This window comes from Acinetobacter lactucae (assembly GCF_013122135.1).
GTDB classification, from domain to species: Bacteria; Pseudomonadota; Gammaproteobacteria; order Pseudomonadales; family Moraxellaceae; genus Acinetobacter; species Acinetobacter lactucae.
Genome location: NZ_CP053391.1, coordinates 634,045 through 691,715, shown reverse-complemented (window position 1 = coordinate 691,715; position 57,671 = coordinate 634,045). Strand labels below are relative to the sequence as shown.

Annotated in this window: 51 protein-coding genes and 6 tRNA genes (1 of these 57 running past the window's edge); 22 read left to right on the top strand and 35 right to left on the bottom strand. The window is 38.1% G+C overall.

The annotated features are described in order from the left end of the window. Positions 1–11: 11 nt before the first annotated feature. Positions 12–1,076 (bottom strand): DUF1176 domain-containing protein, encoded by a 1,065-nt coding sequence (locus tag HLV59_RS03380; protein ID WP_171429340.1) that lies wholly within the window; start codon positions 1,074–1,076, stop codon positions 12–14. Between the two features lie 125 nt (positions 1,077–1,201). On the opposite strand from HLV59_RS03380, the gene HLV59_RS03375 reads away from it, so the two are divergent. Beyond that, positions 1,202–1,951, top strand: coding sequence for a DUF4850 domain-containing protein (locus HLV59_RS03375; RefSeq protein WP_171429339.1), 750 nt, complete (start codon positions 1,202–1,204; stop codon positions 1,949–1,951). A gap of 39 nt (positions 1,952–1,990) precedes the next feature. Here the strand turns inward: HLV59_RS03375 and sbmA are convergent, their stop codons facing one another. The 6 genes from sbmA to HLV59_RS03345 all read right to left on the bottom strand — a co-directional run bounded on the left by sbmA (position 1,991) and on the right by HLV59_RS03345 (position 8,110). Further along, the gene (gene sbmA / locus HLV59_RS03370) at positions 1,991–3,187 is read right to left on the bottom strand and encodes a peptide antibiotic transporter SbmA (RefSeq protein WP_031949205.1); all 1,197 of its coding nucleotides are present in this window, start codon (positions 3,185–3,187) and stop codon (positions 1,991–1,993) included. 237 nt (positions 3,188–3,424) lie between these two features. After that, positions 3,425–4,660, bottom strand: a complete 1,236-nt coding sequence (locus HLV59_RS03365; RefSeq protein ID WP_171429338.1) for a threonine ammonia-lyase — start codon at positions 4,658–4,660, stop codon at positions 3,425–3,427. Positions 4,661–4,863: 203 nt separating this feature from the next. Continuing rightward, positions 4,864–5,838 carry a patatin-like phospholipase family protein gene (locus tag HLV59_RS03360; RefSeq protein ID WP_213033143.1) on the bottom strand — a complete coding sequence of 325 codons (975 nt, stop codon included), beginning with the start codon at positions 5,836–5,838 and terminating at the stop codon, positions 4,864–4,866. A gap of 169 nt (positions 5,839–6,007) precedes the next feature. Continuing rightward, positions 6,008–7,483 (bottom strand): alanine/glycine:cation symporter family protein, encoded by a 1,476-nt coding sequence (locus HLV59_RS03355; RefSeq protein ID WP_016143388.1) that lies wholly within the window; start codon positions 7,481–7,483, stop codon positions 6,008–6,010. A gap of 99 nt (positions 7,484–7,582) precedes the next feature. After that, on the bottom strand, positions 7,583–7,723 hold the full coding sequence (locus HLV59_RS03350; RefSeq protein ID WP_079748516.1) for a hypothetical protein: 141 nt from the start codon (positions 7,721–7,723) through the stop codon (positions 7,583–7,585). A 183-nt stretch (positions 7,724–7,906) separates the two neighbouring features. After that, positions 7,907–8,110 carry a hypothetical protein gene (locus HLV59_RS03345; RefSeq protein ID WP_016143389.1) on the bottom strand — a complete coding sequence of 68 codons (204 nt, stop codon included), beginning with the start codon at positions 8,108–8,110 and terminating at the stop codon, positions 7,907–7,909. A 509-nt stretch (positions 8,111–8,619) separates the two neighbouring features. Between HLV59_RS03345 and HLV59_RS03340 the strand changes: the two genes are divergently transcribed. Continuing rightward, positions 8,620–9,327, top strand: coding sequence for a nitroreductase (locus tag HLV59_RS03340; protein WP_081172830.1), 708 nt, complete (start codon positions 8,620–8,622; stop codon positions 9,325–9,327). 25 nt (positions 9,328–9,352) lie between these two features. Here the strand turns inward: HLV59_RS03340 and HLV59_RS03335 are convergent, their stop codons facing one another. After that, on the bottom strand, positions 9,353–10,567 hold the full coding sequence (locus tag HLV59_RS03335) for a multidrug effflux MFS transporter (RefSeq protein WP_171429337.1): 1,215 nt from the start codon (positions 10,565–10,567) through the stop codon (positions 9,353–9,355). A gap of 127 nt (positions 10,568–10,694) precedes the next feature. Here HLV59_RS03335 and yccS point away from each other — a divergent pair, with 127 nt between their 5' ends. The 4 genes from yccS to HLV59_RS03315 all read left to right on the top strand — a co-directional run bounded on the left by yccS (position 10,695) and on the right by HLV59_RS03315 (position 17,183). After that, the gene (gene yccS / locus HLV59_RS03330; RefSeq protein WP_025470480.1) at positions 10,695–12,869 is read left to right on the top strand and encodes a YccS family putative transporter; all 2,175 of its coding nucleotides are present in this window, start codon (positions 10,695–10,697) and stop codon (positions 12,867–12,869) included. Positions 12,870–12,969: 100 nt separating this feature from the next. Beyond that, positions 12,970–13,545 (top strand): SdpI family protein, encoded by a 576-nt coding sequence (locus tag HLV59_RS03325; protein WP_002116136.1) that lies wholly within the window; start codon positions 12,970–12,972, stop codon positions 13,543–13,545. Between the two features lie 155 nt (positions 13,546–13,700). Then, positions 13,701–16,283: a PepSY domain-containing protein gene (locus HLV59_RS03320; protein ID WP_171430572.1), complete on the top strand. Its 2,583-nt coding sequence runs from the start codon at positions 13,701–13,703 to the stop codon at positions 16,281–16,283. 114 nt (positions 16,284–16,397) lie between these two features. Further along, positions 16,398–17,183, top strand: coding sequence for a YdcF family protein (locus HLV59_RS03315; RefSeq protein ID WP_171429336.1), 786 nt, complete (start codon positions 16,398–16,400; stop codon positions 17,181–17,183). A 375-nt stretch (positions 17,184–17,558) separates the two neighbouring features. Here the strand turns inward: HLV59_RS03315 and HLV59_RS03310 are convergent. From HLV59_RS03310 to HLV59_RS03275, 8 genes are all read right to left on the bottom strand, one after another. Beyond that, positions 17,559–17,634, bottom strand: a tRNA-Val gene (locus tag HLV59_RS03310). A 66-nt stretch (positions 17,635–17,700) separates the two neighbouring features. Continuing rightward, a tRNA-Asp gene (locus HLV59_RS03305) sits at positions 17,701–17,777 on the bottom strand. Positions 17,778–17,813: 36 nt separating this feature from the next. Continuing rightward, a tRNA-Val gene (locus tag HLV59_RS03300) sits at positions 17,814–17,889 on the bottom strand. An 89-nt stretch (positions 17,890–17,978) separates the two neighbouring features. Beyond that, a tRNA-Asp gene (locus HLV59_RS03295) sits at positions 17,979–18,055 on the bottom strand. Positions 18,056–18,103: 48 nt separating this feature from the next. Further along, positions 18,104–18,180, bottom strand: a tRNA-Asp gene (locus tag HLV59_RS03290). 24 nt (positions 18,181–18,204) lie between these two features. Further along, positions 18,205–18,280: transfer RNA gene (locus HLV59_RS03285), tRNA-Val, on the bottom strand. A gap of 206 nt (positions 18,281–18,486) precedes the next feature. After that, the gene (gene elsL / locus HLV59_RS03280) at positions 18,487–18,990 is read right to left on the bottom strand and encodes a cell wall-recycling L,D-carboxypeptidase ElsL (protein ID WP_081172824.1); all 504 of its coding nucleotides are present in this window, start codon (positions 18,988–18,990) and stop codon (positions 18,487–18,489) included. A 101-nt stretch (positions 18,991–19,091) separates the two neighbouring features. Beyond that, positions 19,092–19,469 (bottom strand): YbaN family protein, encoded by a 378-nt coding sequence (locus HLV59_RS03275; protein WP_016143396.1) that lies wholly within the window; start codon positions 19,467–19,469, stop codon positions 19,092–19,094. A gap of 103 nt (positions 19,470–19,572) precedes the next feature. Between HLV59_RS03275 and HLV59_RS03270 the strand changes: the two genes are divergently transcribed. The 3 genes from HLV59_RS03270 (at position 19,573) to dapE (ending at position 21,993) form a co-directional block, all read left to right on the top strand. Then, positions 19,573–20,445 (top strand): DUF1853 family protein, encoded by an 873-nt coding sequence (locus HLV59_RS03270; protein ID WP_125699655.1) that lies wholly within the window; start codon positions 19,573–19,575, stop codon positions 20,443–20,445. 142 nt (positions 20,446–20,587) lie between these two features. Beyond that, positions 20,588–20,731 (top strand): entericidin A/B family lipoprotein, encoded by a 144-nt coding sequence (locus HLV59_RS03265; protein ID WP_171429335.1) that lies wholly within the window; start codon positions 20,588–20,590, stop codon positions 20,729–20,731. 125 nt (positions 20,732–20,856) lie between these two features. Then, positions 20,857–21,993, top strand: coding sequence for a succinyl-diaminopimelate desuccinylase (gene dapE, locus HLV59_RS03260; RefSeq protein ID WP_016143398.1), 1,137 nt, complete (start codon positions 20,857–20,859; stop codon positions 21,991–21,993). A gap of 138 nt (positions 21,994–22,131) precedes the next feature. On the opposite strand, the gene HLV59_RS03255 is transcribed toward dapE, so the two are convergent. The 8 genes from HLV59_RS03255 to pilG form a co-directional block, all read right to left on the bottom strand. Next, complete coding sequence (locus HLV59_RS03255; protein ID WP_016143399.1) at positions 22,132–23,013, bottom strand: alpha/beta fold hydrolase; 882 nt, start codon at positions 23,011–23,013, stop codon at positions 22,132–22,134. Positions 23,014–23,021: 8 nt separating this feature from the next. Continuing rightward, on the bottom strand, positions 23,022–24,413 hold the full coding sequence (locus HLV59_RS03250) for a coproporphyrinogen-III oxidase family protein (protein ID WP_171429334.1): 1,392 nt from the start codon (positions 24,411–24,413) through the stop codon (positions 23,022–23,024). Positions 24,414–24,615: 202 nt separating this feature from the next. Beyond that, a complete protein-coding gene (locus tag HLV59_RS03245) occupies positions 24,616–25,083 on the bottom strand; it encodes a hypothetical protein (RefSeq protein ID WP_171429333.1) in 468 nt (155 codons plus the stop codon). Continuing rightward, complete coding sequence (locus tag HLV59_RS03240; protein WP_171429332.1) at positions 25,083–29,567, bottom strand: hybrid sensor histidine kinase/response regulator; 4,485 nt, start codon at positions 29,565–29,567, stop codon at positions 25,083–25,085. Before HLV59_RS03240 ends, HLV59_RS03245 begins: the two co-directional genes overlap by 1 nt. A 146-nt stretch (positions 29,568–29,713) precedes the next feature. Further along, entirely contained in the window at positions 29,714–31,792 is a 2,079-nt protein-coding gene (locus HLV59_RS03235; RefSeq protein ID WP_016143403.1) for a methyl-accepting chemotaxis protein, read from the bottom strand. Between the two features lie 42 nt (positions 31,793–31,834). Next, the gene (locus tag HLV59_RS03230; protein WP_002116439.1) at positions 31,835–32,371 is read right to left on the bottom strand and encodes a chemotaxis protein CheW; all 537 of its coding nucleotides are present in this window, start codon (positions 32,369–32,371) and stop codon (positions 31,835–31,837) included. A gap of 60 nt (positions 32,372–32,431) precedes the next feature. Further along, positions 32,432–32,794 (bottom strand): response regulator, encoded by a 363-nt coding sequence (locus tag HLV59_RS03225; protein ID WP_002116220.1) that lies wholly within the window; start codon positions 32,792–32,794, stop codon positions 32,432–32,434. A gap of 23 nt (positions 32,795–32,817) precedes the next feature. After that, a complete protein-coding gene (gene pilG, locus HLV59_RS03220) occupies positions 32,818–33,201 on the bottom strand; it encodes a twitching motility response regulator PilG (protein ID WP_000389061.1) in 384 nt (127 codons plus the stop codon). A 283-nt stretch (positions 33,202–33,484) separates the two neighbouring features. Here pilG and HLV59_RS03215 point away from each other — a divergent pair, with 283 nt between their 5' ends. From HLV59_RS03215 to HLV59_RS03200, 4 genes are all read left to right on the top strand, one after another. Beyond that, complete coding sequence (locus HLV59_RS03215) at positions 33,485–34,123, top strand: hypothetical protein (RefSeq protein ID WP_171429331.1); 639 nt, start codon at positions 33,485–33,487, stop codon at positions 34,121–34,123. 67 nt (positions 34,124–34,190) lie between these two features. Beyond that, positions 34,191–35,300 (top strand): efflux RND transporter periplasmic adaptor subunit, encoded by a 1,110-nt coding sequence (locus HLV59_RS03210; RefSeq protein ID WP_171430571.1) that lies wholly within the window; start codon positions 34,191–34,193, stop codon positions 35,298–35,300. A 15-nt stretch (positions 35,301–35,315) separates the two neighbouring features. Continuing rightward, entirely contained in the window at positions 35,316–38,414 is a 3,099-nt protein-coding gene (locus HLV59_RS03205) for an efflux RND transporter permease subunit (protein WP_171429330.1), read from the top strand. Between the two features lie 58 nt (positions 38,415–38,472). Further along, a complete protein-coding gene (locus tag HLV59_RS03200; RefSeq protein ID WP_171429329.1) occupies positions 38,473–40,188 on the top strand; it encodes a proline--tRNA ligase in 1,716 nt (571 codons plus the stop codon). A gap of 238 nt (positions 40,189–40,426) precedes the next feature. Here the strand turns inward: HLV59_RS03200 and HLV59_RS03195 are convergent, their stop codons facing one another. The 4 genes from HLV59_RS03195 to HLV59_RS03180 all read right to left on the bottom strand — a co-directional run bounded on the left by HLV59_RS03195 (position 40,427) and on the right by HLV59_RS03180 (position 42,364). Beyond that, positions 40,427–40,768: a YegP family protein gene (locus HLV59_RS03195; protein WP_016143125.1), complete on the bottom strand. Its 342-nt coding sequence runs from the start codon at positions 40,766–40,768 to the stop codon at positions 40,427–40,429. A 211-nt stretch (positions 40,769–40,979) separates the two neighbouring features. Beyond that, the gene (locus HLV59_RS03190) at positions 40,980–41,324 is read right to left on the bottom strand and encodes a zinc ribbon domain-containing protein YjdM (RefSeq protein ID WP_057104721.1); all 345 of its coding nucleotides are present in this window, start codon (positions 41,322–41,324) and stop codon (positions 40,980–40,982) included. 91 nt (positions 41,325–41,415) lie between these two features. After that, the gene (locus HLV59_RS03185; RefSeq protein WP_171429328.1) at positions 41,416–41,772 is read right to left on the bottom strand and encodes a DUF488 domain-containing protein; all 357 of its coding nucleotides are present in this window, start codon (positions 41,770–41,772) and stop codon (positions 41,416–41,418) included. A gap of 139 nt (positions 41,773–41,911) precedes the next feature. Then, entirely contained in the window at positions 41,912–42,364 is a 453-nt protein-coding gene (locus HLV59_RS03180; RefSeq protein WP_014207573.1) for an SRPBCC family protein, read from the bottom strand. Positions 42,365–42,402: 38 nt separating this feature from the next. Between HLV59_RS03180 and HLV59_RS03175 the strand changes: the two genes are divergently transcribed. From HLV59_RS03175 to HLV59_RS03160, 4 genes are all read left to right on the top strand, one after another. Continuing rightward, positions 42,403–42,519 (top strand): hypothetical protein, encoded by a 117-nt coding sequence (locus HLV59_RS03175; RefSeq protein ID WP_171430570.1) that lies wholly within the window; start codon positions 42,403–42,405, stop codon positions 42,517–42,519. Positions 42,520–42,578: 59 nt separating this feature from the next. Next, positions 42,579–43,301, top strand: coding sequence for a CAF17-like 4Fe-4S cluster assembly/insertion protein YgfZ (ygfZ, locus tag HLV59_RS03170; RefSeq protein ID WP_171429327.1), 723 nt, complete (start codon positions 42,579–42,581; stop codon positions 43,299–43,301). 146 nt (positions 43,302–43,447) lie between these two features. Further along, entirely contained in the window at positions 43,448–44,158 is a 711-nt protein-coding gene (locus tag HLV59_RS03165) for a DsbC family protein (protein ID WP_171429326.1), read from the top strand. Positions 44,159–44,341: 183 nt separating this feature from the next. After that, positions 44,342–45,166 carry a tetratricopeptide repeat protein gene (locus HLV59_RS03160; protein WP_031949243.1) on the top strand — a complete coding sequence of 275 codons (825 nt, stop codon included), beginning with the start codon at positions 44,342–44,344 and terminating at the stop codon, positions 45,164–45,166. Between the two features lie 31 nt (positions 45,167–45,197). Here the strand turns inward: HLV59_RS03160 and HLV59_RS03155 are convergent, their stop codons facing one another. The 4 genes from HLV59_RS03155 to HLV59_RS03140 all read right to left on the bottom strand — a co-directional run bounded on the left by HLV59_RS03155 (position 45,198) and on the right by HLV59_RS03140 (position 50,127). After that, positions 45,198–46,121 carry an AEC family transporter gene (locus HLV59_RS03155; RefSeq protein WP_171429325.1) on the bottom strand — a complete coding sequence of 308 codons (924 nt, stop codon included), beginning with the start codon at positions 46,119–46,121 and terminating at the stop codon, positions 45,198–45,200. A gap of 56 nt (positions 46,122–46,177) precedes the next feature. Next, entirely contained in the window at positions 46,178–47,287 is a 1,110-nt protein-coding gene (locus HLV59_RS03150) for an NADH:flavin oxidoreductase/NADH oxidase (protein WP_171429324.1), read from the bottom strand. Positions 47,288–47,296: 9 nt separating this feature from the next. Next, the gene (locus HLV59_RS03145) at positions 47,297–49,426 is read right to left on the bottom strand and encodes a TonB-dependent receptor family protein (RefSeq protein ID WP_171429323.1); all 2,130 of its coding nucleotides are present in this window, start codon (positions 49,424–49,426) and stop codon (positions 47,297–47,299) included. 134 nt (positions 49,427–49,560) lie between these two features. Next, positions 49,561–50,127, bottom strand: coding sequence for a DNA-3-methyladenine glycosylase (locus HLV59_RS03140; protein WP_171429322.1), 567 nt, complete (start codon positions 50,125–50,127; stop codon positions 49,561–49,563). A 75-nt stretch (positions 50,128–50,202) separates the two neighbouring features. Between HLV59_RS03140 and mutM the strand changes: the two genes are divergently transcribed. Then, on the top strand, positions 50,203–51,027 hold the full coding sequence (mutM, locus tag HLV59_RS03135; protein ID WP_062850090.1) for a bifunctional DNA-formamidopyrimidine glycosylase/DNA-(apurinic or apyrimidinic site) lyase: 825 nt from the start codon (positions 50,203–50,205) through the stop codon (positions 51,025–51,027). Between the two features lie 19 nt (positions 51,028–51,046). Then, positions 51,047–51,337, top strand: a complete 291-nt coding sequence (locus HLV59_RS03130; protein WP_002051379.1) for a peptidylprolyl isomerase — start codon at positions 51,047–51,049, stop codon at positions 51,335–51,337. 10 nt (positions 51,338–51,347) lie between these two features. Here the strand turns inward: HLV59_RS03130 and HLV59_RS03125 are convergent, their stop codons facing one another. The 3 genes from HLV59_RS03125 to typA all read right to left on the bottom strand — a co-directional run bounded on the left by HLV59_RS03125 (position 51,348) and on the right by typA (position 54,359). Next, positions 51,348–51,701, bottom strand: coding sequence for a gamma-glutamylcyclotransferase family protein (locus tag HLV59_RS03125; protein ID WP_125699700.1), 354 nt, complete (start codon positions 51,699–51,701; stop codon positions 51,348–51,350). Between the two features lie 135 nt (positions 51,702–51,836). Next, on the bottom strand, positions 51,837–52,268 hold the full coding sequence (gene mscL / locus HLV59_RS03120) for a large conductance mechanosensitive channel protein MscL (RefSeq protein ID WP_171429321.1): 432 nt from the start codon (positions 52,266–52,268) through the stop codon (positions 51,837–51,839). Between the two features lie 255 nt (positions 52,269–52,523). Then, complete coding sequence (typA, locus tag HLV59_RS03115; RefSeq protein WP_031949250.1) at positions 52,524–54,359, bottom strand: translational GTPase TypA; 1,836 nt, start codon at positions 54,357–54,359, stop codon at positions 52,524–52,526. Between the two features lie 178 nt (positions 54,360–54,537). Between typA and HLV59_RS03110 the strand changes: the two genes are divergently transcribed. The 3 genes from HLV59_RS03110 to HLV59_RS03100 form a co-directional block, all read left to right on the top strand. Next, positions 54,538–55,896, top strand: a complete 1,359-nt coding sequence (locus tag HLV59_RS03110; RefSeq protein WP_002116159.1) for a uracil-xanthine permease family protein — start codon at positions 54,538–54,540, stop codon at positions 55,894–55,896. A 63-nt stretch (positions 55,897–55,959) separates the two neighbouring features. Continuing rightward, positions 55,960–56,973 carry a methyltransferase gene (locus tag HLV59_RS03105; protein WP_171429320.1) on the top strand — a complete coding sequence of 338 codons (1,014 nt, stop codon included), beginning with the start codon at positions 55,960–55,962 and terminating at the stop codon, positions 56,971–56,973. A gap of 21 nt (positions 56,974–56,994) precedes the next feature. After that, positions 56,995–57,671 carry the start of an amino acid permease gene (locus HLV59_RS03100; RefSeq protein ID WP_031949252.1) on the top strand. The gene runs 784 nt beyond the window's last position, so the window shows 677 of its 1,461 coding nt (coding positions 1–677); it begins with the start codon at positions 56,995–56,997; its stop codon lies beyond the right edge, outside the window.

Sequence of the window (57,671 nt, the reverse complement as noted above, 5' to 3'; positions counted from 1 at the left end):
CTGCAAAATACTTATTTCACCACAGACTCTATTTGATCAAGCTCCCACACCCCACCTGCTGCCAAGCCTTTGCACATACCTGTCCACATATCTTTAGTGTGTACAAAACTCTTGCCATCCCATACCCATTCTTCACTTGCCCAGCAATCCCCAATGCCTCGTCCTTTTTGAGCACTACTAATAATACCGCTATCAAAATCTGAAGCGGACTCAGTCACAAATGTTGCCTTACCATTTAAAGATTCATCAAGTACCCAAGCACCATATCCTTCGTTATAAGCCCCTCTCCAGCACAACGTAGTCGCCAGAACTTTCATATTGGTTAGTTTATATAGCTCAATTTTCTGTGGTTCAACTCCATCGCTATTACCGCCATAAATGCCTTCACAAAAGTCTTCTTTAGGATTTGGATTAGCTGCCATTAAGCTACGGTGTATTGCTTGGTACTGTTTATTTTTAGGTTGTAAAGTTAAATAAGGTTTGTTTGAAGTCTTAATGCGTTTAACAAGTAGTTTTGGCTCAGGCATAAGCACTTTGGTTTCATTGGCGCTGCCCTTTTTAACCAAAGCACCAACAGTTCCTATACGCTTCTGAAAATCATCCATTTTTAATAACACAGCAGTCATTCCAGCATCAGAAATTTTCCATTCATGCTGCGTATTTTTAAATATAATTTCGGTCTTCTGTTTGGATTGCTGTAGTACAGCATTGACTTGCGAGCTGTTCAGTTTACCCATAAGTGGTAACTCAGCACTATCTACAGTCACCGCTCCTAAGTCTTTGCCATTTATATAAAAATGAATATTTTTAAGTTGGTTTGCTGGCATGCTTTGTTCATAGTCTGACAAAGCAAATTCAATTTGCACAGGTTGTCTTGGACCTGCTTTACGTGTTAATAAAATTGAAGCTGGATTATCACCATTTTCCTCGTTTTGATATCCTGCAGCCTTACATGTTCCCGTATTGCTGCAAGAAACCTCCCACTCTTGGTGTGAAAATGAAATACCTTTGATTTCTTGAGAAAAACTATAAGAACTCATTACCGCTAAACAGCAGATTGAAAGCATATTTTTCATTATTTCATATCTCTATAAGACTGTTTTTCTTATTAGGTTAAAAACAGTTTAAAATTTTGAATTACCGTCTAGTTTAAAAGAATATGCTAGATTTATATAAAATTTAAATTGATTACTTACTAAAAATGAAAAAACTGAATTTTTTATTATTTACTGCATTTACCAGTCTAACTTCATCTACTTATGCAGAAGTAAAAAGCTTTACACCTCATTTCCCCAAATTTTATAGCTCTGCTGCAAACCGTAAAGCAGACAATCAATTCTATGCTCTAGGAGAGGCAAAATTTTTAAATGGCGTTACAGTTCCATTTTATGGCGTTACTGCGCAAAGCCCAACAGAAAATGGTTTACTTAAAGATTTTGAAACCTGTACACCTAAAAACTGCCGTTTTAATTTCAAACTCGAGGCTCAACATGCCAAACAATTAAAACTTCTTGCATTACCTGAAACAGGTTTAGTGCTCGTTCCTCGAAGTTGGCAAGATGTGCAAGCAAATGCAGGTGCGAATGGTAGTGGTTTTGCTTTAGCAATGAGTCCAGATCAAAAACAAGCAATAAAACTTTATGACTCTTCATTTTGCGTTGGGTGTGGCTTACCGAATGCAGCGCTTTACTTTCCCGATCTGTTAAAAGAAAGTCTTGAGAATGAGTTTGGTGGTTATAAGGATTCTAAAAAATTGATCAATATTGTTCATCCTTCTAAGAAAGTGGCTTTTTTTAGTTATCAAATTCCACAAGTGAACAATAAAACCCATGGTATTGCCAAATATTATGATGAAGATACTTTTAACTATAAAGAGATTCAAGTCACTTTAGATAAATCGCAGCAGTCTCTAGTAGGTCCTATTCTCAATTTTTATAATGCAACACATTAACCAAAGGTTTATGAAAAAACCCGCTTTCGCGGGCTTTTTTTACTTATGTAATATCGACTCAAAGGCTTTTAAACGCTTATAAATTGAAAGCAGTTCAATAATCGTTTTCCATGAACTAATTAAGTATTGGAATGATTCACGAACCTTATCGAATACACCAGCAATCTGGTTAATTAATCCTAAAGTCATTTTGCCGCTTGCAATTGCCGGGAACAATACAACCAGACTATATAAAATGTCTAACTGCTTATACCAAGTTGCGACCAAGTTAAAGTAAGCATAATGGAAATAGAGTCGGAAATAGTTTTTACGAACTCGGCTAAATAGTTCTTTTAAAGTAGCTGGTCTTGCACGCTCTGCATAATCTTCACCATAAACGAGTTCTTTACGATAGGCTGCTTCTACTTTTTGATTATTAAATTGCAGTCCAGGCAATTTAATACCAACCACCATTAATAGAACTGTACCAAAAACAGCCCATACAATTGCGGCCCATACTAGAGAATGCTCTAGCTCACCCACAATTGGTAAAACGGGGACATGTTTAGAAAGTTGAAATAAAATAGGTAAAAAGGCAATTAAGATCATCACAGCTTTTACCAGTTCAACGCCTAAGTCTTCCATAATGGTTGCAAAGCGCATGGTATCTTCTTGCACACGCTGTGAAGCACCTTCAACATGACGCAGTTTTTCCCAATGTTTTGTGTAGTATTCATTCATTGCCGTGCGCCAACGGAATACATAATGGCTTGTAAAAAACGCATTAATCACAGCTAAAGTTACAGCGACCATAGCAATATAAAGAAAAACCATTGTCTCTCTATACAGTGCTGAGACGTCTCCCCCACCATCGGAAAGCATTTTTTGGATTAAATCCCAAAATGGTACATACCATGCATTAATGGCTACACTAACCTGAACGCTAAACCAAATGTTGAACAAAATAAACGCCGAACCCCACACTGACCATCGCTGCCATGGATTATTAGATACAATTTTCCAGAAGCCAGCAAAAAGCGCAGTAGAGACTAAAAACCAGATATAAAACCATAAGAAAGTTGGAGACCAAAAACGGCTCACACCCACTGGTAGTTGTGCCTCATGGTAACCTTGAGCAAACCCGATAAAAGTTCCCCACGTGTTTCCACCTGAGTACCAAAGCACCATATTGAGCGCAATCCAAACAACCGCAGATATGAAAAAATACCGTGGTGATGGAAAAAATGATTTGAACATTGAGCGTGGATATCCCTATATTTCTTCAAATTTACAATGAAAGGAATACTAAAACCTAAACCTTAAAATTGTGAAGGACAAAGTTTAGAGAATTGTCAGTTTTTTCCGTTTCATTGAAGGATTTGATCGTTTTTTTGTAAATTCATCCCTTTTTTGGCAATTTAATCCATTTAAATTACCTTGTATATGACTCTCGATGAGCCATATACGGCTTTTATAACACAGTGATATCAGAGATTAAATCTCTTCTTTACGAACAATATAGCCTTCTAGTTGCATTGCTTGAATGAGCAAATCTAGGTCCGAGGCACTTTTTAACTCGACATCGACACTCACGGCGCTTTCTTTCGCACGGCTTGTTGCCGCAAAGCGTTCATGACGCAATTCATAAATATTACCGCCCTGCTCAGCAATAATGGCCGTTAAACGAGCTAAAGCACCGGGATTGTCCGGTAATTCAACACGAATACGAACCATCCGGCCTGTACGGGTTAAATGACGTTGCAATACAGAGACCATTACGCGTGTATCAATATTGCCACCAGACAGTACCACCCCTAATTTATGACCTAAAAACAGATCGGGACGAGACATAATGGCAGCAATACCTGTTGCCCCAGCTCCTTCGCATACTGTTTTTTCAATATTAAGTAATAGTGCAATCGCTTCTTCAATCATGTCTTCAGTGACAACGACAATGTCATCAACATATTCTTTAGCAACTTGAGTCGTAAGCTCACCCGGAGTTTTTACTGCAATACCTTCAGCAACAGTAGATCCCATTGAAACAGCAAGTTGATAGTTACAAAGCAACTTAGCCATACTTGGGTATACAACAGATTGGACCCCAATAATTTTAATTTTTGGATTGATCGCTTTAGCAGCAATTGCAATACCAGAAATTAGGCCACCGCCACCAATTGGGACAACTAAAATGTCCAGATCAGGCACAGCTGTAAGCATTTCAAGTGCAATGGTTCCTTGACCAGCAATAATTTCAGCATCATCGAATGGATGAATAATGGTTAAAGATTCTTCTTGTGCAACACGGTGCATTTCAGCAGCAGCTTCTGAAAAATCTTGTCCATGTAAAATCACACGTGCACCATACTCACGCACTCGTTGCACCTTAACGTTTGGCGTAGATTTCGGCATTACAATGGTCGCGGTCACCCCTGTACGCTGAGCATGATAGGCTACACCTTGTGCATGGTTGCCCGCCGAAGCAGCAATAACACCGTGCTGCTTTTCTTGCTCAGATAAACACAACAGTTTGTTGAGAGCACCCCGCTCCTTAAATGAAGCGGTAAATTGTAAGTTTTCAAATTTCAGCCACATCTCAGCCCCTAAGGTTTTAGAAATGGTTTCTGAGAAAACAAAGGGAGTTTTTACAACCAAACCTTCCAAACGCTCTGCGGCAGCATGAACATCATTTAATGTTGGAAAACCATTTTTAACCTGTTGCTGTATCATTTATCCAGTCAGCCTCAATACACTACAAATCAATTATTTTTTAAAAATGGACACAATATTTCATATTGGCCATTAGAGTTTTCAGCATATCCAACATGTCTCTAATATACAAAAAATTTTATTCCAAAAATTGAAGTTTTAAACTTCCATAAAAAAAGCCCGTTTCAGGCTTTTTATTTAATTTTCAAAATATTAACGTTTATTTATTGGGTTTGGGCACTCAAGCCTTCTGTAGACATATTCTGTTCAGCTATTTTTTCATCAATAGCAAACTGAATATCGGAAAGCTTGGCATTCGCTGCGTCTATCCCAGATTTCATGGTGGCTTCACGGCCTTTTACATCAAAAATATGCGCTTTTTCTCTTAAATCTGGCTGAATAACAACGTCCGCATATTGCAATTCTTCCGCCGCCAAACGCCCTTGCATGATATTAATATTCTGGTTAAACAGTCCCCAGACATTCGATGTTTCTGTGTAAATAGGTTGAGCTAGAATATCAACAGCAATAATAACATCAGCCCCTAAGTCGCGAGCGACTTCAACGGGTACGGGACTCACTAGCCCGCCATCAACATATTCAGATTTGCCAATTTTAGTCGGTACAAACATACTTGGAATAGAAGTAGAGGCTCTTACGGCTTGACCAGTATTGCCATAGTTAAATACGGTTTTGGTGCCATGCTTGAGTTCAGTTGCCACCACATACATCGGAATCTTCATTTTTTCGAGTGGCATGTTATTTACTTGCTGGTTAACGTAGTTTTCTACTTTTTTGCCATCAAAAAAACCTTTTAAGCCGATACTAATGTCACGAACATCGCCAGCTTTCATTTTTAAAGCAGTCTCACGCAGTTCAGCAGGCGTTTTACCACTCGCATAAATTGCTCCAACAATACTACCTGCACTCGTACCAACAATAAAATCTGGTCGAATACCATGTTGTTCTAGAACTTCAATCACCCCTATATGAGCATAACCTCGTGCCCCACCACTCCCTAATACAAGCGCAACGACAGGGCGTTTTTGCATTTTTTTAATTCTTGCAAATGGCTGATCGACAGAGCGAGCATAAGCTTCTGTCGTTTGTGGTTTTAGAGCAGCAGACAAGTGTGTGGTGGTCTGGCATCCCGCCAACACCATAGAGAGTCCGAGAACCCACAATTTAAGTTGTTTCATGGCCCATCTTCGCACTATGAGGTTTAAGTTCGGATTGCAATTTTAGTTGCTACTTTCGTGAAAAGCTGTATTGAATTTATTTAATTTGTCATGTTTAAAATTTAGACTCAAGTATTTTATCTATGCGCCCATAAAAAAAGCCCCTTATGTATAAGAGGCCTTTTGAAACTTACCAGATATCTGAATCAACTTTTTTCTTCAATTCCGGATATTTATCAATTTTAAACTCAGGCTCTTTGATGCCTCGTTTCAATTGCTCGCGGTAATCTTTTAACAAAGTACGTGCCATTGGCGTTAATAGTACAATTGCAATCAAGTTAATGGTTGCCATGATACCCATAAACAAATCAGCCATAGACCAAACGAGTGGGACACTACCAATTGCACCAAAGTACACCATCACCAATACGAAAATACGGAAGATGAACATGACTTTCGGATTGTTATTAATAAACTGTACGTTACCTTCTGCATAGGCATAGTTACCTAATACAGCTGAATAACAGAATAAGAATAATAGAACTGCAAGGAAGTCAGATCCCCAATGTCCAACTTGGGTTTCTAATGCACGTTGAGTTAATTCAACACCCACAAAACCTGCATCTTGATAAACACCAGAAACTAAAATGATGATTGCAGTGCTTGTACACACAATGAAAGTGTCTACGAATACACCAAGCATTTGAACCAAACCTTGGTTGACAGGATGTTTCACATCAGACGCTGCTGCTGCGTTTGGTGCTGAACCCATACCTGCTTCGTTAGAGAATAAACCACGCTTAATCCCTTGCATCATTGCCATTGATACTGCCGCACCAAAGAAACCACCTGCTGCTGCATTAAAATTGAAAGCTTCAGTCACAATCAGCTTTAAAATATCAGGCAAAATTGCGTAGTTGCTTAATGCAATATAGAGAGCAACAGCTAGGTAAAGACCTGCTTTTAAAGGTACAAACATCTCTGCAAATTTAGCAATACGTTTGATACCACCAAAAATTGCCAACGCCACTAAAACGACAAGAGCAAGGCCAACCCATGAAATTTCTAGATCAACGCCACCTAAATGTGCAATAAGATTGGCTTTATCCCAACCCCAAGCATGTGAAGAGGCATTAGCAATCGCATTAATTTGAACTGAGTTGAATACGAAACCATAGGTAAAGATCAAAGCAAGTGCGAAAACCACACCAAAGGTTTTACTGCGTAAACCTTGAGTAATATAGTAAGCTGGTCCACCGCGGAACTGTTGAGTTTTGCTATCTCTAACTTTAAATAGCTGAGCAAGTGTAGACTCAATAAAAGCAGAGCTCATACCAAGAATAGCAGTCACCCACATCCAGAACACTGCACCTGGACCACCGATTGCGATTGCGATTGCCACACCAGCAATATTACCTACCCCAACACGGCTCGCAAGACCTGTTACAAACGCCTGAAAAGGTGTAAGACCATGTTCATCTTCACCTTCTGTACGGCTGCTTTTCATGACTCGAATGCTTTGCAAGAACATGCGAATTTGCACAGCTCCTGTTAAGACTGTATAAAAAATACCTACAGCCAACAAGAAAATAACCAAAAAGTCCCATAAAGGTTCATTAAAAAATTGTACCCACGACATCAGTGTGGCATTGAGTTGTTCATTCATACTCGGTCCGCTTATGTTCTTGCTAATGTGCTATTAGCACAAGCCAAAATACTGCAATAAACAAAAAAGCCCCTAAAAACAGGGACTTCTTCAGTACATTTAAGAAAAAACTTTTAATGTCAATTGAATAGCAATTATCGTCACAAGTTTAAGCAACATCATGCCCAACACTATGCCTTTGAAGGTTGCATGAGAGAAAGCGACCTTCAAAAAAAATAATATCATCGCACCACCGAACATTTCCTTTTTCGGAAAAACGGTATAAATCGACTCAGCTACAAACTTGGAAACTAACAAATGACCACCGCTAAATAATCTCGTCCAATGATTCCCATCAATTAAGCGAGTTATACAAATCTGGATTTAAGCCAATAAGCATATTTACATATACTTGTGAGCAAATGTCTAAACTGGATATGAATTTCAAAGACTGTAACGAGCCATCGCCATAACGCGACTATCTGTACCCTTTTCCCCTAGATTGGAGAAGAGTGCGTTTAGATCTGTACTAAGCTGTTGTATTTCTTGTAGCCCAGTAGTTGCGTGAGTCATGTTCATTTTCATGGTTGCAATGGTAATCGCCAATCCTTGTTTCATGAACTGCTTGTTGATGAGCGGTAAACTCATGTAAAGCTCCTTATTCCTCGTGTATTTCTCCATTTCTACATCCAAATCCTTTTTGTAAAGGGATTTTGTATGCAGCCATTTCTTTCCTAACATGAGTATGGAGAAATCATACCTGCGTAAAAAAGTCGGTATTATGCAGAAATTTAAAATTTTGTGTATGTTTTTCATTAAAATTTTATGTTATTTCCGACTGTTTTTCATCCAAAACTATCTGTTTTGTACTGTTTTTAAACATATTATACCTTTTTTTCAATTGAGTAATTTTTAATCCAACTGATACTATAGATTTATTTTTATAGTCAAAAACATCATACTTTTTTGTCTATTTAGATCTAAAGTGGCATATTCACATTAGAATTAATTAGACATTATGTCCAAACCAAACGAGTTATCATACCTTTAAGGATATCCCTTTTCTAATATTTTTTGCTTATAAATGAAGTACTTTCAAAACATGAAATTAAGCTTCAAAAAGTATTAAGTATTTAAGAAAAGATATAGGAGTACGCATGAATCTGGAACAAGTTCGTCTCGTTGATGAAGCTATCACTTCTCGACATTCTGTCCGCGCTTTTTTAAATACTGCAATTGAGCCAGAAGTGATTAAAGATATATTACGAGTCGCAAGTCGAGCGCCTTCTGGAACGAACACTCAACCATGGAAAGTTTATGTGGTCACAGGTAATAAGCGTGATGAAATGGTTGAGCGCGTCTGTGCAGCACAAATTGAAGTTTCAAAAAACTCAGTACTTGCAGAACAATATAAAGAAACTTTTGCTTACTACCCTGAAAAATGGATATCCCCTTTTATTGACCGCCGCCGCGAAAATGGTTGGGGACTCTACGGTTTACTCGAAATCAAAAAGGGCGAAAAAGAAAAAATGGCTGAACAGCAGCTACGTAATTTTAAATTGTTCGATGCACCAGTCGGCCTTTTCTTTACCGTAAATAAAACGATGGGAATCGGCTCTAAAATGGATATCGCAATGATGATCCAAAACGTGATGGTCGCTGCTAAAGCACGTGGTTTAGACACATGCCCGCAAGCAGCTTGGAACCATTTCCATCCTATAGTTTTAGATGTGTTGGGTGCATCAGATGACGAAGAACTAGTATGTGCAATTGCATTAGGTCATGCTGACCCTGACCATATTGTAAATACCTTTATCACACCTAGAGAACCTGTTGAAAATTTCGCAGTTTTTCTAGACGAATAAGCTATAAGTGGCCATTCTCTAAAAGCTATGAGAATGGCTTGGTTTTGACCTGTTGTGTCGCTTTCAATACAACAATAAAACCACTCAATGTAAATAACACCATCATTATTCCCATATTGAGCGATGCGGACCAAATCAGGAAGTTAAGTAGTACACCACCTAAAAGCCCACAAGCGAATTGCATACTTCCCATGATCGCACTTGCCGTCCCTGCACGAGCACCTTGTTTGGACATTGCCAGTGCCATCGCATTTGGGCCGGTTAAACCAATGCCAGAAATAGCTAGAAATAGTCCTACCATAACCAGCCATAAAGGCGCTGCGGGGATTAAACCAGCAATAAATACAATGATGGCTCCAGTCACTTGCACAAGGGAACCCGATTTTAAGCGTTTGGTAATTTCAACACGTGTTGTTAAATGCTTGTTTAAAGAAGACATCAACATAATGCCAAAAGCATTTAGTCCAAATACGTAAGCAAACTCTTGCTGATTAAGTCCGTACTGATCCATAAACACGGCAGGTGCTGAGCTGATATAGCAAAATAATGCAGCCCCTGTTAAACAGCCTGCAAACATAGGTAAGCGGAAACTCGCATCCTTGAAAATAGCTCCATATAAAGTCACCACTTGATAGAGCGATAACTTAAGCCTTTTATCAGTTGCCAAAGTTTCTTTAAAAAAGAAATGTACACACAGCCAACATAGTGCACCCACAATTGAAAGCGCGATAAAAATAGCTTGCCAAGGGAACCAAATTAAAATCCATGCCCCGATCATAGGAGCCAAAATTGGTGCAAGCCCCATGACAATCATCATGCTTGAGAAAGCTTGTGCAGAGCCTTGAACGTCCAATTTATCACGTATTGCCGCACGAGCCATGACTACACCAACACAACCACCTAAGGCTTGCAAAATACGGGCCGCAATCAAGCTCCATTCACTGGTAGCCATTACACAAAATAAGCTGGCGACTGCATAAAGCGCAAGGCCAAAATAAAGTGGTTTCTTTCTTCCAATACGATCGCTTAGAGGACCATAAACTAATTGTCCGATAGCTAAACCAAAAAAATAAGCTGGTAGTGTATTTGCCACCATTTGCGTACTTACCCCAAAATCATGAGCCATTTGTGGCAATGCAGGCAAGTACATATCAATGGATAACGGCCCTAAAGCCGTAAGCAAAGCGAGCAACATAATCCAGCCAATAGAATATTGACGCTGGGCCGTTTGTTCAGACATAACGATATTTCATTTTTCAATCATTTGCATACAGACAAGCTTACACTGTCTATCGTATGATTTGTGCAACATTGGTGTAGAAATACACAAATCCTTTATCACTCAGGTTGATCAGCAAGGACTTCCTTTGAAATCTTGGTTTAAACGCCTAAAAAGAGCGACTTATAACACAACATTTATGTATAACGTACGAATGCTGATAGCCTTTTCAGGAACTGCTTTCGTGCCTTATTTTTTGGGCCATCAATTAGCAACCATTCCACTCACTTTAGGTGTAGTCGCAGCAGGTTTAAGTGATATTGATGATCGCTTTTCAGTGCGAATCATGAACCTGATTTATACTTATATTGGATTCTTCGTTACCGCAGCTTCAGTACAATTACTTTTCCCCTATCCCATGGCTTTTGCCTTAGGCTTAATTGCTTCATGTATTGGTTGGATTTTATTAGGTTCGCTAGGACGTCGTTACGCTACCATTTCTTATGGTTGTTTAGTTGTGTCCGTCTATACCATGTTGGGTGTTCACCTTTTTGATCATTGGTATATTCAACCTGCCCTTTTAGTTGCAGGTGCAGCATGGTATGGCCTCATTGCAACGATTAGCTTTTTATTATTTCCCGTTCGCCAACTTCAAGACAAACTCGCAGCGTCTTACGCATCTCTAGGTGATTTTCTATTTGCAAAATCAAATTTATTTGATGTAGATATGACACCTGCCAGCTATCAGCAAAGCATGATTGAGCTGTCATTAGAAAATGGTAAGTTAATTACGATTTTTAATGATTTAAAAACGGCGTTATTGACTCGTTTAAAAGGTGACCGTGGACAAAAAGATACGCGCCGAAGCCTACATTATTATTTTGTCGCTCAAGATATTCATGAGCGTGCTGACTCAGCCCATATCGACTATCAAAAATTAGCCAAAATTTTTCAGCACAGCGATATCTTATTTAGATTTCAACGAATTTTGGCAGTTCAAGGTAAAGCTTGCCAAGAACTAAATGAATGTATTTTACAACGTAAACCTTATAATCATAATAAACGCTTTAAGCAAAGTTTTGAGAACCTAAGACTATCTTTAGAGAAGCTAAGACGTGATCAGCATTATGATCTTTTATGGGTAAATGCTCTTTTCGCTTTATATCAAAACTTAAAATCTATCGACTCTCAGTTACTCAACTTAGAAACAGAACAACACATTCAATCTGATAAAGTAAAGCAAGCCGAAAACCAGCTGAAAGATGATGATTTACAAGGATGGAATGATATTGTTGTTCGAATAAAACAAAATTTAACTCCTGAATCTGTACTCTTCCGCCATGCGATTCGCGTCTCAATTGTTCTTTTTATTGGATATGTGCTGATTCAAATGACCAATATTGAGTACGGTTATTGGATTATGCTTACAGCCCTATTTGTAAGCCAACCCAATTTCAACGCAACCAAACGTCGCTTACGCTTAAGAATTGTCGGAACATTAGTTGGGATTATTGTTGGCCTAGCAATTGTATTTCTCGTGCCTTCCGTAGAAGGACAACTAATAATGTTAATCCTGAGCGGAGTTTTATTTTTTGAGTTACGCAGTAAGCAATATGCTCAAGCAACCGCGTTTATTACAATTTTGGCATTAATTAACTTTAATCTAGATGGTTCGGCAATGGCCGCTGCTATTCCGCGATTTGTAGATACTTTAATTGGCTGTGCCCTAGCTTGGTTTGGGGTAACATTTATTTGGCCCGACTGGAAGTTCCGTCGCTTACCTCGCAACATCAGACGTTCATTACAAGCTCAATGCAACTATTTAGCTGAAGTTGTTAAACAATACCATGAAGGTCGCAATCATGCGCTGAATTACCGTATTGTAAGACGTGCTGCCCATAATACTGATGCTGAGGTTGCTTCACTTATTTCAACTTTAGCGACAGAGCCAGACTTTGACCCTACCCGTAAGTCAGATATCTTTGAATTTTTATGTTTAAATCATACCTTTTTAAGTTATATCGCGGCACTTGGAGCACATCGGGAAAGCATTCAAGATGAAGCTGTTCTTAAACTCTTAGACCAAGCGCTGGATGACATTCAAGGCGCTTTATTGAGAGACGAAATGCCTGATCTTACAGCACAAAATATGCTCCAAACGATACGGCAGCGTCTAAGTCAAAATAATGAAGAGGATCAAAAATCACTCATTATTTTACAGCAGTTATCACTCATGCTTGGCGTATTGAACCGTTTTAGTATGCTAAAACAACGTCTAAGTCATGATCTTGATAATGATGCCAGCGAGCTTGCATCGTTATAAATTTGAGTCGGAAATTAGTATGAAATTGGCATAATATCCTTTCCTGACTTATGCCAATTAATGCTAAACTTAAAACAGTTTACAATTTGTTATTTGCACTATGACCGCGAAAACTTTATACGCTTATACGCTTCAGCCTGTTCCATATGACGTGTCAGAAGCTGAACAACGTAATGCACAGCTTCTTATCTGGCGCAGTACCAATAAAATCAGCACAAAAATTTGGGCAATTATGGGTGTCGTTTTAGCCCTAGCTATATTAGGTCTTATTTTTATTAAGAACTACTCTACTGTTTTTTGCTGGGTTGCTATTGTTGCTGTAGTACTTTACTACCTAGGTCGTAAATACGGATTAGAGTGGTACGTTAAACGCAAAATGAATGAATTTCCGGTACAGGAAATCAAAGGTATTCGTTTAGGTGTACAGCCTCATGGTATCGTGATGCGTCAACAAATGGGCTTACAAGAAGGCGTAGGTACTATTGGATGGAAAAATATCTACGAATGGTACAATACACCTGATTTTATTTTGGTCAATTTCAAAGTAAAAGATCCGAAAGGCCAAGAACAACAAGGTGCTTACATCCTACCTAAGCGCATGGATTCTAAGAACTTTTCCTTCAATACAATTCGCACGCACTTAAAAGAATCTGTTGGCGAACCAAAAACCTTGTAATTCTCTATTCCATAAAAAGCCTCCTCATGGAGGTTTTTTATTAAGCTAAAAATAAATGATAATGAAAATTAATATTATCTCCAAAATCCATATTATCTCCCCAATCTTCGGCTATACTTCGTTACAAGATCTCCATCATGTTTACATTTTCGACCATGTTTAAAAAAATTTTATTTCAAATTCATTGGTTTCTGGGTATTACTGCTGGCCTAATCTTATCCATTATGGGTGTAACAGGTGCAATTTATTCTTATGACCAACAAATTTTAAAATGGGTGAATTCTGATAGTTATGTTGTTCAAGCTGAAAGCACTCCAAAATTAACTCCTGCACAGCTTTATCAGCATTTCAATACAACTCAGCCTGAAATCAAAATTAATAGCATTACGATCGCTAAGGACCCCACCTCTTCTTCTGTTGTAAATATTGAAAAAGAAGGTGAACGCCGTGGCTACAATATGATGGTGAACCCTTATAACGCTGAGGTTCTTCCAGATATTAAAGGCCGAAAGTTGTTGTTACTCATACAACAAATTCATCGTAATTTAACCGCTGGTGAAGTTGGTAAACAAATTACTGGTGCCTGCGCACTTATGTTAATTTACTTCGTACTTAGTGGATTGTATTTACGCTGGCCTAAGAAGCACTCTGCTCGTCAATGGCTTGCTGTTAAACCGAAACTCAAAGGCCGAAATTTTATTTGGGATCTACATGCTGTTGTCGGCACATGGGTCATTGTTTTTTATCTACTTTTTGCATGCACAGGTCTATATTGGTCTTATGATTGGTGGCGTAGTGGCATGTTCAAAGTAATGGGTGTCGAGCAACCTAAACCACAAGGTCATGGTGCTACTCCTCAAAATCGTGGAATGCAACAAGGTAAACAAGCTGACCGTAATCATGATAAAAAATCAGAACCCCAATTAGATAATACTCAGCTCATTACAGCACTTAATGAAACATGGAGTGGCTTCAATAGTCAGATTGGACGTGATTATTCAACTCTAACCATGAACTTACCAAAAAAAGATGATGGAAAAATTGAGTTAACTTTTATCGATGCTACTCCACAACACGAACGTGCACGTAACCAAGCCATCTATAATTACCAAACTGGTAATATCGAAAAGATAGAGCTTTACGAAGATAAAAAGCTTAATCAAAAGATTATGAGCAGCATGTTACCTGTACACCGTGGTAGCTTTTTTGGACCAATTTATCAATTCGTTGCGATGCTTGCTTCATTAGCAATGCCTTTGTTCTTGGTTACTGGGTGGATGCTGTATCTTAAACGCCGTAAACAGAAAAAATTAACACAGGCGGCTCGCCAGTCTTTAGCAGGACAATACATTGATCCAAATGCAAAGCCTTGGTTAATTACTTATGCAACTCAAACGGGTGTAGCAGAACAACTCGCTTGGAGTACGGCAACAAGTTTACAAGAAGCTCATCAACCTGTTCAGGTTAAACCTGTACAGCAGCTAACACAAACTGATCTAGAACAACATCAACAGGTTTTATTCGTGATCAGTACTTATGGTACTGGTGATGCTCCTGATCTCGCTACAACCTTTGCTAAGAAGCTTTTAAAATCGAATTTAGACCTTAAGCACATCAACTATGCTGTTTTGGCTCTCGGTTCTAAAGAATATCCAGACACGTATTGTAGTTTTGGTCATGCGGTGGACGCTTGGCTCAAAGCGAATGGTGCTCATGCCCTCTTCAATACAATTGAAGTTGATAATGCAAACCCATCGGATATTCAGAACTGGAATCAATCTCTAGCAAAAGCAACTAAATTAGATTTGCATGCTGTAAATTTAGAAAAAGTCTTTGATACATGGACATTGCAGCAACGTGACTTACTCAACCCAAATAGCTTAGGCCAACCTGCTTATAATATTGAACTTAAAGCAAGTCATGAGGCTATTTGGCAAGCAGGTGATATTGCAGAAATACAACCGGGCAATAGCGCTGAACGTATTAATGAGTTTTTGCAGCACCACTATATTGTTAAAAATTCAAAAGTTGATTCATTACAAATTTCAATTGAAAAAGCACTTTGGAACAAAGACTTAACGGGAGAAATTGAACCGTTTGCTAATCTGGACCATTTATTAGAACAGCTTCCTAACTTACCAACACGAGAGTATTCGATTGCGAGTATTCCTTCTCAACAAGTCCTTCGTTTAGTTGTTCGTCAACAATATGATGCGTCTGGTAACTTAGGTTTAGGTTCGGGTTGGCTCACTCAACATACGCAAGTCAATGATGAAATTGCTTTGCGTATTCGCACTAATGAATCATTTCATCTTATTGATGATAACCGACCTATTATTTGTATTGGTAACGGAACAGGTATTGCTGGCTTAATGAGCCTATTACACACCCGTACACGTCATGATTACACTGAAAACTGGTTAATCTTTGGTGAACGTCAAAGAGCATGTGATTTCTTCTATGCGTCAACTATTGAGGCATGGCAAACCACAGGAATGTTAAAACGTCTTGATTTAGCATTTTCGAGAGATCAAGAACAACGCATGTATGTCCAAGATGTAATCCGTCAGAATGCAGCAGAATTAGCAAACTGGATAGAGCGCGGTGCTGTTCTTTATGTATGCGGTAGTATTGATGGTATGGCAAGCGGAGTTGATCAAGCACTTATCGAAATTCTAGGTGAAGAACAGGTAGATGATTTAAGACAACAAGGCCGTTACCGCCGTGATGTTTATTAAAGATCAATAAAAACAAAAACCGAGTAATAGCTTAAATGCTTTACTCGGTTTTTTATTGCATTCAGAATGATTTTGCATACACTGTCTGCAATTTAAATTGCAACTCTAAGCACAATGCAAGTCAGTAAATGGATCCGTATTTTCCTAGCAATCATTGGTTCGATTTTATTTCTAGATGGATTAGTTCTAATTTGTCTTAATAAAATTAATGTAGGCACTGTTATTCCTTTAATTTTAGGTGCTTTCCTCTGCCTATATTCTTTATTTTATTATCACTTAGAGCGCTTTTTCTTCTATCACTATCGCTTACACACACTTTGGCGTTTTGGGTGGTTATGCTTCTGGATATGGTTAATTGGCTTAGGCTATTTCTTTAGCTTTATTAAAGAAAATAAGAATACTTCAAATAATATTCCCCCAGTAAAAGCAATTATTGTCTTAGGAAGTGGTGTCGAAAATGGCCAGCCATCTACAATTCTTGCAAAACGTTTAGATACAGCCGCACCTTTAGCACTAAAACAGCAGCAAGCACAGATTGTTTTAACAGGTGGTCTTGATTTTTCAGAAAAAGAAAGCGAAGCATTAGTTATGTCTCGCTATCTTGAGCAAAAGTATCATATCGCAAGAGATCAAATGATTCTTGAAGATAAAAGCACCAGCACAGAGCTTAACTTAAAAAATAGTAAACCGTTATTAGAACAGCACCACATTACCTTAGACCAGCCAATCGCTATTGTCACAAGTGATTTTCATATTCCTCGAGCAGTAGCAATTGCAAAAAAACAGGGCTATACCCAAGTTTATAGGGTAGCGGCCGAGACACCATTAGCTACTCGCTACAATGCATGGTTACGTGAATATTTCGCGTATGCGAGTGGATGGCTTTTAAACGAATATTAAAATAATTTAATCAAAAAAACTGCTATTTAAAAAATAGCAGTTTTTTTATTTTGAAAAATTAGTGAGCAGTACAACTATAAAATTGAGATACGTTGACGTTAATAAATTGCAGATTAAGTTCTTATATTTAGTCTCTAATGAAACAAATTTAATGAGCACTAAGAACCCATCAAAGACATAAGTATAGAAGTAATAAAGCTGAAGACTTAAAAACTAACGATCAATAAAACAATAACTTAAAAATCTAAAGGCTTTAATTTTAGAATAGAAAATTGAGCCTATACTTAGTCACATAGTAAATAAATTTACATGCAAGCATAAGATATTTATAGAAGAATATTAATTTAGAGAGATTTAAATTTCTGGTAGAAAATATGGTGGGCGCTGACGGGATCGAACCGCCGACATTCTGCTTGTAAGGCAGACGCTCTACCAACTGAGCTAAGCGCCCTTAATGAGAAAAGATAGCGAATGTATCTTCATACTCTACATTCTCTAGACAAGGGAATCAAGAGAATGGCGCAGCGGACGGGGCTCGAACCCGCGACCCCCGGCGTGACAGGCCGGTATTCTAACCAACTGAACTACCGCTGCACTACAATACTTTAAAATAAAGCATGGTCACATATATGGTGGGCGCTGACGGGATCGAACCGCCGACATTCTGCTTGTAAGGCAGACGCTCTACCAACTGAGCTAAGCGCCCCAAGAAGAAAAAACTAATAAATTATTAATTTTTCGATTTAAAATTTTTACATCTCAAATCTTCTTCCAAACACAACCCGAACTGAAAAGTGGCGCAGCGGACGGGGCTCGAACCCGCGACCCCCGGCGTGACAGGCCGGTATTCTAACCAACTGAACTACCGCTGCACTTTCACAATGTCGAGATTGTGGGGTAAAACGATGTTAAGTCTTAAGTGGCGCAGCGGACGGGGCTCGAACCCGCGACCCCCGGCGTGACAGGCCGGTATTCTAACCAACTGAACTACCGCTGCACTTGAGAGCTTAACGTAAAGGCTTGGTGGGCGCTGACGGGATCGAACCGCCGACATTCTGCTTGTAAGGCAGACGCTCTACCAACTGAGCTAAGCGCCCTTAACGTCTTCATCGTTTGTGAGGTGCATTATAGAGAATCTTTAACAGGTGTCAAACGCTTTTCGACAACTTTTCAAAAAAATGCGAATGAATGATTAAAAATAAGTCATTATTAAGTAAAAAACAATTTTTTGTATTTTATTTAAGCACTTATTTTAATATTTTGATCATTCAGCTAATTAAATAAGAATTTCTAAAATCCTATTTTAGGTTAAAGATTGCTCAGACAAATAAACCAATGCATCTTCAGAGACTAAATCAAACAATTCAATGATTTCCTCATTACGCATTCGAATACATCCATGTGACATGGGAACACCCATCAGTTCTTTATCAGGTGTACCATGAATATAGATATAACGCTGCATGGTGTCGTGACCTTCGCCTTTATTAAAGCCTTCTTCCAAACCATCTAACCAAAGAATACGTGACAATATCCAATCTCGTTCAGGGAATTGTGCTGCTAGTTCACTACTATAGATCTCCCCTGTTGGCTTACGTGCAATAAAAACCGCATTTTGAGGAGATTGGGCACCAATTTTTTTTGCAACTCTATGCCATCCACGTGGAGTTTTACCCGTATTCTCCTGCTCACCGATTCCGTTCTTTCCGGTAGAAATGACATAAAACTTATTATGTTTAGGCAAAGTTAAGGTTTGGTTTGCCAAATCGATGAGGACATCGGCATCTTCGAGCTTAAATTGAGACATTGAACTTACTCTCTTATATCAACTCAAATATTCTGAGTTTAAGTAAAAATTTATAGGAAGAAGTTGTCTTGCGCCAAAAATAAAAGGTTCTCAATCTTCTTTTATCTACGCGCAGTTTCACTTTTTGGCTCAGGCCGTAGCCATAACCAAACTGCAACGATGAACATGGTAGTATCAGTAAAAACCTTGACCCAAAGCGGTGCTGAAGTAAATAGCATGATCAGGCCACTGATTGCCATCATTATGCTTGCAATCCACTTGGCTTTACGTGGCACTGTACCATTGGCTCGCCAATCACGTAATGTTGGACCGTATTTGGGATGATTTAATAACCAGTCATCCATTTGTGGCCATCCCTTTGAAGCTGCCCATGCAGCCAGAATCAAAAACACTGTTGTGGGCATACCTGGTAAAATTGCTCCAATAATGCCTAGTGTGATAAAAATCACGACTAAAGAGCGCCAGAACAATGTTCGCATATATAAACCTTAACCTGCTGTTAGCGTTAGTATAAAGTGTTTTTCTTATATTGTTTGTTGATCCCTTATGAAATTAGGATGAATTGCATCGAGTATTAAATATATGAATATTGCCTCAGTGAAAACTTCCTATTTCGAACCATGGCTTCAATTTCGACACCCTATAGTGCGACAGCTGGCTTTTTGTATCGCTAGTCCGAATTTACTTAGCCAATTACCAAAAAGTTTTTCTATACAACATCACTTTAAGCTGCATCCCACAGAAATATGGGAAGAGCATTTCCAAAATTATTTACCACGTTTAAAAGAGCTCGATCAGTCACCAGAGCCTTTAATACAGTTTTTATCTCAACTTAAAAGTACACGCTTAGGCTTACGCTTTGAGAATTTACTTTGGTTCTGGCTACAAGAGGATAATTATCATCCATATCAATTGTTGGGTCATAGTATTCAAAAAATTGAAGGAGCAATAACTTTAGGTGAGTTAGATTTCTTAATTTTAAATAAAGAAACTCAACAAGTTGAACACTGGGAAGTCGCGCTAAAATACTATTTAGGCGAGGCGGATTTACTTTTAGAACAATGGATTGGGTTGAATCGCCAAGATACTCTGAGCAAAAAACTTTATCATTTTACGAATAAGCAATTTCAGTTCTCTGAAGCATTAAATTTTAAGATCGAACAACGTTTTGCTGTTTTAAAAGGACAACTCTATTTACCTTTACAATTAAATTTACAACAGTCATTACCAGACTGGATAAATTTAAAGCGTCGATTGGGATATTGGGGTACAACCATTCCACACTCTCCCTTTTATCGATTAGAAAGACACGAATGGTTGTGTCCAAATCAACAGCCTAGTTCAGATTCAGCGCACTGGTGGACAGATGGTTTATATTGTAAAAGTAGTGAAGAGGTCATATTTTATATGTTTAGGCATCCTTCATACTTAAACATTAAGTCGATTTCGCACTAACTTGCAAAAATTAAGCTAATTAACAATAAGTTTTAAGCTTCTAGAAACATTTTATAACGTTTTTACTATTAAACAGTCATGTTTCTTTTTCCGTTTGTTTTTTAATCTAAATTTACTTCATTATTAAATTTAAACGGAGAAAATGATGAAAAAAGTTTTATCTGCGTCTGTAATGGTTGCTATTATTTTAACAGGGTGTAATACGTTTAAAGGTTTTGGGCAAGATGTTTCTAAAGCAGGTGATGCCGTAACAAATACTGCTGAAAAAACACAAGATAAAATGTAAGTTAGAGTTGTCACGAAAAAACCTTATCTTTCCGATAAGGTTTTTTTATTTTTACGTACCCTTCCTATAGAGATTCGCCTATTATATCGGACTATATTTCACCTGATCAGCACGCAATTTTCGGTATGAACCACTCAGATACTCTCTCGCTTAGCTTAGACCTGTTACAACAGCCTTCTGTTACTCCTGTTGACCATACATGCCAAACCATCATGGCAGACCGTTTAGCCAAAATTGGATTTCATATTGAACCAATGCGTTTCGGTGAAGTTGATAATCTTTGGGCACGCCGAGGAACTGAAGAACCTGTATTTTGTTTTGCCGGTCATACTGACGTAGTTCCTACAGGTAAGTTAGAAGCATGGAATTCAGATCCGTTTATACCTGAAATTCGCGATGGCAAATTATATGGTCGTGGTTCGGCCGATATGAAAACTGCTCTTGCAGCCATGGTCGTTGCATCTGAGCGTTTTGTCGCAAAACATCCTGATCATAAAGGTTCAATTGCCTTTTTAATTACTTCTGATGAAGAAGGCCCTGCTATTAATGGTACGGTTAAAGTTATTGAGACTCTTGAAAAACGTAACGAAAAAATGACGTGGTGTTTAGTTGGTGAACCTTCAAGCACTCATAAACTGGGTGATATTGTTAAGAATGGCCGTCGCGGTTCACTTAATGCCGTATTAAAGGTTCAAGGCAAGCAAGGACATGTAGCTTATCCACATTTGGCACGCAACCCAATTCATGAGGCATCACCCGCTTTGGCAGAGCTATGCCAAACTGTTTGGGACAATGGAAATGAATATTTCCCTGCAACTTCATTTCAGATTTCAAATATTCATGCTGGAACTGGCGCAACGAATGTCATTCCTGGAACATTGGAAGTTACTTTTAACTTCCGTTATTCAACAGAAGTGACAGCAGAACAACTTAAACAACGTGTGCATGAAATTTTAGACAAACACGGTTTACAGTATGAAATCGTGTGGAATCTTTCTGGTTTACCGTTCCTTACACCAGTCGGTGAACTCGTTAATGCGGCGCAGACTGCAATTTTGAACGTAACAGGTACAGAAACCGAGCTTTCAACGAGTGGCGGTACTTCTGATGGACGTTTCATTGCTCCAACAGGCGCACAGGTATTAGAGTTAGGTGTTCTGAACGCAACAATTCATCAAATTAATGAACATGTTGACGTACATGACCTTGATCCACTAACCGATATTTATGAGCAAATTTTAGAAAATTTGTTAGCTAAGTAAAAGTTAAGATCTAATAAATTGAAAAAGCGCCCTTTTTGGGGCGCTTTTTTTTATATTTAAAGTATCAGTACCTTCTTTAAAAATGTTGAATATTATTTACATTCAATAAACTAGAAAATTAGTTTTAATATAAATAGCTTAAAAAGCTGCTTTGGAATTCTTATCTATCCATTGCAATATAGTTGGCCAGACTTCTTTAGCAGCATTTTGACTAAGTACAATTCGACTATGAGAATAATTTTCCAAGTTATTATTAGAATCACCAAATTCGCGAAATATATTATTTTTATTCTCAAAAGCCTCTAAATATTTATAACACCCTTTAACAGGTGCAATAAATTTATCGCCAGTTCCACAGATAGAATATATAGGAACTCTAATAGAGCTCATATGTTTTTTATAATCAATATTTTTATATTCACTTATAAAATTTTGCTTCAAATTCCAATTAAACCATGGTCTCATCGTGTAATAGCTTTCATTTACTCTTCCTAACTTAAATTTATTAGCAGGTATCTGACCAAGACCTTTAACGACTAGTTTTGCAGAAAATAATTTAATAAAATCAAAGGAATTATTTACCGCTCCAAATGCTTGGCAAGCAATAAAAGTAATACTTTGAATATTTTTTAAATACTCAGGATAGTTAATCAAGAACATGGTTAAGCATAAACCTCCACCACTGTGGGTTACACAGTGTAATGAGGTAATATTAAAATGTTGTTGAATATAATGAAATGCAGTTTTATATTCATATAGTGCAACAGTTTCAAAGTTAAATGGTATATCTGTTTTTGGGCTAGTACCATGCCCTCGCCACTCTAAAATAAAACAAATATAACCATGATTTGCCAAATAATCTGCAATACCTATACAGACAGTTTTATCCGAAAATGCACCATGAGATAAGAAAATTGCTTCTTTTTTTATCAGAGAATTATTTCTTTTAGAAATTTCCCATAAAGCAAATTCGCCATGATCATCTGTTTTTAAAATATGTAGTTCTTTATGAATTGACATTTATTTTTCTACTTTTGTAAAGATTTTATTCTAGGTTGACTTAGCAATGCTTGAATGAGTGGAGTATAAAACTCACCCTCATTAATAAGTTTAATATAGTCATCTCTATACTCTATCCAGCCTTCTTCAACTAAGGCATCCCATATAGGCTTATAGTCGAGTTTAATATCACTATTAAAAATTTTCTCATATTTTTTAGTATTAATTTTCATTTCTTGTAATGCTTGGAATATCCAGATTAGTTTTACATCTTCAGTATCATGAACAAACATACGTTCAATAGGAAGCTTATTCAAAGATATCGCATCATAATATTCATTTAGGTTTCGGTGGTTCATTGCTGAAACAGACTTAATTTCTGATGAGTTAGGCTGTAATCTCATATTAACCGCTGCATAACCTAATCCGCTCATTGTCGTCATTTTATTTTGACCATTTTCATGTAAACAATCTCTGAGATTATCTTCATATAAATATTTTTCTGAGATCAGATAATTATCATTTGGTTTTTCCCAGTCATATACTGTTTTTTGTTTATAGCCTTTACTTATTAAGAATTGTTTTGCAATGTTATACATTTCAATTTTTCTCTCAATAGATGGCGTATTCTGCTTTTGTTTTGTAGCAAAATCAGATCGACCAGCAATATTAAGCTCATAATGAGTAATATGTTTTATTCCTGATTGAACAATACTTTCTAAATCTCCTAACATTGCTTCAATCGATTGATTTGGCCAGCCATAGATCAGATCAACATTGCAAGATAGAGAATACTTGTGAAATAACTCAATCGCATCGAAAACTTGCTTTCTTGTTTGTTTTCGACCACTGGTAGCGATTAGCTCATCATTAACCTGTTGTACCCCCATACTGACTCGATTGAAACCAGCCTCCTTAATTGCTCTTATTTTATCTTCGTTAAAAAGTTGAGGAATACCTTCTAAAGTCATTTCTATGGGTGTAGATAACCCCATGTCCGGAAAAACGGATGACACAATGTTAGCCAGTTTTATATAATCATGAGGTTGAAGTAAGTTAGGTGTACCTCCTCCTACATATAGACTTTCTAGTTGAGCACCTTGATAAAATTCTTTATATAAATGAGCTTCTCTATTTAAAAAGTTTAAATAATAGTCTATTTCCTTTTTACCTTTATAGTCTTGAGTAGGAAAAAGACAAAACCCACAGTGAGGTGGATCTGTAGGAATGCAATACGGAATACCTAAATATAAATTTATAGACTTATATTGAGCTTCGGTATTCTTTAGCAAATAATTTTTTTCTTTCTCTGGTAAATCTGTTTTCCACATTTTAGGTGAAGGATGAGTATGTAAAACTTTATTTGATAAATGTCTAACTTTATTTTTTTCTATGAAGTTTTTAATTGAAGCGATATCCATTGTCATTATACTTAAAAATAAATATCAATAAATATATTATATTTAAGTATAATATACAATTACTCGCCTCCTTAATTAGCTTAAAAATCTTCATATTTCATTAATTTACTCTAGTTTAAGTATCCTGAATATAAATTTTAATATCCTCCATAAATTGTTTTATTTTTCATAAGAAAAAGGAACTCGAAATGAGTTCCTTTTTTTATAGATGAAATGAATTTTGGATATATTGCAAATTAGGAACGTAGTAGCGTTGATTGTCCATACGTACATATTTAAATACAGTTGGGTGCTGTAAAGACTCTTGTATATCTTCATTTTCATCTACGACTTCAGAAATACGCAGACGAACTGAAACTGGCATCGATTTACACATAAGTGCAAAACGTTGACTAATATCTTCACTTTCAATGACTAATGCTACTGCTCGCGAATCCATTTCATTGTGAATCGAATAAACAGGGAGTTTTACATCATGCCATTCAATATGCTTGATACCATTTTTAACATCCATAGCAGATAACACTATATTTTGTGGCAATAGCATCGGCACTTGCTGATGGCACTCAATAATATATGCATCAATAAAACCAGTTGAGACAGTAATTAAATGCTGAAGCTCTTGCTGGTCCATTTCATTAATTAAAGATGTAGTTATATTACTTTGCATTAGGCAAGTCCCCCTTCAAATGTCATGAATAAGGCATCAATATTGTGAAGTAAGTCTTCTTCTTGGAAAGGTTTACCCATGTACTGGTTAACACCTAAAGCAAATGCTCGTTCACGGTGTTTTTCACCAGTTCGTGATGTAATCATAATCACTGGCATATCTTGGTGTAGATCATGATGTCGAACGAGGTTAAGCACCTCAAAGCCATCCATTCGCGGCATTTCAATATCAAGTAACATGAGATCTGGTTTAATATTTTCCAACTGTTCAATTGCATCGACCCCATCTTTAGCTGTGACTACATCATAGCCCTGACGTTCAAGTAAACGAGACGTCACCTTACGCACAGTTACCGAGTCATCTACAATCATGATAAGACGTCGTTCGTCAGACTCGCGTTGTCTATAGATAGTTTCATTAAGCAGCTTATATCGATGAGTAGACTGAATTTGGCGAGCAATATTTTGTCCATCTAAAATTAAGCAAACTTGACCATCACCTAAAATAGTTGCTCCTGCAATCGCACCAATGCTAGAAAATTGTTGTCCAATTGGTTTAACTACAATCTGTGCGCGCGAGCCAATCAGTTGGTCAACTAATAATGCGACGGTTTGTCCATTATTTGCCTTAATCATTAATACTGGTAATGAATACATCATTCCACTTAAGCGCGGAATTGGTTGATTACCAACAAACTCAGATAAATAACGTAATGGATAGCGCTTATTTTCAAATTCAAAGACTTCTTGTGCACTTCCGAAATATTGTTCTAATGATGCTGGTGAAACCCGCACAATTCGATCAATTTGAGCCAATGGGATTGCAAATTGCTGATCAGCAACTTTAACCATTAAGGCATCACTAACGGCTACAGTCGTTGGAACACGTATGGTAAAGACAGTGCCCTGCCCATAGACAGAGTCGACACTTATGTGGCCACCTAAGGCCTTAATATCACTCTGCACTACATCCAGTCCTACACCACGACCTGAAATCTGAGTGACTTGATCGGCAGTGCTTAAACCAGGATGGAAAATCAGTTGTAAAATATCTTGATGTTCTAATACTTGTTCAGAGTGAATCAAACCAGACATTAATGCTTTTTGACGAACCTTCTCGATATCAATACCTTGTCCATCGTCTTTAAAGGTAACGACAACATCTGTACCTTGACGATGAATATTCAGTTCAATACGTCCAGTTTCTGGTTTCTGCGCTTGCTCACGTTGTGCACGGTCTTCTAGTCCATGGTCAATTGCATTTCTAAGCATGTGCTCAAGTGGCGTAACCAAACGTTCTAGCATTGTCCGGTCCAACTCGCCTTCCGTATTATTTACGAAAAGCTCTGCTGGTCGATTTAACGCGGTAGAAGTCTGTCGCACAATCCTTTGTAGACGAGGCAACAATCGGGAGAATGGTACTAAGCGTGTGCGCATGAGACCTTCTTGAATTTCAGCCTGAATACGCGATTGCTGTACCAATAAACCTTCGGTGTCTCTGATCTTTTCAGATAATGTATTTTTAAAATCTACTAAATCCGATGCAGACTCGGCAAGAGATTTTGATAACTGATTTAATGAAGAATATTGGTCCATCTCTAAAGGATCAAATTCCGTATAACGCGAGTTCTCAATACCGTGTTTTGCAATAATTTGGGTTTCCAATTCGCCTTCCATTCGACGTAACTGATCTGCAAGTCGCTGAATAGCCAATTCCATTTCCGCTAAGGTATGACCAAATTGGCTTAAATCCATTTCAATTCGCGATCGGTTAATCGAGTTTTCACCAGACAGATCAATCATTTTTTCAATTAAATCTGCCGAAACTCGAATCATCTCATTATTTTGATCAAGCCGTTCTGTGTGTTCCCACGCGCCCATCATTGGCGGCGGTTCTGTACCGTCACCTTGCACAAAACTCATTACAGGTTCCGAGCTAAAGAGATCCGTTCTAGTTAACTTACTAGGAATTTGAATTGCCGTTTCAATGAACTGAATATTTTCCAGACTTTGTTGTAAACCATCGAAGTGTTGATAATTTTGTTTAAAAATTGCCTCTTTTAACCAGACAATTGCACTCTCTAATAAGTTGTCATAGATATTTGAGCTGAAATGATGAAGCGCAAACTGTTCAAAAGCGTTTTCGAGCTGATAAGCAATCGCTTGTACGGTTTCAAGTCCCAACATACGGGAACCACCTTTCAAGCTGTGCACAGCCCTTTGCAGCTGAAGCAAGATACTACGGTTTGTACGCTGCTCGAACCATTGTCTTAATAAGTGATCGGCCATCTCTAATAGTTCGGCCGCTTCCTCCATAAATGTCTGCTCGACAACAGAGTTAATATCTTGATCTTGGACACTCTCTGTATGATCGTGATCAGCATAAAGAACTCGTAATTCAGCGTATTCAACAAGTTGATTATTAGACTCGGCAATCGGCTCAGAACCAGAAGTTAACTCACTGAAGCTTAATGCCGTATTATTTATTACTTCTTGTTGTAATGCTTCAAAATTTAATTCAGGTATAACATATGCTTCAGTTTGTGTTTGCTCATCTTTAACAGTAGAACTAAATGAATCATAGGTCTGGGCTGCATTTTTAAGCGCTTGAATAGTATGAGAAGCAGCATAATCTAGGTGCTGTTCACGTACTATTTGAAGACGGTCAGCCAAGTCATCTTGAACTAGTCGAATAAAATCAATGAGAGCAGACGAAGCTATTAATTGTTTTTGAATTAATCGCTCATAAATACTTTCTAATTCATGTGCAATTAAACCAATATAAGTTGCCTGAATCATATTTGCCCCACCTTTTAAGGTATGCAAATAACGCATCAGATTATTAAGAGCGGCAAAGTTTTCTTGATCTTTAACCCAAATATTAAGATCTGTATCCATCCCTTCAAGCAACTCATCAGCTTCTTCAAGAAAAATATCTAATAGATCTGGATCAAAATGACGGTTTACATGCTCAGACGAAATGAATTGTCGATCTAGTTGTACACTCTGCCCTATTGTGACCTGATCAGTGAATACATTTTCTATCAGAGGTTTATTCGTTGTTTGTTCAACTTCAGTATTAAAGGTTGGTTCAATATTAAGAATTGGAATATGTTGAGTATATAGTTTTAGCTCTTCCAAGACATTTTGGTGTTGCTCAATAATACTTACTCTTTGTCCCGCAGCTAAGGCATCAAATAATTGAATTAATTGTTGGTGCGCTTTTTGATAAATTTCAAAAACATAGTCTGATTGTAATAAATCAGGTCGATCAAGCAATATGTCATAGCTTTCTTTCAACTGGTTAGTATATTCATATAAACCAACCATTGCTTGCGACTGAGTGTGTTGCAACAACACATCTGCTTGTTCACTTAAACGTTCAAGATAATGAGGAAACTCTGTCCGTATTCCCTTCTCAAAATCTAATTCCGCATCAAGTAATTCAGCAACATCTAATTGTAATAACTGAGACACTAATCCATGTGGAGGTATGAGTGGGCTTGAATGCTCACCATGCTGCTCCATATAAGCATCCCAAATCTGATTAAATTTTTGTAGATCAGATTCCAATTGCTCAGTAGAGCAATGTGCAGCCAATAGATCTAAACTATTTCGAATAAACTCACGATAATAACGGAGTAATGAAATTTCTTCAGAGTGAGAAGAAAGCTCTTCTTGTAATAGTATTTTAAATAAATGCTCAACCTTGGTACTAGCATCAAAGATTGGTTCAACATGCGCCATGGCCGAGCTGCCGCGTAACGTATGTAACGCACGTATTAAAGCATTATAACTTTCATGCTGATGTATTTCTTGTTCTAAAAATTGATCAATCGTCGCTAAGTATTCTTCTGCTTCTTCCATAAATAAAATTAAGGTTTCAGCAAGGGTCTGCTCATTTTCTATAGCGACTTCTGGAGTAGATATAGTTAAAACTTTAGCTGTTTCTGGTTCTAAATCATATGTTTCTAAACCAGTTTGAGTTTCAGCAGTAAGGATATCTGATAATAATAAAAGTTCGTCTAAAGCGGGTTCTAAACTTTGCTGTTGTTGTAATTGTTGCCCCAATAAAATTAGGGATTTAAAGTCTAGGCTATGATCTTTTTTAGATTTGAAGTCATCGACTAACTTAAAGAAATAGAACTTAAATACCAACTGAACATATTGTTGGATGTTAGGAGTTAATCCGAGACTATGATTGATTACCCGATTAAGCGTATCTTCTACAGTCCAAGCAAGCTCAGCAGATGATTTTGCACCAATCATCCGGCCAGAACCTTTCAATGTATGAAAATAACGGCGGATTTCAGTAAGCGTAGCAATATTTTCAGATTGCATCCACTCGTCAATCAAAGATTGTAATTCAACAAAAATTTCCTCAATTTCTTCGACAAAGATTTCAAGAAATTCATCATCTTGTTGAGAGTAGCTATCTTCCGGTAGCATCATTGCTTCAGTTAAAGTTTTTAATATTTCTTTCATAGCAAAGGCTTCTTTTGCTTGTCTCCCAAATGGAGAAAAACGACAGAGTCAACACCAGAAAAATAGCTGTTCCCCAATATTTATCTGGTGTTGTTAATACTTTTTAGAAGAATAGCGGTACAGAAACAGCTATTCTCATCCCCAATTTAATCAGGTAATTTAAAGTCCGTTACCGATTCACGTAATGACTCTGCCATGTTTGCTAGTTCAGAAACAGAGCGTGCTGTATCAAAGGTTGCTGTTGTCGTTTGTGAAGTAATTTCTTGTACGACTGTCATGGTGGTAGCAATGTGGCTGGCAGATGCGGATTGAAGTTTTGCTGCATCAGAAATGCTGGCAATTAAGTTTGCCAAATCACCCGATACTTTTTGAATTTCATCTAAGGCAATACCTGCATCTTTTGCCAAGTTTGCACCACGCACAACTTCAGTGGTGGTTTGTTCCATCGAAATAACAGCTTCATTTGTATCGGTCTGAATTGTTTTAACCAGAGTTTCGATCTGTTTAGTTGCCGATGCAGAACGCTCCGCAAGACGCTGTACTTCGTCAGCAACCACGGCGAAACCACGGCCTGCTTCACCCGCCATAGATGCTTGAATTGCTGCGTTTAACGCAAGAATGTTTGTTTGATCGGCAATATCATTAATGAGCGATACGATATTACCAATTTCTTGTGAAGACTCACCCAATCGCTTAATACGTTTAGACGTTTCTTGAATCTGTTCACGGATTGTATCCATACCTTCAATCGAACGGTTTACCACTTGCGCACCATTAGAGGCAATTTGTACCGAACGTTCTGCTACCTCAGCAGATTCAGATGCATTTGAAGATACTTGGTCAATCGATTGCGCCATTTCATTCATTGCTGTTGATGCACCAGCAATTTCTTGAGCCTGATGCTCAGATGCCTCTGCTAATTGGTTGGTAATATTTTGCGTATCTTGCGTATAGCGAGCTACCTCTTGAGAGGTTTCATGAATACGGGATACAAGGTCACGTAGTTGGTCAATCGCAAAGTTAATCGAGTCGGCAATTGCTCCTGTAAAATCCTCAGATACTGTTGCATATGAACGCAAGTCACCATCTGCAAGATCGGCGATTTCATCAAGTAAACGTAAGATCGCGTTTTGGTTACGGTCATACTCGTCTTGTAATCGAGTAACACGTTGCTTATCCATCACACTACGTAATGTGATTAATTTAAATACCGAGAAGATTAAGCCTGCTAAAGAACTGATTAACACCGCACCCAAGAATAAAGTAAGCCAGTTCTTTCTTGCTACATCAGATAAATGTCCCAAGTTATCTAACATCACATCTGATTTAGAGAAAATCTGAGAAGATGCCTGACGAACATTGACAATCTGGTTACCATTTTTTAATACAGTGGCAGCAGCAGATTTTAAAACTTTGTCATATTCAGATTTAATACTTTCTAAAGACTCACGTAAGGCTGGATCAGCAATACGGTCTACACCCAATTCAGCATTACCGTTAAGTTCAGCATTTAAGTACGTACCAAACGTATCAATATCTACACCAAAATCGCTAGTCGATACATTTCCATCGGTACCACTCAATACCGAGTTAATAGAACGTAAAATACGTTCGGCAATGAAGACTTGGTTCTTAGCAATAATTACCTGACTACTTGGCAAACCTTGGCGTGCCATTTGGTCAACCATCAAGTTGTATTCCGCCTGAATCTCAGGAACCGTCTCGCTAATAGAGATGTTGGTGTCATATAGCTGGTTAAGAACTTTTTGATGTGCTGAAATCAAGTCAATATTTTTTGAAAGTTCAGTCCACATAACTTGAACTTTTTGATATTCATCATTCGACTTACCGTGAATATTTTCAATCTCAAGTAAGTTTTCATTAAAGTCTTTTTGAGACTGCTGTAGCTTGGTGATTGCCTCTTGAGAGCCAGACTCAGTTGCTTCAGTTGCTTGTTTAGAAATCGTTTGAGATAACAAACGTAACTCACCAAGACTTCGAATTAACTGGTTATGACGTGGTACGTTATAGAACAGATAGGCTAGAGAAACTAATGCAAGCACAAAACATAAAAGTGCTGCATATAGGATTGGCTTGGACTTTTCACTTTCCCCAAATAAACTGGCAAACTGCTCAATTCTTGATTGGATTGTTGCAATAAAATTGACACCCGATTTTTCGGACGCAACCCGACTACTGCCTTTCTTTTTAAGCTTAAAGCCCATAGCTTTTCCCCAGAAAAATACTCTGTTTTCACAGCGTAAAAATTAGTTTATAAATTTTGTCGATGCATTCATGTAATGTGGGTTTTGCAATAAACGACTAAATAAAAAGACATGCCAATGCTGGTTATGTTGATGAAAATAACCTTGGCAATATTCTTTTAGATTTTCCTCTAAGTCTAAGCTTTGAGAAAAAAAGCTTTTTTTATTAAAGTGCTGAATCCCCAAAACCTGATCCACGACCAACCCCACATACTGGTCGCGATGGCTAATACACAATACTTTTTGAGTTGACGAAAATGAACTTCGTTGCCCTAAAATAAAATGCGCCAAATCAGACACTGAAAGTAATCTTCCTCGAATATTTGCCAATCCCTTTACCCAACTTTGGGTATTTGGAACAGGTGTATATTTTGGCGGATAGATTACTTCTGACACTTCCCCAAGTGGTGCGACGAAGTATTGCCCTCTCATTTCAAAAGCAATTCCTGACCATCGCTGTGCTTCATTTTGAACTGAAGCGTAATTCTTATTACCCCGTTTAGACAAACGAAGTAACTCGATAAATCCATTCGCTGCCATACTCGATCCTATAAAACGGGTACAAAATGCCCGTTATTTATGTTTTTATGGATGGATGAGTTAATTTAGAAATTGTTTAATTACATCAATCAATTGATTTTCTTCGATTGGCTTAATCAAATAATCGATTGCACCTTGACGCTTGCCCCATACACGGTCAGTTGCCTGATCTTTAGTACTCACAATAACAACAGGGATATGCTTAGTATCTTCATCACGGGTAATCTGACGTGTTGCCTGAAAACCATTTACACCCGGCATTACAACATCCATCAATACAAGATCTGGTTGCTCTGCTTTTGCAAGAGTTACACCATCTGCACCATTTGATGCTTCAAGCACGTCATAACCATGTTTGGTTAGGATTTCTTTAAAACGAAAAGTTTCTGTTGGTGAATCATCTACAATGAGAATACGTGCCATTTTTTTTGCCCTCAAATTACTGGTTATGAACTTACATGATTACGAATCGCGTTTAACAATTCATCTTTGCTAAAAGGTTTCGTCAAGTATTCATCTGAACCTACCACACGCCCTTTTGCCTGATCAAATAAACCATCTTTACTAGAGAGCATGATAACGGGAATGTTCTGATAATTTTGAGAGTTTTTTATCAAAGCACAAGTTTGATAACCATCTAAACGAGGCATCATGATATCGACAAAAACAATATCCGGATTTGCTTCTGCAATTTTGGACAAAGCTTCAAATCCATCCACAGCAGTAATGACTTCACAGCCTTCGCGCTGCAATAAAGTTTCTGCTGTACGGCGAATGGTTTTTGAGTCATCAATCACCATTACTTTCAGATTTTGGAATGCATCTTCCATTTAATCTTCCATCCCCATAAAAATAAAATATAAATGCAATTTAACTTAAATTTGTTTTTACACATTTATACGCATTTTTAACATATCTGGCCGTCTATTTTCAATGAGGCTTTTTTGTCTACTTTCTCATTTATAAACAATAACTTTTAACCTCATCACACTTTAATTAAAATTATCATTTTTTTTATAATGACTATATTTTTATTCAGCTAAATAATAATTAATATAATAAAGATTAAATATTTAAAAATAAGCGACTTAGCTATCTTTTTGGGGATTTTCAATGAATGATAGGATGAAATATGCCTTTTACAGGAATTGCTTGTCTGTATTTATAGGCATTATTTCCTTCGCATCACTCTTTTTCTTACCGTCTAGTGTTGCTCTTGCCGATACGCCCAAAGCGGTTTGGTATCGTTATTATGATCAACATGGTATTGCCAATATTAGTACATCGGTCACACCCGCTCATATTCGTTATGGTTATGAAGCTCTTGATCGGAATATGCAAGTGATAAAAAGAAACCACTCGTATAATGCTGAAGCTGATTTAAATCAATCAAGTCAACGGGCATTATTGGCAAGGCATAAAGAACAAGATATCAAATTAAAAAAAGCTTATAGCAATAGTAAGACCGCTTCGATTAAAAGAGATCAGGCATTAGTGTCTATAAAAAAACAAATTAATTATCAGCAGGAACAACTTAATCAATTACAACAAGACAAAATTTTATTTAAGCGTCAGGAAATGGAGTATTTCAGAAAAGGAGAAATGATTCCTGAACGTCATAAAGCGTTGATTGCAAACAATCTAAATAATATTAATCGAGTTAAACAAACACTTGAAATCCTTTCCAAGACCTATAACCGAACCAATAATGAGTATGAAAATATTATCGAACGTTTAAAAAAGCTTGAATAACTGCAAAGGTTTATCAAGAATAGGGCAAAATAAAATTTGAATTATAGGATGATGCTGTATGCACACAATGCATCTCACCCCTTCTACTTTTTTTAAACTGAGTATTATTAGTTTATGTTTAATTTTAACTGCATGTAATAAGCAAGAAACAACTCAAACCACAGCCTCAGCTCCTGTAAAAATTGAGCTTATTCCTCAAGATCTTATTGCAGTTAAACAAGGAGCACTTGACTCTCAAACCGCATTTACAGGAACTGTTCGTGCGGTTCAGCAAAGTTCCATTCAGGCGCAAGTCAGCGCAACAGCGACGAATGTCACTGCAAATGTCGGCCAACAGGTACAAAAAGGTCAAGTTCTGGTGAGATTGAATAATCAGGACAATGTTGCACGATTAGCGCAAGCACGCGCCAACCTCGCATCGGCTCAATCACAAGCTGAACTTGCTCGTAATTTAATGAATCGAAAACAAAGATTATTCAATCAAGGTTTTATTGCTCAGGTCGAGTTTGAACAAAGTCAGGTGGACTATAAAGGGCAACTTGAAAGTGTAAAAGCACAACAAGCCAATGTTGATATTGCTAAAAAAGCGGATCAGGACGGAATTATTACTAGTCCAATTTCAGGTGTAATTACTAAACGACAAGTTGAACCCGGTCAAACTGTTTCAGTTGGACAAACACTATTTGAAATCGTAAATCCAGATCAGCTTGAAATACAGGCAAAGCTACCTATTGAACAACAATCTGCGCTTAAGATAGGTAGCAACATTCAATATCAAATTCAGGGCAATTCAAAACAATTAAACGCAACGCTTACTCGTATTTCACCTGTTGCCGATCAAGATAGCCGACAAATCGAATTTTTCGCTGCTCCTAAAGAAAAAATTGATTCGTTAAGCATTGGGGCTTTCATTAATGGAAATATTCTGCGCAATGACACTCATTCAGGCCAAACTATTCCTTTAGACAGCATTCAAAATATGCAACATGACCCTTTTGTATGGGTGATACGCAATCACACCATTCAAAAATTTAAAATTCGAGTGGTTGAACAGCGTTATAACGATAATATTGCTTTAGTCGAAGGTTTACAAAGTACAGATCTGGTCAGCCGTATTCAATTTGAAGATTCCGACATTAATAAAAAAGTGACGGTTACAACCGACAAAAATAAATAAGGTAGCAAATAGCGTATGTGGTTTACTCGAATCAGTGTGAAATACCCCGTTTTTACCATTATGATGATGCTCAGCTTAATGGTACTCGGGTTGGCGTCTTGGAAACGTATGACTGTCGAAGAGTTTCCAAATATAGATTTCCCATTCGTAGTAGTCACTACACAATATACGGGTGCGTCACCAGAAGCGGTTGAGTCAGATATAACAAAAAAACTTGAAGATCAAATTAATACAATTTCAGGGATTAAGCAGATTACTTCACGCTCAAGTGAAGGCCTTTCAATGGTGATTGCCGAGTTTAATCTTGATACTTCTTCGGCGATTGCTGCTCAGGATGTCCGTGACAAAATTGCACCTGTCACAGCACAGTTCCGTGATGAAATTGATACACCGATTGTGCAACGCTATGACCCCTCCTCTAGCCCAATCATGTCGGTTGTATTTGAATCAAACAGCATGAGTCTGGCGCAATTAAGTTCGTATGTAGATAAAAAAATTGTGCCTCAGCTTAAAACTGTTTCAGGTGTCGGTAATGTGAATTTATTGGGTGATGCAAAGCGGCAAATCCGAATAAAGGTTATTCCTGCACAATTACAAAGCTACGGCATTGGTATTGATCAGGTCATTAACACCTTAAAAAATGAAAATATTGAAGTCCCTGCCGGAACCTTACAACAAAAAAATTCTGAACTGGTCGTACAGATTCAATCGAAAGTTATCCATCCCCTTGCATTTGGCGATTTGGTGATTGCCAATAAAAATGGTTCGCCCATTTTTTTAAAGCAAGTGGCAACCGTTGAGGACACACAAGCCGAACTACAATCGAGTGCCTTTTATAATGGAAGAACTGCAGTTTCAGTCGATATCTTAAAAAGTTCCGATGCCAATGTAATTAAAGTCGTCGATCAGACTTATCAAACGTTAGAGAAATTAAAAGATCAAATGCCTGCGGGTTTAGATTACAAAGTCGTAGCTGATAGCTCTAAAGGTATTCGCGCTTCAATCAAAGATGTTGTTCGAACCATTATTGAAGGTGCTGCTTTAGCAGTTTTAATTGTTTTATTATTTTTAGGCTCTTTCCGTTCTACAGTGATTACCGGTCTAACCTTACCTATTACTTTGCTCGGAACCTTAACTTTTATCTGGGCATTTGGGTTTAGCATTAACATGATGACGCTGTTAGCTTTATCGCTCAGTATTGGTTTACTCATTGATGATGCAATTGTAGTTCGAGAAAATATTGTCAGGCATACTGAACTGGGCAAAGACCATGTGACTGCAGCTCTTGAAGGGACAAAAGAAATTGGTTTAGCCGTACTCGCAACCACGCTGACTATTGTGGCAGTCTTTCTACCCGTAGCCTTCATGGGTGGTCTGATTGGACGTTTCTTTTATCAGTTTGGTGTGACGGTCAGTACGGCTGTTTTAATTTCAATGTTTATTAGCTTTACGCTCGACCCAATGCTTTCAGCTCATTGGAAAGATCCTGTAAAGAAAAAAGATAATTGGCTACAACGTTTTTTTAACCATATTTCTAATTTGCTAGATCGGCTTACTCATGTTTATGAAAAGCTATTAAAGCTTGCTCTACGCTTCCGTTTAATCACGGTTATTGTTGCAATCGCTTCATTATTTGCTGCATTAGGGCTGTCTAAACTCATCGGGACCGAATTTGTACCTACACCAGATAAAGGTGAAGTCCGCATTCAGTTCGAGACTCCTGTAGATTCTTCTTTAGAATATACCCAAGCAAAATTACATCAGGTCGATCAAATTATTAGACAATTCCCCGATGTCGTTTCTACGTATGGCGTGGTTAACAGTGAAGTAGACTCTGGTAAAAACCATGCTGGTTTAGGGGTGACTTTAAAGCCAAAACAAGAACGTAGCTCAGATCTTAATACTCTCAACAATGAGTTCCGTGATCGTTTGCAAACTGTAGCGGGTATTCGAGTGACCTCTGTTGCCGCAGCACAGGACTCTGTCTCTGGCGGGCAAAAGCCAATCATGATTTCTATTAAAGGATCTGACCTCAATGAACTACAAAAAATTTCAGATCGCTTTATTGCTGAAATGGAAAAAATTAAAGGCGTAGTTGATTTAGAAAGCTCATTGAAAGAACCTAAACCGACTTTAGGTGTTCATATTAATCGCGTGCTAGCAAGTGATTTGGGCTTATCTGTTTCCCAAATTGCGAATGCCATTCGACCATTAATTGCGGGCGATAATGTCACCACTTGGGAAGACCGTGATGGCGAAACTTATGATGTGAATTTACGTTTAAATGAAAATAAACGTATGCTTCCGCAAGATGTGCAAAATTTATATATCAACTCTAATAAAACCAATGCAACCGGACAAAATATATTAGTTCCATTGAGTGCAGTCGCAACGACCGAAGAAAAGCTTGGGGCTTCGCAAATTAACAGACGTGATCTTGAGCGCGAGGTTCTTATTGAGGCAAATACCTCAGGGCGCCCTAGTGGAGACATTGGTCAAGACATCGACAAAATGCAAAAGGCATTTAAGCTACCTGCGGGCTATACATTTGATACTCAAGGTGCCAATGCTGATATGGCTGAATCTGCTGGATACGCATTAACTGCTATTACCCTATCGATTGTATTTATCTATATCGTGTTAGGTTCTCAATTCAATAGCTTTATTCATCCAGCGGCCATTATGGCGTCTTTACCTTTATCATTAATTGGTGTTTTTCTTGCCCTATTCTTGTTCCAAAGCACCCTAAATCTGTTTTCAATTATTGGCATTATTATGCTGATGGGGCTCGTCACTAAAAATGCAATCTTGCTGATCGATTTTATTAAGAAAGCGATGGATCAGGGTGTCAGCCGTTATGATGCTATTTTACAAGCTGGGAAGACCCGTTTACGTCCAATTTTAATGACAACAAGTGCTATGGTGATGGGGATGGTTCCATTAGCTTTAGGTCTCGGCGAAGGCGGTGAGCAAAGTGCCCCAATGGCTCATGCTGTTATTGGTGGTGTGATTACCTCTACCCTGTTGACTCTTGTAGTTGTACCCGTCATTTTCACTTATCTGGATGACTTGAAGAACTTTATGCTGCGTCAAACTCGACGATTCATGTCATAATACAGCGATTATCGTATAATCTGCGTTTTTATAACGCTTAACTTTTAGGACTTTTTCCATGCGCGCAAGCCGCTTTTTATTTGCAACGTTGAGAGAAACCCCAAATGATGCTGAAGTGATTTCACACCAGCTCATGTTACGTGCGGGGATGATTCGTAAATTGGCATCTGGTTTATATACATGGCTGCCGATGGGAACACGTGTGCTTAAAAAAGTAGATGCAATTGTTCGTGAAGAAATGAACCGTTCAGGTGCGATGGAAGTATTCATGCCCGTGACTCAACCCGCAAGTCTTTGGGAAGAATCAGGTCGATATGAACAATACGGCCCTGAGTTATTACGTTTTAAAGATCGTCATACGAACCCATTTGTACTTGGGCCAACGCATGAAGAAGTTATTACAGATATGGCGCGTAACGAACTAAAAAGTTATAAGCAGCTTCCTGTAAACTTCTATCAAATTCAAACCAAATTCCGTGATGAAATCCGTCCACGTTTTGGTGTAATGCGTTCACGTGAGTTCATCATGAAAGATGCTTATTCTTTCCATGCAACTCAAGAATCGTTACAAGAAACTTATGACGTGATGTACGATACTTATAGCCGCATTTTCACTCGCTTAGGTTTGGATTTCCGCCCAGTACAAGCTGATACAGGTTCTATTGGTGGTTCAGCTTCCCATGAATTCCACGTATTGGCTGCTAGTGGTGAAGATGACATCGCATTTTCAACTGAATCTGATTATGCAGCAAATGTTGAAATGGCTGAGGCTGTTTTAGTTGGTGAACGTGCAGCACCGACACAAGAATTTAAATTGGTTGAAACACCAAACCAAAAAACGATTGATGATGTATGCCAATTCTTAAATACAGATCCAAAGCAATCTGTTAAAGCATTATTGGTTCAAGGCGTTGCAGACGAGAAAGGGAATGTTCCTGTCGTTGCTCTATTTGTACGTGGCGACCACGAACTGAATGAGATTAAAGCTGAGAAGCATCCTTTAGTTGCGGCTCCTCTTACTTTTGCAACTGAAGAACAACTTCAAGCATTTGGTTTAACTGCTGGCTTTACTGGTCCACAAGGTTTAGTCGAAAAAGGCTTAACTGTCATTGTTGACCGTGCTGCATCTGTTCTTTCAGACTTCGTTGCTGGTGCAAACGAAGCAGACAAACATGCAGTTGGCGTAAACTGGGAACGTGATGCGCAAATTAGTGAAGTTTTTGATTTACGTAATGTGGTTGAAGGCGATCCATCTCCAGATGGCAAAGGCACACTACAAATTAAACGTGGTATTGAAGTAGGTCATATTTTCCAGCTTGGTACTAAATACTCTGAAGCTTTAGGCTGTAAAGTTCTAGGTGAAGATGGCAAACCATTTACAGTAACCATGGGATGCTACGGTATTGGTGTAACACGTGTAGTTGCAGCTGCAATTGAACAAAATTATGATGACAAAGGTATTATTTGGCCACAAGCGATTGCACCTTTTGAAATTGCCATTGTTCCAATGAATGCGCACAAATCACCACGTACTCTTGAAGCAGCAGAATCACTTTATGCAGAACTTCAAGCTCAAGGTTTTGACGTATTACTTGATGATCGTAATGAACGCCCAGGCGTTAAATTCTCTGACCTTGAGTTAATGGGTATTCCACACCGTATTGTGATTGGTGAAAAAGGTCTTGATGCAGGTACTTTTGAATATAAAGGCCGCCGCGATGCTGAAGCGAGCAATTTAACTAAAGAAGAGCTTTTAGCTAAGTTAGCGCGTTAACTACATGCATGTCACTGCCTCAAATGGTAGTGACATGCAAATGTTATTTATATAGGCAATACCTTACTTTTGTTTCGGCAAAAGTAACAAAACCATTTGTATGACTGACAGTACGTCCATGTTACCGCAGCCATACTAGCGGCATCCATGCCGCCACCACAATATTAAATTTCGTGCTATTCTGCTCAAATAAAAAACTGCCCCTTAAAAGAAACAGTTTTTAAATCACCATAAAAATCTATGCTTGAACAGTTAAGTCTTTAATAGTTGTCGATGAACCATTGTTTTTAACCGACTCAATTCCTTTATCTCGTGACGCTTCACTCGCATAGAACTGACTCGTGCCAATAATCTGATGATTTGCAGCTTTTAAATTGAAATAAGGTTTCCCATTCTTTGCAGTTAAACGCTCATATCGGGCGTCATCACCACTGTTTTTCTGAATAGATTCAATACCATTTACAGCAGAGGCTTTTGCCTTATATAGCTCACTATTTAAAATAGGTTCACCATTTCCTGCCTTCAAAATAAACCGATATTGACCATCACTCGCTTGCGAAATTTCGTACCATCCTGCCATAAAAACCTCATTTTTTTGTTGGTGTGGGTATGACTTTCGTTATTATTCTGGACGAAAGTTATTTGTTATTAATGACAATATAAAGGCGTAAATATTCCTTGGATAGCCCATTTTTTATACTTTTTCGTAATAAAATTATAATGATGTTAGGAATTTAAAAAGCAGAGATATAGACATATATCTCTGCTGAAATGTAATAATAATTAACAGTTTAAGCTTTTTTTACAAATTCAGATTTTAATTTCATCTGACCAATGCCATCAATTTTACAATCAATATTGTGACCATCACTTGCATCTGGAACTAAACGAATCGTTTTTACCTTTGTACCGACTTTAACGACTGAAGATGAACCTTTAATTTTTAAGTCTTTGATTACAGTGACACTATCGCCATCTGCCAAGACATTTCCATTCGCATCTTTAATAATTTCTTGTTCTTCGGTAAGCGATGCTTCCCCTTCTTTCCACTCATATGAACATTCAGGACAAATCAATAAGTCGCCATCTTGATAAGTATATTCTGATTGGCATTTTGGGCAATTTGGCAAAGACATGAAAAAAATCTCAAAAAGTATATTATGCGAGATACAACTCATTTTTTAAAGTTTTAAATAAAAGACTTTTACCAAAAAAAAATTTATATATTCATTTTGAGTTTTTGCTTAATAGATATTCTTTCAAAATAATTGCATGGTTATATTCAACATCTTTTGCTGAATATAAAAGCGTAACTGTATGTTCTGCTACGATGTGTTGTAGCTCTTCAACTGCGGAGTTGGTTTCAAGCTCTTTTAAATAACGCTGCTTAAATTCTTCCCAATGATCTGGTGTTGCAGCATGGAACCACTTTCTAAGTTCAGTTGAAGGAGCCACTTCTTTTAGCCACAAATCTAAATGAGCGTTCTCTTTACTAATTCCCCTGCTCCATAGGCGGTCAACCAAAACTCGCTTACCGTCACTAGGATCGGCCTTTTCATAAATTCTTTTAATTTGGATATCCATCGTTTTTCTCTGCATACAACTTATATTTCGGAGTTATAAAATTATTCTATATTTTATTAATTTAGAATAAAGCTCAAAAAGAAAAAGTGAGCAGAAATAAATCTACTCACTTTTCTATGTGGCTCTAAAAAATAACTTTTTATTGATCTGGAATTTCAGCCTCAATCAATAAAGTAAGCAAAGATAGGGACTCTTGCCAACCTAAGTAGCAGGCTTCTACAGGAATAACTTCCGGTATTCCTTCTTGCGTAATATGCACTTCTGTACCTACCAATACGCTTTTTAATGTAATAGTAACCTGCATAGTCCCAGGTAAATTTGGGTCATCGAATTGATCGTTGTAGCGAATTAGTTCATTTGGAACTAATTCCACATATGTTCCGCCAAAGGCATGTGTTGAACCTGTTGAAAAATTGGTAAAACTCATTTTGTATGAGCCACCAACATTTGCATCAAAACTATGAACTTTGGCAGTAAAACCATGGGGCGGCAACCACTTTACTAAAGCATCTGGATCTAAAAATGCCCGATAGACTCGCTCGGCTGGAGCCTTAAATACGCGATGAAATTTCACTGTTCCTGTTGCCATCATATTCTCCTTATTTTAATTTCCTTAAAATTATTGAAATTATCGTTATTAGCTTAAACCTTCCGATTTATCCAAACGTATATTTTTGGTGTTTTTTTAAACAAAAAAACTTTCTTCGAGAGAAAATCAAATTACGAAAACTATGGCTGATTTTTTAGTAAAAATGGAGCAAAATAGTCAACAATCATAAAGAAACATATTGAATTTGAGATTAATCATGAGTCTGCTCGCTTTCTCCTCATATGCTTTAAACGGTGTAGATGCACAAAAGTTTTTACAAGGCCAAGTTACTGTAGATACTGAACGTTTAGCTGAAAATGAAACTCGCTATACAGCTATTTGTGATCTTAAAGGTCGTATTCACTTTGGCTTATGGCTAAAGAAGATTAATCCTGAAAGTTTTGTAATTGTAGTTACTCAAGATCAAGCTGAAGAGTTTGCCAAACATATTAAAAAGTATGGTGCCTTTTCAAAAATGGCCTTAAGTGAACAAGGCGCTGTGTTCCCAAAAGTGGTGAATCATCAAACTGAATTCACTACTGCTGAAACTGATATTTCAGAATGGCAAAAACAAGCCATTATGACTGGTCAAGCGTGGATTACACAGGCAACTGAACATGAATTCCAGCCACAAGAATTGCGTTTACATCAACGTGAAGGCGTCAATTATGATAAAGGTTGTTACCTAGGTCAGGAAATTGTGGCGCGTCTTTGGTTTAAAGCAAAACCAAAACACTGGTTACATCTTGTGCAAGGTACAGGTGAAGCGCCTGCTTCAGCAACTCAATTAAATAACGATATTGAAGTCGTCAATAGTATTGCAAATGATCAAGGTTATCTTGCTTTAGTTGTTGCGAAACCTACTGCTCTACAAGAGTTGGGACTTCAAGTTCTTGAGTTACCAGAAGCTTTAAGTGGCGACGTTGCAAGACCACAGTAATAATTTTTATTAGTCCAAACTGCCCACTGCTAAGTTAGTGGGCTTTTTTATAGATACAAAACACTAATGATTTCATTAGATTAGAACGTCAATTTTTTAAACTTTATATGCCATCATTAGCCCTGTTGAAATTAAAGAGAAAAAAGATGAAAACTAAACTTGCTACACTCATGTTGAGTCTGGCTATTTTCGGTTCTGCTCATGCTGATGTTAAAACACTTGAACAAAATCTTAAGACGAATTATCCCGATTTGCCTGTAAAAGGTGTTTATCAATCTCCTGTACAAGGCATTTATGAAGTGTATACAAGCGGCCGCATTGTTTATACCAATCAAGATGCCAAATACTTTTTTGTTGGTAATTTAGTCGACATCAAACAACAAAAAAATATGACTGAAGAACGTATTGCCGAATTGGGTAAGATTGACGTTAAAAGTTTGCCATTAAATCAGGCGATTAAATATGTAAAAGGTAAAGGCGAACGTACAATCTATGTTTTTAGTGACCCTGATTGCCCATATTGCCAGCGCCTAGAAGAAAATATGGCTGGGGTTGATAACGTAACGGTATATGTATTCCTTTATCCTCTCACCAGTTTGCATCCAAATGCTGAAAAAGCTTCAAATCAAATCTGGTGTTCAAAAAATCCAGCAGAAGCTTGGACAAACTATATGCTTAAGCGCAAATTGCCGACTAGTAGCAAGAGTTGCTCAAGCCCAATTCAGAAAAATATCGCTTTAGGCCAAAAATTAAATATCGATGGAACACCTACCCTGTTCTTGCAAGATGGCCAAAGACTTTCTGGCGTACCAACTGATGCCAAGCAAATTGAAGCATTACTTCAGTCAGCAAAATAACAATATTACCCACTCCGTTTTATGAATGTGGGTGGGTATTTTTCTCCACAATTTGCCCAAAGTGCAGTGCTTTATATACAAATCGGCTGTTTACTTTCAGCAATCAATATTTATGATGAGAAATTGAAACTATTCAATGCATCAATGGAATGATGTAGCTACGAAGTAAAAGGTTAAAAAGAAATGAAGAAATTACTAATCGCAAGCCTAATCACCCTTTCAAGTGCATCAATTTTTGCAGCTGATAACTCAGCAACTGCTGCGAAAACCGATGTTTTTAAACAAGCTGAACAACTCTATGCAGCAAAAAATTACTCCGCTGCATTTCAAGAAATGCAACGCTTAGCCCAATCAGGTAATGCCCAAGCTATCTATAACTTAGGCTATATGACTCAAATGGGCCAAGGTACAGCAAAAGACTCTTCTAAAGCCCTTAAATACTATGAAGACGCTTCAAATAAAGGTTATGCCCAAGCGAGTTACACGCTTGCACAAATTTATGAGACTGGTGAATTAGGCGTTGCCAAAGATAGCAACAAATTCAGTCAATATATTCAAAAGGCATCAGCTCAAGGTTCTGATGATGCAACTGTGAAAATTGCGACGATTTTATTTGCTCAGAAAAAACCGCAGTCACATCAAATTGCGCTTCAAAAATTAGCGCCTTTAATTCGAAAAGGAAACTACCCTGCTATTCAGGTCAAAGCACTCTATGACATTAGCCAAGGTGTTGAGAATAAAAATCCTTTAATGAAACGCCAAGGCATCGAAGCTTTACAGTCAATTGCACAAAAAGGCTATGCACCTGCCTCTATGGCCTTAGCAACCATGATGGCAAACGGCAATATCATTCCGCAAAATCTACCGCAAGCGAAAAAGATCTTTACTGAACTTGCCAATCAAAATGTGCCAAATGCTAAAGAATCGTTAGCTTCGGTTGATAAGATTATTGCAGAAAAGAGCAAACAAGCTGCCAATGCTCCCGCACAGCCAGCACCTAAAAAATAATGAATGATGAGCCCCTTATGGGGCTTTTCTTTTACCACCACAAAGCAATAAGCCCGCTCACCCCAATAAAACCAACAATCGTACTAATCATAAGCGGTGTTAATGCTTTTTCATTTAAGCCATAAGCCTGTCCAAAAATTCCGAAAGCAATCGGCATGGGTAAAGCAGCGATTAATGTTCCTGCGTAAAGCATTTCACGACTTACATTTGGAGTTATTAAAAAAAGTGCAAAAATAACAGATGGCATTAGCACAACTTTAAAGATCGCCAACAAAACACTTTCTGTATTTACTGTTGTGATTCCAATACCTACTAAACTTCCGCCAATTGCAAACAAGGCCAAAGGCGAAGCTGTACGCCCAAGTAACTCTAAAGACTGGTCAAGCGTTGCAGGAAGGTTAACATCTAAAAGAATGCATCCCATCCCAACCAAAATAGCGATAATGATAGGATTCTTAAGTAAGTTTAAAAATGTCTGTTTTAAAAGCGGTAAAAGATTTTGTTGTTGGTGTAAACCAGCTTCGGCCAGAATAAGCATCAATGCCACAATCAATAAATTTTCAATAATTAGGGTTAAAGAAATGTAGATTGCTGCATGATTACCAATCAGCATGGTTAAAATCGCGGTTCCCATAAATCCAGTATTGGACATAGATGCGCCCATCGATATGACGGCGCTATGAGTTAAGCTATTTTTAAAATATTTTCGATAGAGAACAAAAGCCAAGAAAAATAAAATTAAGGACCCTCCGCCATAAGCCAGAAAATAAGCGGGGTGCCAAATATCTTGTAAGTTTTTATTTGCCAAGGAGTGAATTAAAAATGCGGGTAAGGAGATTTTAATTACGAATGCGCTAAGTGCCCTGATTTGTTCAGGTGTTACCAATTTGATGAGAACACAAACATAGCCCATCAATAGCAATATCAAGATAGGTAAAATAACCTGAAAAACCACTGACCGTCCTCACTTAGCGAAAGAAAAATGGGCAAAGATGACTTTGCCCAATACAATTAAAAAGAGTTAAAAAGCTGTTTTAATCCATGAGGTTGGCAACGTAAATACTGAGGTGCAATTTTAACTTCTGCACCTAAAGCTGCTGCTGCATGCCAAGGCCATCTTGGGTCATATAACATTGCACGAGCAAGACCAATGGCATCGGCTTGCTGGTTTTCTAAAATTTGTTCAGCGTGCTCTGGCTCAGTAATTAACCCTACAGCAATGACTGGAATAGACACATGCTTTTTAACTTGTTCAGCAAAAGGGACTTGGTAGCCCGCCCCAATCGTAATTGATTGATGTTCGTGCAAACCACCACTAGACACATGCACATAGGCTGCCCCCAATTGCTCTAAAGCTTTTGATAAACCCACTGTAGATTCAATATCCCAGTGCTCAATACTTTCTAACCAATCGGTCGCAGACAGCCTAACACCAACAGGATAGCCTTCTGGTACAGCGAGTTTAATTGCCTGAAGAACCTCAAGGGTCATACGCATACGGTTTTCTAAAGAACCGCCATATTCATCAGTTCGCTGATTGGCAATTGGCGATAAAAATTGATGTAGTAAATAACCATGCGCAGCATGAACTTCAATCAACTCAAACCCAGCTTCTACAGCACGTTTTGCAGCTGCTGCAAAGTCTTGTTGAACCTGTTGAATCTCAGCAATCGTCAAAGCATGGGGCGCTGCATCATGAACAGAGAAAGTACTTTCACTTGGAGCAACCGTTTGCCAACCATGAGGCTGATCTTTTGCGATCTGACCTTTACCTAACCACGGTTTTTCAGTAGATGCTTTACGACCTGCATGTGCTAACTGAATTCCAAATGGCATTGGTGAAAGTGTATGAACCTTAGCTAACAACGCTTTGATTTGGTCACGTTGGTGATCATTCCACAGTCCAAGGTCAGCATAGCTAATTCGACCTTCAGGCTGTACAGCAGTCGCCTCCACAATACAGAGCCCTGCACCAGACAATGCATAGTTTGCCCATTGCTGTTCATGCCAATACGTAATTTCGCCATCATCTGTTGCCGAATATTGACACATCGGAGCAATTACAATTCTATTGACCAGTTGTAGTGAACCAAAGTTAACCGTTTCAAATAATTTTGCCATTTTAAATTCCTAGAATTGCTTAATTACACGTAAACCTGCACTCCAGTTACGTCCATCCGCTGGTTCAAAGTAGCGTCCATTACCATCATTTACGATTACTGAACCAGCATAATTTTTATCAAATAGGTTATCTACACGGGCAAAGCTGTTCACTTTCCAGTCACCCATTACCCATGCATAACCCACATTAGCTGAGGTTACACTGTAGCTTGGCGCTGCGTCACTATTGGTATCATTCACGTATACTTTATCCATATACTGTACATCTACACCGCCATATAGTCCGTGCGATGGCTGCCAAGTCAAAGAGGCATAAGCTTGGTTTTTGGCAATTCCTGGAATGGTATTGCCTGATGAAATTTGAGCAATATTCCCTAAAGCTGGAATATCAGCATCAAAAGTTGCATCTAAATATGTATAACTTGCAGTCGCTGTTAAATCTCGCCACAACTTTTTATTCCATGCAAACTCTACGCCTTCACGTAAAGTTTTATCTGCATTGCGGAAGGTTGAACGACCATTTGAGTTACCTGCAGAAACGATGTCATCTTTGGTCTTAGTTTGAAAAACTGCCAAAGTAAAATCACCTAAAAGGTTTTGTGATTTTAAGCCTGTTTCATAGGTATCACTTGTGGATGCGGTCAAATCAAAATTAAATCCACTTTCGCCATCTGGACGATATGCCATTTCAGTAAAAGTTGGCGTTTCAAATCCTTTGGCATAACTCACATAGGCCATGAGTTCAGGTAAAATTTGCCAGCTTAAAGCAGCAGAAGGTAAAACTTTATTGTAATCAGTCTTACCACTATCGTCGCCATTACTTAAATAGCGATCTTCCGACTTATAGTGGACATTGCTATAACGTACACCTGTATCTAAACGCCATGTTGGTAAGAACTGCCATGAAGCTTGTAAATATGGATCGATATTCCACAAAGTATTGTCTTCATCACGGCGTAACTTACCTTTGACGCCATAATAAGGCTGACCGTTTACTAAATTAAAGTTTTCAAAACCTTTACGATCTTCATCCATTGCATCGAGTGCAACACCAACACTTAGAGTAGTATTTGGAAGTAACTCTTTGCCCGTCCAACGGAAATCAGCACCATAATAATCCCGCTCAAAATCAATCACCCCGCCTGCATGATTGATGCTGGCATCTTGTGTTGATTTAGGTATAGATTGATATTGAGTGACTTGGCGATTACCTAAATATGCCATGGCATAGAGTTCATTCTTATCATTAATCGGTTTAGACCACGTCACACCCGTTTGAGTTTGTTCAATATCTTTACGGACATTAAATTGCTTTAAAAATGGAACTTGTTGCCTTGGGTTAGTATTCCACTGATCATGCGTTAGTCCCTGCGGATCGTCTGCATGGATTTTTACATAATTGGTTATCCAGTTGATTTTACTACCATCATCAAGGTTCCAACTGAGTTTTGCATTGTTTAATACTTTTTCTGCACCGCTATGTTCTCGGTAACCATCCGTATCGAAATACGATGAACTAATAACATAGCTTGGTTCATTCGCACCCTTTGCCCCGCCTTGTAGCACGAGTCCTGCTCGGCTTTTATCATGACTGCCTCCCGAATAGCTCAGCTCAATTGAATCTTTCCCTTGCCCTTCTTTAGTAGAAGTTAAAATTGTCCCGCCCGATGAATTTCCATAAAGTGAAGAAAAAGGTCCTGTTAGAACTTCAACATGGTCCAGACTACTTAAATCGATATTAGAGGTTTGGCCTTGTCCATCCGGCATTGTTGCAGGAATACCATCCACATAAAGGCGAATACCACGGACACCAAAAGTAGAACGTGCACCAAAACCACGCATAGATAACTGTAAATCTTGTGCATAATTTTCACGATTGCGAAGCTGTAAACTCGGTATCCCCTTCACAACTTCGGTTAAATTTACTTGTGAAGAAGTGTCAGCTTGGGGTACATCTATTCGAAAAACCGAAGCAGGTGTTTGCAAATAGGTTGTATCGGTACGGGTTGCTTCCACATGTAACGTTGGCAATACAGTTACGTCTTGTGTTAAATCTTCTGCCCAAACGAGTGGGCTAGAAATACACCCCATACTCATCAAAATACAGTAATGAAGTCGGTCTAAGCGTAATAAGGACATGCTTATTTCCTTTATTTATATTGTAGTTATAATAACAAAAAGCTGTGTCTTGTCTGGCTATTGAATTCGGTCTGCATTGTTGTAAATCTGGAACACTCTTCATCAATATCTAAAAATTGATTTCCAGATTAGAATTATCGACTCAAAGATGGATGGTCTTTCCAGCAATATCGTTCAGGCCAATGTTTTGCTTCTTCGGCATAATCAATTCCAATACGTGGCGTCAATACCACTTCTGGCTGCGTTGATGCCGCTTCAATCCACAGTCCAGATTCTTCACCTAAAATCTGGCCTTTTAAAGATCGATCAATACCCAAGTAGCGCGTCAATTTGCCAGGCCCAGCTAAAAGCTTATATTCTTTTTTGGTTGAAGCACTACTTAAAAATGCTGAGCGAATCATTACCCCTTCAGGGACGCCTTGTGTCTGAGTAATGAGATTGAGCATTTCATACATGCCATAAATTAAATAGACGTAAATTGTCCCACCAGGGCAATACATCACCTCTGTTCGAGCTGTCCGTTTGTCATTGTAACTATGGCAAGCTTTATCACGGACACCCAAATAAGCTTCAGTTTCACTAATTGTACAGCGGATAACTTGGCCATCAGGTTGTCGCTTACACAAAACACAACCTATTAAATCATAAGCCACTTCTGATGTTTCTCGTTGAAACCAGCTTAATGGTAAAATATCTGACATAGTAATCTCTGAAATATTACATACCACACGTTATACTTGATTAATCCAGTATATCTGTTAATTCTGCGAGTTGGCATGCCTGAGTTACCCGAAGTCGAAACAACCAAAACCAGTTTATTTCCCCTATTGAATCAAAAAGTTCTAAGTGTGGAAGTACGCAATCCTAGCTTACGCTGGCCTATACCAGATGATGTTCAAAAACTTGTTGGACAACGCCTTATTGGATTAAATCGACGTTCAAAATATATTTTGGCAGAGTTTGAACAAGATCAAATGCTTTGGCATTTAGGAATGTCCGGAAGCTTTCGTCTGACCGAACCAAATGACGAACTGAGAAAGCATGATCATCTGATTATACAATTTGAAGATCAGCAGTTACGCTACCATGACCCTCGTCGTTTTGGCTGCATTCTTTGGCTTAACCCTGAGACTCAAGGCAAACTGATTGATACTTTGGGACCTGAGCCTTTAAGTGCTGACTTTCACGCAGAATATTTAGCTTCTAAACTTAAAAATAAGGCTGTCGGCATAAAAATTGCACTCATGGATAATCATGTAGTGGTTGGTGTAGGCAATATTTATGCAACTGAAAGCCTGTTTAATGTTGGCATTCACCCTGCACAACCTGCTGGTGATTTAAGCATGCAACAAATTGAGAAACTAGTTGTCGAGATTAAGCGTATTTTAAAGTCGGCAATTGATTTAGGTGGCTCGACTTTACGAGACTACAGCAACGCCATGGGTGAAAATGGTTATTTCCAGCAAACCTTGCTCGCGTATGGTCGTGCAGGAGAAATGTGTGTTAACTGTGAAACCACATTAGAAAATTTGAAACTTGGTCAGCGTGCCAGCGTATTTTGCCCACAGTGCCAACCGCTTAAAAAGCTGAGAAAGCCTTAATTTTTTGGAGGAAGACAACATGCAAACAGCAATTGTCCGACATATTTTAGTCAAAGATAAAGACTTAGCCGAACAGCTAAAAAAGAAGCTACAAAGTGGTGCTGATTTTGCCAAGCTTGCTAAACAATATTCCACCTGTAACTCGGCAAAGCGTGGTGGTGAACTTGGCGAAGTCAAAAAAGGGCAATTAGTGCCTGTTATTGATAAAGTTGTTTTTACAGCTGCTGAACGTGTGCTACAAGGCCCAATCAAAAGCCAATTTGGCTATCATCTTTTAGAAGTTAAATTCAGAATGGGTAGCTTACGTTGATTCCATTGTTTCAATTATGATTTTGAGAAGCTTGAGCCTGTGCATTCAGTTGATATGTCCAGGCTTTAATATACTCACCTGATTCTAATTTTATATCTGCGATGACACGTTGATATTGAAAACCTTCAAAATCATCTAGCATCTGCCAGTTTTCAGCCAATTTTTCAGTGCTAAATAAATAGCCTTCCACCCAATCAGCTTGTAAATCTAACTCAAGTGCTTTTAAGCCTTTATCTGGCCCCCAGTCTAAAATATGAATCACGCCACGCACACTAGCTTTTGTCCAACTTCCACCGATTTTCTCTAAAATATGAGTATTTGGTTTATTTGGACATAATGTGCCATACACAAAAAGCTGATTCATTAATTTATATCCTTTTAAAATATTCGAAGTTGAACATATCTTTGTTTTGACAATTTTAACAATATCTTTAGCTCAGCATAAAATACTAAATAATAAAAAACGGTACTCTTGGTACCGTTTTTATATCAAATCTGATTAAGGTTGTTTTTTCAACTCATCACGAATTTCACGTAATAATTGGATATCTTCTGGAGTTGCAGCTGGAGCTTCTGGCTCATTTTTATCACGGCGAAGTCTATTTAATAATTTCACCATTAAGAACACAACCCAAGCTAAAATCAGGAAGTTAATTAAAATGGTAAGGAAGTTACCATAAGTTAAAACATTAATACCTGCTTTTTGCAAAGCATCTAAAGATTGTAAATTGTTAGGATTTGCACCTAATACAATAAATTTTTTTGAAAAATCAACACCACCACCAGTAATCACACTAATAATTGGCATGATAATATCTTTTACCAAAGAGTCTACGATTTTGCCAAAAGCACCACCAATAATCACACCGATGGCTAAATCCATCATATTGCCTTTAATGGCAAATTCTTTAAATTCTTGAATAATACTCATCTAAACATCTCCAGATGTCGGGGGCCGAAACACGTCATATTTTTCTTTTTCATTGGCATCTTATCGAATTAGATAGTACTCGCCATGATATTGATAATTTAATATTTTTATCAAAAAAAGAAAGTTATTTCACACTTTAACAACATATTCTCTTACAACAAAAATATGATTTTAAGCCTACTTTAATTTGAAAAATAACCATTAAAAAAACCGCTAAATTAATTTAGCGGTTTTTTCTTTTTCATTTAAGAAAAATTATTTATCACGGTTACGTTTACGTTCATTTTCAGTCAAGTAACGCTTACGGATACGGATTGATTTAGGTGTTACTTCTACTAACTCATCATCTTCAATGAATTCAAGCGCTTGTTCAAGCGTATATTCAATTGCAGGTACTAAAGTTAAAGCATCATCTGTACCAGACGCACGAACGTTAGTTAATTGTTTCGCTTTAGTTGGGTTTACAACCATATCGTCTGAACGAGAGTTAATACCCACGATCATACCTTCGTAAACTTCTAACTGTGGTTTAGCGAACAAACGACCACGGTCTTGTAAGCTGAACAATGCATAGCCCAAGCAAGTACCTTGAACCATAGAGATCAATACACCGTTTTGACGTTTCGCAACAGTACCTTGTTTAACAGGACCATAATGCGAGAAGCTTGAAGTCATGATCCCTGTACCAGAAGTCATAGTCAAGAATTCAGAACGGAAACCAATCAAACCACGTGAAGGTACAGTTGCTTCAATACGGATACGGCCTTTACCGTCAACTTCCATATTGGTCATCTCGCCTTTACGGTGACCCATTTGTTCCATTACAGCACCTTGATGCTGTTCTTCAACGTCAAAAGTTACGTTTTCGTAAGGCTCTTGTCTTTCACCATCAATTTCTTTGATGATTACTTGTGGACGAGATACGCCCATTTCGAAGCCTTCACGACGCATGTTTTCAATTAAAACTGAAAGATGAAGTTCACCACGGCCAGATACTTTGAAACGGTCTGGACTGTCAGTGTCTTCAACACGTAACGCTACGTTATGAATTAATTCGCGGTCAAGACGTTCACGGATATTACGTGAAGTTACGAATTTACCTTCTTTACCAGCAAACGGAGAGTTGTTTACTTGGAAAGTCATAGATACTGTAGGTTCATCTACAGATAAAGCTGGTAATGCTTCAACATTTTTCGGATCACAAATCGTGTCAGAAATATTAAGTGCGTCGATACCAGTAATACATACGATATCACCAGCAGATGCTGATTCAACATCAATACGCTCTAAACCATGGTAACCCATAATTTTTAAGATACGACCATTACGTGTATTGCCTTCTTTGTCAATTACAGTAACAGGAGTATTTAATTTTACTGAACCACGTTGAATACGACCAACACCGATAACACCTACGAAGCTGTTATAGTCAAGTGATGAAATCTGCATTTGGAATGGACCATCAACATCAACTGCTGGTGGTTCAACGATGTCTACAATCGTTTCGAACAACGGAGTCATGTCTTCTGCAAGTTCTTCTGGAGCAGGACCCGCTACACCACGTAAACCTGATGCATAAACGATTGGAAAATCTAATTGCTCATCAGTTGCACCAAGGTTATCAAATAGATCAAATACTTGATCAATAACCCAATCTGGACGTGCACTTGGTTTGTCTACTTTGTTAATAATAACAATTGGTTTTAAACCGCGAGCAAAGGCTTTTTGTGTCACAAAACGAGTTTGTGGCATTGGGCCTTCTTGAGAGTCAACTAAAAGTAATACGCAGTCAACCATCGACATTACACGTTCTACTTCACCACCGAAGTCGGCGTGTCCCGGGGTGTCCACGATGTTGATACGGTAAGTTGTATCAGTACGTTTATCTAACCAAGTAATAGAAGTGTTCTTTGCAAGAATGGTAATACCACGTTCACTTTCAAGCGCATTTGAGTCCATGACACGCTCAATCTCGCCTGCTCGGTCACCGAGAGCACCTGATTGCTGAAGTAGTTTATCGACAAGTGTGGTTTTCCCGTGGTCGACGTGCGCAATAATTGCGATATTACGGAGATTTTTGATATCTGACATGAAAATTCGAAACGCCTGAAATTTGAGGGCAAATTATACAGAAAAACACTACTCTTGAGTAGTGACAGTTTATTGACATTGACAAAAAAATTTTCCAATAGCCTGTATTTCGTTTTGTAAAGATAGGTATCTCGATTAGAATAGCGCCAATTTGCGAAATTGCGGCGGACCTACACCCATGTCCAATCAACACTCTCAAGACCATCTTGACCTTGTTTATGGCTTAGATGATCGACCAAAACCCCTGATAGCTTTTTTAGCAGCGTTCCAGCATTTGCTTGCGATTATTGTACCCATTGTTACACCTGGGCTTTTAATCTGTTTAGCTTTAGGCGTATCACGCACTGAAACCAACATGATTTTATCGATGTCTTTGGTGATTTCAGGTATTGCTACATTTTTACAATGTAAAAAAGTTGGCCCATTTGGTGCAGGTCTTCTGATTGTACAAGGCACAAGCTTTAACTTTATTGGTCCCATTATTGGTATCGGTAGTGCAATGGTTGCCGCAGGAACACCTGTAAACCAAGTTATGGCTGCAATTTTTGGTGTAGTCATTGCTGGCTCCTTCATTGAAATGGGTGTTTCGCAAATTCTTCCATGGGTAAAAAGATTAATTACGCCTTTGGTTACGGGGATTGTTGTTTTATTAATTGGCTTAACGCTTATTAAGGAAGGCTTGATTAGCATGGGTGGTGGCTACCAAGCCATGCAAGACCATACTTTTGCAAGTGCAGACAACCTTATTATGTCATGTACCGTACTTGCTATTATTATTGTGCTAAACCGCATTCGAGTGGTTTGGATTAAAAGCTCAGCCATTTTAATTGCATTAGTGATTGGTTACATTCTTGCAGGATTTATGGGTTACCTAGATTTCTCAGGTATTAAAGATGCACCACTTGTACAGATTCCAACACCAATGCACTTTGGGTTAAGTTTTTCTTGGGGCTTATTCATCCCAATGGCTTTTATTTATTTAGTCACATCTTTAGAAGCAATTGGTGATGTGACAGCAACCAGTAAACTTTCTAATCAACCTGTTAATGGTCCAGAATGGATGAAACGTATTAAAGGTGGTGTATTAGTAAATGGTGCAAACTCTTTACTCGCAGGATTATTTAATACTTTCCCAAGTTCTGTTTTTGCTCAAAATAATGGTGTAATCCAACTCACTGGCGTAGCTAGTCGTTATGTGGGTATCTGGATTGCTGCTTTACTTATTTTATTAGGTTTATTCCCCGCAGTAGCTGGTGTAATACAAGCAGTTCCTCAAGCTGTTTTAGGGGGCGCTGTGATGGTAATGTTTGGTGCCGTAGCTGCATCAGGTATTAACATTCTCTCATCTATTCACCTTGATCGCCGAGCACTTTTAATTATCGCAATTTCACTTGCATTAGGTTTGGGTGTTGCTCAAGTTCCTCAAATTTTGGAACACCTGCCAGAATTATTTAAAAATATTTTTAGCTCTGGCGTAGCGACAGGCGGTATAGCAGCATTAATTTTAAATGTTGTCCTTCCTGAAACACACAAATAACTATTTTTTAATTTTGATTACTGCCCAGTTTCCACTGGGCATTCTTCTTCATGAGAGATGTACATGGATCCTAGAAGTGAAGTGGTATTGAGACAACAAGACTATTTAAAAGGTAGAGTCTTGTTCATTAATGCACCGAATGATGCCCTAGTCAGTCAATTACCAGCTGATATTGATGCTTCAGTCTGGACATGGAACCATGCTGACTATCAAGGCTTTATAAATAATGGAACAAATGCGCATTTCTCAGTTGAGTTTCCATTACAAGAATTCGATCAAGCCGTCATTTTTGTTCCCAAATCTAAAGAACTGTTAAATTACATACTGCATGTCGTAATGAGCAATCTTAAAACTGCTCAGTCTGTTTTTTTAGTAGGTGAGAAAAAAGGTGGTGTTGAACGCGCTGCCAAACAATTACAAAGCTTCGGCAAAGTACTTAAACTTGATAGTGCACGTCACTGTCAGCTATGGCACTTAAAAATTGAAAAAACAGAACAAATTAAACCTCTCGAAAGTTGGATTAAAACTTACACTGTTCATGTTAATGAACAAGAGCTTACGATTTGTGCCCTTCCCGGTGTATTTAGCCAAAATCATCTAGATGTCGGAACAGCTGTTTTACTCCCTTATCTTAATCAGGTGAAATCAGGTAGAATTGCCGACTTCGGGTGTGGTGCTGGAATTATCAGTTGCTATTTGGCAAAAATAAATTCAAGTAATATTATTCATGCCCTAGATATTGATGCTTTCGCTTTACGGTCAACGGAAATGACTTTTAGTCGAAATGGAATAGGTTCAGACCAGTTGAGATTGCAGCCTGTTACAGGTATTGCAGACGCTCCAACAGAACTCGATGCCATTGTCAGTAATCCCCCTTTCCATCAAGGTATTCATACCAACTATGATGCAAGTGAAGGACTCTGCCAAAACGCTAAAAAACATTTAAAGGCATCAGGTGAGCTATGGATTGTAGCAAACCGTTTTTTAAACTATCCGATCTTAATTGAGAAGCACTTTGGTCAGTGCCAGATTAAAACTGATCTTCAAGGCTTTAAGGTGTTATATGCCTGTGCATAACAAACTATGTAAGGAATCTCCATGAGCGAAACACATGCTCCTGAAAAACTCCAGCGTAAGCTTGGGGCTCGTCATCTGAATATGATCGCCATTGGTGGTTCCATTGGTACAGGCCTCTTCCTTGCTTCTGGATCAACCATTGCAAATGCTGGCCCAGGTGGAGCGCTACTCGCCTATTCACTCATTGGTATTATGATTTACTTCTTAATGACCAGCTTAGGTGAGCTTGCAACTCATACACCAACATCCGGTGCCTTTTTTACTTACGGCAGTCGTTATGTTGAAGAAGGCTTTGGTTTCGCTCTAGGCTGGAACTATTGGTATAACTGGGCAATTACGGTTGCATTCGAACTTGTTGCGGTTCAGTTTATTATGAAGTTCTGGTTCCCTGATATTCCAGGGTTCTATTGGAGTGCCCTATTCCTTATTGTTATCTTTCTGATCAATGCCATGACAGTAAAGGGATTTGGGGAAAGTGAATTCTGGTTTTCGATGGTCAAAGTAATTGCGATTGTTGCATTTATTATTATTGGCTTAGCCATGATCATCAAGATCATGCTAACTCCTGGTGTGGCAACTTTCGGGAACTGGACCTACAAAGAGGCACCTTTTGTTGGCGGTTTACAAGCCATGATTGGTGTTGCAATGATTGCCGGATTCTCTTTCCAAGGAACCGAAATGGTTGGGGTTGCTGCGGG

What these genes read in the sequence shown, in the direction of transcription:
- mscL (WP_171429321.1), bottom strand. Translation starts at nt 52,268, where the DNA reads ATGAGTATTATTCAAGAATTTAAAGAATTTGCCATTAAAGGCAATATG.
- HLV59_RS03205 (WP_171429330.1), top strand. Translation starts at nt 35,316, where the DNA reads ATGTGGTTTACTCGAATCAGTGTGAAATACCCCGTTTTTACCATTATG.
- HLV59_RS03340 (WP_081172830.1), top strand. Translation starts at nt 8,620, where the DNA reads ATGAATCTGGAACAAGTTCGTCTCGTTGATGAAGCTATCACTTCTCGA.
- HLV59_RS03110 (WP_002116159.1), top strand. Translation starts at nt 54,538, where the DNA reads ATGTCCAATCAACACTCTCAAGACCATCTTGACCTTGTTTATGGCTTA.
- HLV59_RS03320 (WP_171430572.1), top strand. Translation starts at nt 13,701, where the DNA reads ATGTTTAAAAAAATTTTATTTCAAATTCATTGGTTTCTGGGTATTACT.
- HLV59_RS03250 (WP_171429334.1), bottom strand. Translation starts at nt 24,413, where the DNA reads ATGGATATCGCTTCAATTAAAAACTTCATAGAAAAAAATAAAGTTAGA.
- sbmA (WP_031949205.1), bottom strand. Translation starts at nt 3,187, where the DNA reads ATGTTCAAATCATTTTTTCCATCACCACGGTATTTTTTCATATCTGCG.
- HLV59_RS03165 (WP_171429326.1), top strand. Translation starts at nt 43,448, where the DNA reads ATGAAAACTAAACTTGCTACACTCATGTTGAGTCTGGCTATTTTCGGT.
- HLV59_RS03355 (WP_016143388.1), bottom strand. Translation starts at nt 7,483, where the DNA reads ATGAATGAACAACTCAATGCCACACTGATGTCGTGGGTACAATTTTTT.
- typA (WP_031949250.1), bottom strand. Translation starts at nt 54,359, where the DNA reads ATGTCAGATATCAAAAATCTCCGTAATATCGCAATTATTGCGCACGTC.
- HLV59_RS03150 (WP_171429324.1), bottom strand. Translation starts at nt 47,287, where the DNA reads ATGGCAAAATTATTTGAAACGGTTAACTTTGGTTCACTACAACTGGTC.
- HLV59_RS03365 (WP_171429338.1), bottom strand. Translation starts at nt 4,660, where the DNA reads ATGATACAGCAACAGGTTAAAAATGGTTTTCCAACATTAAATGATGTT.
- HLV59_RS03270 (WP_125699655.1), top strand. Translation starts at nt 19,573, where the DNA reads ATGAATATTGCCTCAGTGAAAACTTCCTATTTCGAACCATGGCTTCAA.
- HLV59_RS03105 (WP_171429320.1), top strand. Translation starts at nt 55,960, where the DNA reads ATGGATCCTAGAAGTGAAGTGGTATTGAGACAACAAGACTATTTAAAA.
- HLV59_RS03195 (WP_016143125.1), bottom strand. Translation starts at nt 40,768, where the DNA reads ATGGCAGGATGGTACGAAATTTCGCAAGCGAGTGATGGTCAATATCGG.
- HLV59_RS03375 (WP_171429339.1), top strand. Translation starts at nt 1,202, where the DNA reads ATGAAAAAACTGAATTTTTTATTATTTACTGCATTTACCAGTCTAACT.
- HLV59_RS03380 (WP_171429340.1), bottom strand. Translation starts at nt 1,076, where the DNA reads ATGAAAAATATGCTTTCAATCTGCTGTTTAGCGGTAATGAGTTCTTAT.
- HLV59_RS03275 (WP_016143396.1), bottom strand. Translation starts at nt 19,469, where the DNA reads ATGCGAACATTGTTCTGGCGCTCTTTAGTCGTGATTTTTATCACACTA.
- HLV59_RS03130 (WP_002051379.1), top strand. Translation starts at nt 51,047, where the DNA reads ATGCAAACAGCAATTGTCCGACATATTTTAGTCAAAGATAAAGACTTA.
- HLV59_RS03235 (WP_016143403.1), bottom strand. Translation starts at nt 31,792, where the DNA reads ATGGGCTTTAAGCTTAAAAAGAAAGGCAGTAGTCGGGTTGCGTCCGAA.
- HLV59_RS03210 (WP_171430571.1), top strand. Translation starts at nt 34,191, where the DNA reads ATGCATCTCACCCCTTCTACTTTTTTTAAACTGAGTATTATTAGTTTA.
- HLV59_RS03215 (WP_171429331.1), top strand. Translation starts at nt 33,485, where the DNA reads ATGAATGATAGGATGAAATATGCCTTTTACAGGAATTGCTTGTCTGTA.
- HLV59_RS03245 (WP_171429333.1), bottom strand. Translation starts at nt 25,083, where the DNA reads ATGCAAAGTAATATAACTACATCTTTAATTAATGAAATGGACCAGCAA.
- mutM (WP_062850090.1), top strand. Translation starts at nt 50,203, where the DNA reads ATGCCTGAGTTACCCGAAGTCGAAACAACCAAAACCAGTTTATTTCCC.
- ygfZ (WP_171429327.1), top strand. Translation starts at nt 42,579, where the DNA reads ATGAGTCTGCTCGCTTTCTCCTCATATGCTTTAAACGGTGTAGATGCA.
- HLV59_RS03185 (WP_171429328.1), bottom strand. Translation starts at nt 41,772, where the DNA reads ATGGATATCCAAATTAAAAGAATTTATGAAAAGGCCGATCCTAGTGAC.
- dapE (WP_016143398.1), top strand. Translation starts at nt 20,857, where the DNA reads ATGAACCACTCAGATACTCTCTCGCTTAGCTTAGACCTGTTACAACAG.
- HLV59_RS03255 (WP_016143399.1), bottom strand. Translation starts at nt 23,013, where the DNA reads ATGTCAATTCATAAAGAACTACATATTTTAAAAACAGATGATCATGGC.
- HLV59_RS03315 (WP_171429336.1), top strand. Translation starts at nt 16,398, where the DNA reads ATGCAAGTCAGTAAATGGATCCGTATTTTCCTAGCAATCATTGGTTCG.
- HLV59_RS03140 (WP_171429322.1), bottom strand. Translation starts at nt 50,127, where the DNA reads ATGTCAGATATTTTACCATTAAGCTGGTTTCAACGAGAAACATCAGAA.
- HLV59_RS03190 (WP_057104721.1), bottom strand. Translation starts at nt 41,324, where the DNA reads ATGTCTTTGCCAAATTGCCCAAAATGCCAATCAGAATATACTTATCAA.
- HLV59_RS03335 (WP_171429337.1), bottom strand. Translation starts at nt 10,567, where the DNA reads ATGTCTGAACAAACGGCCCAGCGTCAATATTCTATTGGCTGGATTATG.
- HLV59_RS03360 (WP_213033143.1), bottom strand. Translation starts at nt 5,838, where the DNA reads ATGAAACAACTTAAATTGTGGGTTCTCGGACTCTCTATGGTGTTGGCG.
- elsL (WP_081172824.1), bottom strand. Translation starts at nt 18,990, where the DNA reads ATGTCTCAATTTAAGCTCGAAGATGCCGATGTCCTCATCGATTTGGCA.
- HLV59_RS03200 (WP_171429329.1), top strand. Translation starts at nt 38,473, where the DNA reads ATGCGCGCAAGCCGCTTTTTATTTGCAACGTTGAGAGAAACCCCAAAT.
- HLV59_RS03345 (WP_016143389.1), bottom strand. Translation starts at nt 8,110, where the DNA reads ATGAGTTTACCGCTCATCAACAAGCAGTTCATGAAACAAGGATTGGCG.
- HLV59_RS03160 (WP_031949243.1), top strand. Translation starts at nt 44,342, where the DNA reads ATGAAGAAATTACTAATCGCAAGCCTAATCACCCTTTCAAGTGCATCA.
- pilG (WP_000389061.1), bottom strand. Translation starts at nt 33,201, where the DNA reads ATGGAAGATGCATTCCAAAATCTGAAAGTAATGGTGATTGATGACTCA.
- HLV59_RS03240 (WP_171429332.1), bottom strand. Translation starts at nt 29,567, where the DNA reads ATGAAAGAAATATTAAAAACTTTAACTGAAGCAATGATGCTACCGGAA.
- HLV59_RS03325 (WP_002116136.1), top strand. Translation starts at nt 12,970, where the DNA reads ATGACCGCGAAAACTTTATACGCTTATACGCTTCAGCCTGTTCCATAT.
- HLV59_RS03350 (WP_079748516.1), bottom strand. Translation starts at nt 7,723, where the DNA reads ATGTTCGGTGGTGCGATGATATTATTTTTTTTGAAGGTCGCTTTCTCT.
- HLV59_RS03125 (WP_125699700.1), bottom strand. Translation starts at nt 51,701, where the DNA reads ATGAATCAGCTTTTTGTGTATGGCACATTATGTCCAAATAAACCAAAT.
- HLV59_RS03145 (WP_171429323.1), bottom strand. Translation starts at nt 49,426, where the DNA reads ATGTCCTTATTACGCTTAGACCGACTTCATTACTGTATTTTGATGAGT.
- HLV59_RS03225 (WP_002116220.1), bottom strand. Translation starts at nt 32,794, where the DNA reads ATGGCACGTATTCTCATTGTAGATGATTCACCAACAGAAACTTTTCGT.
- HLV59_RS03265 (WP_171429335.1), top strand. Translation starts at nt 20,588, where the DNA reads ATGATGAAAAAAGTTTTATCTGCGTCTGTAATGGTTGCTATTATTTTA.
- HLV59_RS03230 (WP_002116439.1), bottom strand. Translation starts at nt 32,371, where the DNA reads ATGGCAGCGAATGGATTTATCGAGTTACTTCGTTTGTCTAAACGGGGT.
- HLV59_RS03180 (WP_014207573.1), bottom strand. Translation starts at nt 42,364, where the DNA reads ATGATGGCAACAGGAACAGTGAAATTTCATCGCGTATTTAAGGCTCCA.